General features: G+C 61.7%; 54 protein-coding genes and 4 tRNA genes. 29 read left to right on the forward strand and 29 right to left on the reverse strand.

Annotation, left to right across the window (positions count from 1 at the left end):
* From nuoL to A3722_RS07540, 6 genes are all read left to right on the forward strand, one after another.
* Positions 1-1569, forward strand: a 1569-nt coding sequence (gene nuoL / locus A3722_RS07515) for an NADH-quinone oxidoreductase subunit L (RefSeq protein ID WP_067916040.1), incomplete at its 5' end; no start/stop codon positions are given.
* The gene (locus tag A3722_RS07520; protein ID WP_201721981.1) at positions 1569-3131 is read left to right on the forward strand and encodes an NADH-quinone oxidoreductase subunit M; all 1563 of its coding nucleotides are present in this window, start codon (positions 1569-1571) and stop codon (positions 3129-3131) included. The genes nuoL and A3722_RS07520, both read left to right, overlap by 1 nt.
* A 14-nt stretch (positions 3132-3145) precedes the next feature.
* Positions 3146-4591 (forward strand): NADH-quinone oxidoreductase subunit NuoN, encoded by a 1446-nt coding sequence (gene nuoN / locus A3722_RS07525; protein WP_067626624.1) that lies wholly within the window; start codon positions 3146-3148, stop codon positions 4589-4591.
* A gap of 32 nt (positions 4592-4623) precedes the next feature.
* On the forward strand, positions 4624-5355 hold the full coding sequence (locus A3722_RS07530) for a biotin--[acetyl-CoA-carboxylase] ligase (RefSeq protein ID WP_067626622.1): 732 nt from the start codon (positions 4624-4626) through the stop codon (positions 5353-5355).
* A gap of 22 nt (positions 5356-5377) precedes the next feature.
* Entirely contained in the window at positions 5378-6154 is a 777-nt protein-coding gene (locus A3722_RS07535; RefSeq protein ID WP_067626620.1) for a type III pantothenate kinase, read from the forward strand.
* Position 6155: 1 nt separating this feature from the next.
* The gene (locus tag A3722_RS07540; RefSeq protein WP_067626618.1) at positions 6156-7823 is read left to right on the forward strand and encodes a ribonuclease J; all 1668 of its coding nucleotides are present in this window, start codon (positions 6156-6158) and stop codon (positions 7821-7823) included.
* Here the strand turns inward: A3722_RS07540 and A3722_RS07545 are convergent.
* The 4 genes from A3722_RS07545 to A3722_RS07560 form a co-directional block, all read right to left on the reverse strand.
* Positions 7807-8469, reverse strand: a complete 663-nt coding sequence (locus A3722_RS07545) for a hypothetical protein (protein ID WP_067626616.1) — start codon at positions 8467-8469, stop codon at positions 7807-7809. The genes A3722_RS07540 and A3722_RS07545 overlap by 17 nt on opposite strands.
* Before the next feature lie 99 nt (positions 8470-8568).
* On the reverse strand, positions 8569-10152 hold the full coding sequence (locus A3722_RS07550) for a DEAD/DEAH box helicase (RefSeq protein WP_067626614.1): 1584 nt from the start codon (positions 10150-10152) through the stop codon (positions 8569-8571).
* Between the two features lie 149 nt (positions 10153-10301).
* Positions 10302-11237, reverse strand: a complete 936-nt coding sequence (locus tag A3722_RS07555; RefSeq protein WP_067626612.1) for a glycosyltransferase family 2 protein — start codon at positions 11235-11237, stop codon at positions 10302-10304.
* Between the two features lie 78 nt (positions 11238-11315).
* A complete protein-coding gene (locus A3722_RS07560; RefSeq protein WP_067626626.1) occupies positions 11316-12935 on the reverse strand; it encodes a peptide chain release factor 3 in 1620 nt (539 codons plus the stop codon).
* Between the two features lie 104 nt (positions 12936-13039).
* Here A3722_RS07560 and A3722_RS07565 point away from each other — a divergent pair, with 104 nt between their 5' ends.
* Positions 13040-13423 carry a nuclear transport factor 2 family protein gene (locus A3722_RS07565; RefSeq protein WP_067626611.1) on the forward strand — a complete coding sequence of 128 codons (384 nt, stop codon included), beginning with the start codon at positions 13040-13042 and terminating at the stop codon, positions 13421-13423.
* Here A3722_RS07565 and A3722_RS07570 read toward each other — a convergent pair.
* On the reverse strand, positions 13420-14433 hold the full coding sequence (locus A3722_RS07570) for a Hint domain-containing protein (RefSeq protein ID WP_067626609.1): 1014 nt from the start codon (positions 14431-14433) through the stop codon (positions 13420-13422). The genes A3722_RS07565 and A3722_RS07570 overlap by 4 nt on opposite strands.
* A gap of 137 nt (positions 14434-14570) precedes the next feature.
* Here A3722_RS07570 and A3722_RS07575 point away from each other — a divergent pair, with 137 nt between their 5' ends.
* The 5 genes from A3722_RS07575 to A3722_RS07595 all read left to right on the forward strand — a co-directional run bounded on the left by A3722_RS07575 (position 14571) and on the right by A3722_RS07595 (position 18678).
* Positions 14571-15350, forward strand: coding sequence for an SDR family oxidoreductase (locus A3722_RS07575; RefSeq protein ID WP_067626607.1), 780 nt, complete (start codon positions 14571-14573; stop codon positions 15348-15350).
* A gap of 142 nt (positions 15351-15492) precedes the next feature.
* The gene (locus tag A3722_RS07580; RefSeq protein WP_067626605.1) at positions 15493-16851 is read left to right on the forward strand and encodes a sodium:proline symporter; all 1359 of its coding nucleotides are present in this window, start codon (positions 15493-15495) and stop codon (positions 16849-16851) included.
* 42 nt (positions 16852-16893) lie between these two features.
* Positions 16894-17982 (forward strand): ABC transporter ATP-binding protein, encoded by a 1089-nt coding sequence (locus A3722_RS07585; RefSeq protein ID WP_067626603.1) that lies wholly within the window; start codon positions 16894-16896, stop codon positions 17980-17982.
* A complete protein-coding gene (locus A3722_RS07590) occupies positions 17979-18329 on the forward strand; it encodes a Lin0512 family protein (RefSeq protein WP_067626602.1) in 351 nt (116 codons plus the stop codon). Before A3722_RS07585 ends, A3722_RS07590 begins: the two co-directional genes overlap by 4 nt.
* Entirely contained in the window at positions 18322-18678 is a 357-nt protein-coding gene (locus A3722_RS07595) for a Lin0512 family protein (protein ID WP_067626600.1), read from the forward strand. Before A3722_RS07590 ends, A3722_RS07595 begins: the two co-directional genes overlap by 8 nt.
* Before the next feature lie 64 nt (positions 18679-18742).
* Here the strand turns inward: A3722_RS07595 and A3722_RS07600 are convergent, their stop codons facing one another.
* Positions 18743-19405, reverse strand: a complete 663-nt coding sequence (locus tag A3722_RS07600; RefSeq protein ID WP_067626598.1) for a helix-turn-helix transcriptional regulator — start codon at positions 19403-19405, stop codon at positions 18743-18745.
* Between the two features lie 183 nt (positions 19406-19588).
* Between A3722_RS07600 and A3722_RS07605 the strand changes: the two genes are divergently transcribed.
* Genes A3722_RS07605 through A3722_RS07620 form a run of 4 tightly spaced genes read left to right on the forward strand, consistent with a single transcriptional unit; the run spans position 19589 to position 22239 of the window.
* Positions 19589-19858 (forward strand): twin-arginine translocase TatA/TatE family subunit, encoded by a 270-nt coding sequence (locus A3722_RS07605; protein ID WP_067626596.1) that lies wholly within the window; start codon positions 19589-19591, stop codon positions 19856-19858.
* Between the two features lie 4 nt (positions 19859-19862).
* Positions 19863-20531, forward strand: a complete 669-nt coding sequence (gene tatB / locus A3722_RS07610; protein ID WP_067916044.1) for a Sec-independent protein translocase protein TatB — start codon at positions 19863-19865, stop codon at positions 20529-20531.
* 5 nt (positions 20532-20536) lie between these two features.
* A complete protein-coding gene (gene tatC / locus A3722_RS07615) occupies positions 20537-21394 on the forward strand; it encodes a twin-arginine translocase subunit TatC (protein ID WP_067626153.1) in 858 nt (285 codons plus the stop codon).
* Complete coding sequence (locus tag A3722_RS07620; RefSeq protein WP_150120067.1) at positions 21391-22239, forward strand: ATP-binding protein; 849 nt, start codon at positions 21391-21393, stop codon at positions 22237-22239. Before tatC ends, A3722_RS07620 begins: the two co-directional genes overlap by 4 nt.
* A gap of 60 nt (positions 22240-22299) precedes the next feature.
* On the opposite strand, the gene A3722_RS07625 is transcribed toward A3722_RS07620, so the two are convergent.
* From A3722_RS07625 to cysG, 11 genes are all read right to left on the reverse strand, one after another.
* Positions 22300-23556: a M23 family metallopeptidase gene (locus A3722_RS07625; RefSeq protein ID WP_067626154.1), complete on the reverse strand. Its 1257-nt coding sequence runs from the start codon at positions 23554-23556 to the stop codon at positions 22300-22302.
* A gap of 60 nt (positions 23557-23616) precedes the next feature.
* Positions 23617-24273: a protein-L-isoaspartate(D-aspartate) O-methyltransferase gene (locus A3722_RS07630; protein WP_067626156.1), complete on the reverse strand. Its 657-nt coding sequence runs from the start codon at positions 24271-24273 to the stop codon at positions 23617-23619.
* Entirely contained in the window at positions 24270-25055 is a 786-nt protein-coding gene (surE, locus tag A3722_RS07635) for a 5'/3'-nucleotidase SurE (RefSeq protein ID WP_067626158.1), read from the reverse strand. Before surE ends, A3722_RS07630 begins: the two co-directional genes overlap by 4 nt.
* A 72-nt stretch (positions 25056-25127) precedes the next feature.
* Complete coding sequence (locus A3722_RS07640; protein WP_067626159.1) at positions 25128-25781, reverse strand: SDR family NAD(P)-dependent oxidoreductase; 654 nt, start codon at positions 25779-25781, stop codon at positions 25128-25130.
* 65 nt (positions 25782-25846) lie between these two features.
* Positions 25847-26107, reverse strand: a complete 261-nt coding sequence (locus tag A3722_RS07645; protein ID WP_067626161.1) for a pilus assembly protein PilZ — start codon at positions 26105-26107, stop codon at positions 25847-25849.
* 189 nt (positions 26108-26296) lie between these two features.
* Positions 26297-27145: a ferredoxin--NADP reductase gene (locus A3722_RS07650; protein WP_067626163.1), complete on the reverse strand. Its 849-nt coding sequence runs from the start codon at positions 27143-27145 to the stop codon at positions 26297-26299.
* 68 nt (positions 27146-27213) lie between these two features.
* A complete protein-coding gene (locus tag A3722_RS07655) occupies positions 27214-27642 on the reverse strand; it encodes a DUF934 domain-containing protein (protein ID WP_067626165.1) in 429 nt (142 codons plus the stop codon).
* On the reverse strand, positions 27639-28430 hold the full coding sequence (locus A3722_RS07660) for a phosphoadenylyl-sulfate reductase (protein WP_067626167.1): 792 nt from the start codon (positions 28428-28430) through the stop codon (positions 27639-27641). The genes A3722_RS07655 and A3722_RS07660 overlap by 4 nt, the downstream gene beginning before the upstream one ends.
* On the reverse strand, positions 28420-30096 hold the full coding sequence (locus tag A3722_RS07665; RefSeq protein ID WP_067626169.1) for a nitrite/sulfite reductase: 1677 nt from the start codon (positions 30094-30096) through the stop codon (positions 28420-28422). Before A3722_RS07665 ends, A3722_RS07660 begins: the two co-directional genes overlap by 11 nt.
* The gene (locus tag A3722_RS07670) at positions 30096-30392 is read right to left on the reverse strand and encodes a DUF2849 domain-containing protein (RefSeq protein ID WP_067626171.1); all 297 of its coding nucleotides are present in this window, start codon (positions 30390-30392) and stop codon (positions 30096-30098) included. Before A3722_RS07670 ends, A3722_RS07665 begins: the two co-directional genes overlap by 1 nt.
* Before the next feature lies 1 nt (position 30393).
* Positions 30394-31788 carry a siroheme synthase CysG gene (cysG, locus tag A3722_RS07675; protein WP_067626173.1) on the reverse strand — a complete coding sequence of 465 codons (1395 nt, stop codon included), beginning with the start codon at positions 31786-31788 and terminating at the stop codon, positions 30394-30396.
* A 144-nt stretch (positions 31789-31932) separates the two neighbouring features.
* Here cysG and A3722_RS07680 point away from each other — a divergent pair, with 144 nt between their 5' ends.
* The gene (locus A3722_RS07680) at positions 31933-32394 is read left to right on the forward strand and encodes an Lrp/AsnC family transcriptional regulator (RefSeq protein WP_067265010.1); all 462 of its coding nucleotides are present in this window, start codon (positions 31933-31935) and stop codon (positions 32392-32394) included.
* Positions 32395-32433: 39 nt separating this feature from the next.
* Here the strand turns inward: A3722_RS07680 and tpiA are convergent, their stop codons facing one another.
* From tpiA to A3722_RS07730, 10 genes are all read right to left on the reverse strand, one after another.
* On the reverse strand, positions 32434-33183 hold the full coding sequence (gene tpiA / locus A3722_RS07685) for a triose-phosphate isomerase (RefSeq protein WP_067626174.1): 750 nt from the start codon (positions 33181-33183) through the stop codon (positions 32434-32436).
* An 85-nt stretch (positions 33184-33268) separates the two neighbouring features.
* Positions 33269-33631 carry a HesB/IscA family protein gene (locus tag A3722_RS07690; RefSeq protein WP_067265014.1) on the reverse strand — a complete coding sequence of 121 codons (363 nt, stop codon included), beginning with the start codon at positions 33629-33631 and terminating at the stop codon, positions 33269-33271.
* 54 nt (positions 33632-33685) lie between these two features.
* The gene (locus tag A3722_RS07695; RefSeq protein ID WP_067626176.1) at positions 33686-34399 is read right to left on the reverse strand and encodes a DUF3307 domain-containing protein; all 714 of its coding nucleotides are present in this window, start codon (positions 34397-34399) and stop codon (positions 33686-33688) included.
* 117 nt (positions 34400-34516) lie between these two features.
* The gene (locus A3722_RS07700) at positions 34517-35131 is read right to left on the reverse strand and encodes a hypothetical protein (protein WP_067626177.1); all 615 of its coding nucleotides are present in this window, start codon (positions 35129-35131) and stop codon (positions 34517-34519) included.
* Between the two features lie 117 nt (positions 35132-35248).
* Positions 35249-36460, reverse strand: a complete 1212-nt coding sequence (locus A3722_RS07705) for a glycerophosphodiester phosphodiesterase family protein (protein ID WP_067626179.1) — start codon at positions 36458-36460, stop codon at positions 35249-35251.
* Between the two features lie 188 nt (positions 36461-36648).
* The gene (locus tag A3722_RS07710) at positions 36649-37011 is read right to left on the reverse strand and encodes an SUF system Fe-S cluster assembly protein (protein WP_067626181.1); all 363 of its coding nucleotides are present in this window, start codon (positions 37009-37011) and stop codon (positions 36649-36651) included.
* Between the two features lie 93 nt (positions 37012-37104).
* Positions 37105-38487 carry a 30S ribosomal protein S6--L-glutamate ligase gene (gene rimK / locus A3722_RS07715; RefSeq protein ID WP_067626183.1) on the reverse strand — a complete coding sequence of 461 codons (1383 nt, stop codon included), beginning with the start codon at positions 38485-38487 and terminating at the stop codon, positions 37105-37107.
* Between the two features lie 68 nt (positions 38488-38555).
* On the reverse strand, positions 38556-40304 hold the full coding sequence (locus tag A3722_RS07720) for a mechanosensitive ion channel family protein (protein ID WP_082849384.1): 1749 nt from the start codon (positions 40302-40304) through the stop codon (positions 38556-38558).
* A gap of 15 nt (positions 40305-40319) precedes the next feature.
* Positions 40320-40595 (reverse strand): NfeD family protein, encoded by a 276-nt coding sequence (locus A3722_RS07725; RefSeq protein ID WP_067626185.1) that lies wholly within the window; start codon positions 40593-40595, stop codon positions 40320-40322.
* Positions 40595-41473 carry an SPFH domain-containing protein gene (locus A3722_RS07730; RefSeq protein ID WP_067626224.1) on the reverse strand — a complete coding sequence of 293 codons (879 nt, stop codon included), beginning with the start codon at positions 41471-41473 and terminating at the stop codon, positions 40595-40597. Before A3722_RS07730 ends, A3722_RS07725 begins: the two co-directional genes overlap by 1 nt.
* Positions 41474-41601: 128 nt before the next feature.
* On the opposite strand from A3722_RS07730, the gene tgt reads away from it, so the two are divergent.
* The 9 genes from tgt to A3722_RS07775 all read left to right on the forward strand — a co-directional run bounded on the left by tgt (position 41602) and on the right by A3722_RS07775 (position 49005).
* A complete protein-coding gene (gene tgt, locus A3722_RS07735; protein ID WP_067626186.1) occupies positions 41602-42729 on the forward strand; it encodes a tRNA guanosine(34) transglycosylase Tgt in 1128 nt (375 codons plus the stop codon).
* A 109-nt stretch (positions 42730-42838) separates the two neighbouring features.
* Complete coding sequence (locus A3722_RS07740; protein WP_067626187.1) at positions 42839-43933, forward strand: alkene reductase; 1095 nt, start codon at positions 42839-42841, stop codon at positions 43931-43933.
* 244 nt (positions 43934-44177) lie between these two features.
* Positions 44178-46589, forward strand: coding sequence for an endopeptidase La (gene lon / locus A3722_RS07745; RefSeq protein WP_067626188.1), 2412 nt, complete (start codon positions 44178-44180; stop codon positions 46587-46589).
* A gap of 150 nt (positions 46590-46739) precedes the next feature.
* Positions 46740-46814, forward strand: a tRNA-Val gene (locus A3722_RS07750).
* A 158-nt stretch (positions 46815-46972) separates the two neighbouring features.
* A complete protein-coding gene (locus tag A3722_RS07755; RefSeq protein WP_067626190.1) occupies positions 46973-47554 on the forward strand; it encodes a histidine phosphatase family protein in 582 nt (193 codons plus the stop codon).
* Positions 47551-48120 carry a histidine phosphatase family protein gene (locus A3722_RS07760; protein WP_067626192.1) on the forward strand — a complete coding sequence of 190 codons (570 nt, stop codon included), beginning with the start codon at positions 47551-47553 and terminating at the stop codon, positions 48118-48120. The genes A3722_RS07755 and A3722_RS07760 overlap by 4 nt, the downstream gene beginning before the upstream one ends.
* A gap of 41 nt (positions 48121-48161) precedes the next feature.
* Positions 48162-48237 (forward strand) — tRNA-Val (locus tag A3722_RS07765).
* Positions 48238-48701: 464 nt separating this feature from the next.
* Positions 48702-48778 (forward strand) — tRNA-Asp (locus A3722_RS07770).
* Between the two features lie 150 nt (positions 48779-48928).
* Positions 48929-49005: transfer RNA gene (locus A3722_RS07775), tRNA-Asp, on the forward strand.
* 164 nt (positions 49006-49169) lie between these two features.
* Here the strand turns inward: A3722_RS07775 and A3722_RS07780 are convergent.
* Complete coding sequence (locus tag A3722_RS07780) at positions 49170-50540, reverse strand: M20/M25/M40 family metallo-hydrolase (protein WP_067626194.1); 1371 nt, start codon at positions 50538-50540, stop codon at positions 49170-49172.
* Positions 50541-50621: 81 nt separating this feature from the next.
* Positions 50622-51698, reverse strand: a complete 1077-nt coding sequence (locus tag A3722_RS07785) for a sensor histidine kinase (RefSeq protein ID WP_067626195.1) — start codon at positions 51696-51698, stop codon at positions 50622-50624.
* Positions 51699-51920: 222 nt separating this feature from the next.
* Between A3722_RS07785 and hemA the strand changes: the two genes are divergently transcribed.
* The 3 genes from hemA to ispG all read left to right on the forward strand — a co-directional run bounded on the left by hemA (position 51921) and on the right by ispG (position 55766).
* Positions 51921-53144 (forward strand): 5-aminolevulinate synthase, encoded by a 1224-nt coding sequence (hemA, locus tag A3722_RS07790; RefSeq protein WP_067626197.1) that lies wholly within the window; start codon positions 51921-51923, stop codon positions 53142-53144.
* Positions 53145-53264: 120 nt separating this feature from the next.
* On the forward strand, positions 53265-54554 hold the full coding sequence (locus tag A3722_RS07795; RefSeq protein WP_067626198.1) for a helix-turn-helix domain-containing protein: 1290 nt from the start codon (positions 53265-53267) through the stop codon (positions 54552-54554).
* An 87-nt stretch (positions 54555-54641) separates the two neighbouring features.
* Positions 54642-55766, forward strand: a complete 1125-nt coding sequence (gene ispG, locus A3722_RS07800; RefSeq protein ID WP_067626200.1) for a flavodoxin-dependent (E)-4-hydroxy-3-methylbut-2-enyl-diphosphate synthase — start codon at positions 54642-54644, stop codon at positions 55764-55766.
* Positions 55767-55829: the final 63 nt, after the last annotated feature.

The following is a 55829-nucleotide window of genomic DNA, read 5'->3' on the forward strand; positions in this document are numbered from 1 at the left end:
GGCCTCTATATGCTGACGGACTCGATCCGCTTTGATGATATCTTTGCCGCAGCGCCCGACTTGGCTGAGCAGACGGTGACTTTCCTGTGGAACGATTGGAATGCGGCGAACCTGATCGCCTTCCTGCTCTTCCTCGGCGCGATGGGTAAGTCGGCGCAATTGTTCCTGCACACTTGGCTGCCCGACGCAATGGAAGGTCCGACACCTGTGTCGGCGCTGATCCACGCGGCGACCATGGTGACGGCAGGTGTTTTCCTCGTCTGCCGCATGTCGCCGGTGATGGAATTTGCGCCCGAAGCGATGGCCTTTGTCACAGTCATCGGTGCGACAACCGCCTTTGTCGCGGCGACCATCGGCCTTGTGCAAACCGACATCAAACGTGTGATCGCCTATTCGACCATGTCACAGCTTGGCTATATGTTCGTGGCGGCTGGCGTCGGCATGTACTCGGCGGCGATGTTCCACCTGTTCACCCACGCCTTCTTTAAGGCGATGCTGTTCTTGGGCGCGGGCTCGGTCATTCACGCGATGCACCATGAGCAGGACATGACCAACTACGGCGGCCTGCGTAAGAAAATCCCCTATACCTTCTGGGCGATGATGATCGGCACGTTGGCGATCACCGGTGTTGGCATCCCGCTGACGTATATCGGTTTCGCGGGCTTCCTGTCGAAAGACGCGATCATCGAAAGCGCTTGGGGCGGTGGGTCGATGTATGGTTTCTGGATGCTGGTGATCGCCGCGGCGATGACGAGCTTCTACAGCTGGCGTCTGATTTTCCTCACGTTTTTCGGCAAACCGCGTGGCAACAAGCACACGCATGAGCACGCCCACGAGAGCCCGATGGTCATGCTGATCCCCCTTGGCGTTCTGGCGCTCGGCTCGGTCTTTGCTGGGATGGTTTGGTACGGCAGCTTCTTTGGCCATGCAGATCAGGTTGGCAAATTCTACGGCATCCCGATGGCTGAAATGGCCGAAGGCGGCGACGCCCATGTCGAAGGGGCCGAGGATGACCACGGTGCCACCGGCCCGGTCGACGGCGATCACGGTGCCGACGCTTTGGTCGAAGGCCAGCAGGACGCGGGCGCGCAGCACGAAGCCTTTGGCGGTGCACCGGGTGAGGGGGCGCTTTACTTTGCGCCCGACAACCACGTGCTGGATGACGCGCACGCCGCCCCGACTTGGGTTAAGGTCTCGCCCTTTATCGCGATGCTGGCCGGTCTGGTCATGGCCCTGTGGTTCTATATCTGGAGCCCGACCGTCCCGGGACGTTTGGCGGCAAACCAACGCCCGCTTTACCTGTTCCTGAAAAACAAATGGTACTTTGATGAGGTTTACGACGTGATTTTCGTGCGTCCCGCCAAAACGATCGGCCGGTTCCTGTGGAAACGCGGCGATGGCACTGTGATCGACGGCACGCTCAATGGCGTCGCCATGGGGATCATCCCCTTCTTCACCCGCCTCGCGGGTAAGGCACAGACGGGCTATATCTTCACCTATGCCTTCGCCATGGTGATCGGCATCGCCGTTCTGGTAACATGGATGACGATGAGCGGAGGAGCGAACTGATGGATACGCATCTGCTTTCAATCATCACATTCATTCCGGCCTTCGCTGCACTGATCCTCGCGGTCTTCCTGCGGGGCGACGATGCCGCTGCCGGGCGCAACGCGAAATGGCTGGCCTTCATCACCACGACGGTCACCTTCCTGATCTCGCTCTTCGTGCTGTTCGAGTTCGATCCGTTGAACACCGATTTCCAGTTCGTGGATGAAGCCGACTGGCTTCTGGGTCTGAAGTACCGCCTTGGCGTCGACGGCATCTCGATCCTTTTCGTGATGCTGACCACCTTCATGATGCCGCTGGTTATCGCGGCAAGCTGGAACGTCGAGCACCGCGTCAAGGAATACATGATCGCCTTCCTGCTCTTGGAAACGCTGATGCTCGGCGTGTTCATGGCGCTGGATCTGGTGCTCTTTTACCTCTTCTTTGAGGCGGGTCTGATCCCGATGTTCCTGATCATCGGCATCTGGGGCGGGAAAGAGCGTATCTACGCGAGCTTCAAGTTCTTCCTCTATACCTTCCTCGGCTCGGTGCTGATGCTGGTGGCGATGGTCGCGATGTTCACTGAGGCGGGCACGACCTGCATCGGCGGCTGCGAGATCAGCCTGCTGACCCACAACTTCGGCTCCGAGAGCTTTGAGCTGCTGGGGATTCAGATCGTCGGCGGCATGCAGACACTGATGTTCCTCGCCTTCTTTGCCAGCTTCGCGGTCAAGATGCCGATGTGGCCAGTGCACACATGGCTGCCCGACGCACACGTTCAGGCCCCGACGGCGGGTTCTGTGGTGCTGGCGGCAATCCTGCTCAAGATGGGCGGCTACGGCTTCCTGCGCTTCAGCTTGCCGATGTTCCCCGTCGGGTCCGAGGTGATGACGCCGCTGATCCTGTGGATGTCGGCCATTGCCATCGTCTATACCTCGCTGGTGGCGCTGGTGCAGCAGGACATGAAAAAGCTGATCGCCTATTCCTCGGTCGCACACATGGGTTTCGTGACCATGGGGATCTTTGCGGCGAACCAGCAGGGGATTGATGGCGCGATTTTCCAGATGATCAGCCACGGCTTCATCTCTGGCGCGCTTTTCCTCAGCGTCGGCGTGATCTATGACCGGATGCACACCCGAGAGATCGACGCTTACGGCGGCCTGGTGAACCGCATGCCCGCCTATGCGCTGGTCTTTATGTTTTTCACCATGGCGAACGTGGGCCTACCGGGCACATCTGGCTTCGTGGGTGAATTCCTGACGCTCATGGCGACGTTCCAAGTGAACACTTGGGTGGCGGCTGTGGCCACGACCGGGGTGATCTTTTCGGCGGCCTATGCACTCTGGCTCTATCGCCGCGTGGTGATGGGCGACCTGATCAAAGAAAGCCTCAAGGCGATCACCGATATGACCGCGCGTGAGAAATGGATCATTGCGCCGCTGGTGGCGATGACCCTGATCTTGGGCGTCTATCCGGCGCTGGTGCTGGATATGATCGGGCCGTCGGTGGCTGCTCTCGTTGACAATTACGACATGGCGCTGGAGGCGGCTGAGGCCGCTGTGCAGACCGCCGATGCCTCGCATTAAGAAGGACTTGGCGCATGATTTCCGCTGATCTGAACATCATTCTGCCCGAGATTGTACTTGCGGGGTTTGCCCTGCTTGGCCTTCTTGGCGCGGTCTATACGTCGAAAGACAAGGCCGCCGGGGTGCTCGTCTGGGTGACCGCGGTGGTGATGGTGCTGCTGGCTGCTTGGGTGGCCATGTCCGGCGACGGCACCACCAACATCGCCTTCCACGGCATGTTCATCGACGACAGCTTCGCGCGCTTTGCGAAAGTGGCGATCCTGCTCTCGGCGGCGGCTGTCTTGGTCATGTCCGAAAGCTATATGAAACTGCGCGGTTTGCTGCGGTTTGAATATCCGATGCTGGTGGCCTTGGCTGTTGTCGGCATGATGATGATGGTCAGTGCAGGCGACCTGATGGCGCTCTACATGGGGTTGGAGCTGCAATCGCTAGCGCTCTATGTCGTGGCCTCGCTGCGCCGCGACTCGGTCAAGTCCACAGAGGCGGGCCTCAAGTATTTCGTGCTCGGCGCACTTAGCTCGGGCCTGCTGCTCTATGGTGCGTCGCTCGTTTATGGCTACGCCGGGACCACGCTTTTCGCGGGCATCATCACCACGGCGCAAACCGGCGGCACCTCGCTTGGGCTCCTCTTTGGTCTGGTCTTCCTGATTTCGGGCCTTGCCTTCAAAGTTTCCGCCGTGCCGTTCCACATGTGGACACCGGACGTATACGAAGGTGCGCCCACCCCGATTGCGGCCTTCTTTGCCACGGCACCCAAGGTCGCCGCCATGGGCCTGTTCGCGCGGGTCATGCATGACGCCTTCGGCCAGATCGTCAACGATTGGAGCCAGATCGTGGCGCTGCTGTCGGTGCTGTCGATGTTCTTCGGCTCTGTCGCCGCGATTGGTCAGACCAACATCAAGCGTCTGATGGCCTTTTCATCAATTGCCCACATGGGCTATGCGCTGATGGGTTTGGCTGCGGGCACGGCCTTCGGCGTGCAGGCGATGCTGGTCTATATGGCGATCTATGTGACGATGAACCTCGGCACCTTTGCGTTCATCTTGCTGATGCAGAAAGACGGCGCGCCGGTGACTGATATCACGCTGCTCAACATGTATGCCAAAAGCAATCCGGGCCGGGCGCTGGCGATGCTGGTGCTGCTCTTTAGCCTTGCGGGTGTGCCGCCGATGCTGGGCTTCTTTGGCAAGTTCTATGTGCTGCGCGCAGCCTATGATGCCAATATGGCATGGCTCGCTGTGGCGGGCGTGATCGCCAGTGTGATCGGTGCCTACTACTACTTGCGGATCGTCTTTTACATGTACTTTGGCGAAGAGCGCTCTGACACGCTGGATCACCAGAACGGTGGCGTGTTGACCGTGGTGCTGATGGCGTCGGCGGTGATTATGATCGTCGGGATCGCAAACATGTTCGGTGTCGAAGGCATGGCCGCCTCGGCTGCGGCGTCGCTGGTGAACTGAGCGGTGCGGCGGACGATCGGCCGGATCAGCGCATGAGCCACTGGCCGGAAGGCTATGGCCGGCGCGTCTATGACACGCTCGATTCCACCCTCTCAGAGGCGGCGCGGTTACAGCAAGAGCTGACCGCGCCGACTTGGATCCTCGCACTGGAGCAGACTGCCGCGCGGGGCCGCCGGGGCCGCAGTTGGACCACGCCGCGCGGCAATTTCGCGGCCACACTGATGATGCCGCGCAAAGAACCGCCGGGCGTCGCCGCGCTGCGGTCCTTCGTGACATCGCTGGCGCTTTACCGCTCTTTCGTCGGGGTGACCGGGCGCGAGGATGCCTTTGCCCTAAAATGGCCGAACGATGTGCTCCTGCGAGGCGGCAAGGTTGCGGGTATCCTGCTTGAAAGTGTGGGCGATCATCTGGCCATCGGCATCGGCGTGAACCTTGCCCATGGACCAGAGGCGAGCACGCTGGAAGCCCGCGCCCTGCCTGCGGTGACCCTCCGCGAAGCGGGGGCGAATGTGAGCGCCGAAGATTTCCTTAACATCCTTGCGCAAGAATATGCCGGTCTGGAAGATCAATTCACCACCTATGGTTTCGTCACGATCCGCAGCGCATGGCTCGCCCATGCCGCGCGGCTCGGAGAGGTCATCACTGCCCGCACCATGCGCGATGAGATCACCGGCGTTTTCGAAGATGTAGACGGCGCAGGCAATCTGATCCTGCGCACCCGCGACGGCGCGGTGCCCATCACCGCAGCGGATGTGTTTTTCTAAAATCTGGGGGAGGGGAGGCACCATGCTTCTGGCAATTGATTGCGGCAACACGAATACCGTGTTCTCGATCTGGGACGGGGAAGAGTTTATCGCCACTTGGCGCACCTCGACCGAATGGAAACGCACGGCGGATCAATATTACGTCTGGCTTAACACGCTGATGCGGCTGCAAAATATTGACGCTGACATCACCGATATGATCATCAGCTCAACCGTGCCACGGGTGGTGTTCAACCTGCGCGTTTTGGCGGACCGCTACTTTCACACGCGCCCTTTCGTGGTGGGCAAACCCGGGTGTGCGCTGCCCATTGACGTGCGCGTGGATGCAGGCACGCAGGTCGGGCCCGACCGTTTGGTGAACACAGTGGCAGGCTATGACCTCTATGGCGGTGACCTGATCGTGGTGGACTTCGGCACCGCCACGACCTTTGACGTGGTCGCTGATGATGGCGCCTATATTGGGGGGGTGATTGCGCCGGGGGTGAACCTCAGCCTAGAGGCGCTGCACAACGCTGCGGCCGCCCTGCCGCATGTCGATATTTCCAAACCTCAGAACGTCATTGGCACCAATACCGTCGCCTGTATGCAGTCCGGTGTCTTTTGGGGTTATGTCGGACTGGTTCGTGAGATATGTGAGCGCATAAGGGCGGAACGTGCAAGACCCATGCGCGTTATCGCCACGGGGGGTCTGGCACCGCTGTTTCAGCAGGCAGTCGACCTGTTCGATGATTATCAAGATGAACTCACGATGCACGGCCTGACCGTGATCCACGATTATAATAAGGACAAAGCTGAATAATATGAGCAGCGAACGATTTATCTATCTGCCCCTCGGTGGGGCGGGTGAAATTGGCATGAACGCCTATGTCTACGGTTACGGCAAACCCGGGAAAGAACGGCTGATCGTCGTCGACATAGGTGTGGCCTTTCCGGACATGGACAGCACGCCGGGCGTGGACCTGATCCTGCCCGACATCTCTTGGCTGAAGAAACGTCGCGATCAGATCGAAGCGATCTTTATCACCCACGCCCACGAAGACCACATTGGCGCCATCGCGCATTCCTATGAGGTGCTGAAAGCGCCGATATATGCGCGTGCCTTTACTGCCAATATCGCCCGCCGGAAGATGTCTGAGCACGGCCACCCCGAAGATGCGGTCACCACGGTAAGCGCATGGCCCGAGCAGATCACCGCAGGCCCCTTCAAAGTGGGCTTCCTGCCGATCTCGCATTCGATCCCTGAATCCTCGGCCATGGTCATCGACACGCCAGAGGGGCGCACGATCCACTCCGGCGACTTCAAGATCGACCGCACCCCTGGCGTCGGCGAAGCCTTTGACGACGCACTTTGGGCCGAGGTCTGCAAGGATGGCGTCAATGCGCTGATCTGCGACAGCACAAATGTTTTCTCCGCTCATCCCGGCCGCTCGGAAGCGACAGTTGGGCCGGAGATCGAAAAACTGGTCAGCAGTGCCGAGGGCATGGTCGTCGCCACAACCTTTGCCTCCAACGTGGCGCGGGTCAAAACGCTGGCAGAAGCGGGCGCGCGGGCAGGGCGGTCGATCGTTCTGCTGGGCCGTGCAATGAACCGCATGGTCGAAGCCTCGATCCAGACCGGTGTGATGACAGACTTCCCGCCTGTCATCTCTCCCGAAAATGCCCGGGCGATTCCGCGCGAGAACCTGATGCTGCTGGTCACCGGCAGCCAAGGTGAACGCCGCGCGGCCTCTGCGCAGCTGGCACGGGGGAAGTATCAGGGCATCGAGTTGAAAGAGGGCGATCTGTTCCTCTTTTCCTCGAAGACTATCCCGGGCAATGAGCGTGGCGTGATCGGCATCATCAACCAGTTCTCTGAAAAGGGTGTGGATGTGGTGGATGATTCCTCGGGGCTCTATCACGTGTCGGGCCACGCGAACCGCCCGGACCTTGAGACGCTGCATGCCATCGTCAAACCGCAGGTTCTGATCCCGATGCACGGCGAGCACCGTCACCTGCGCGAGCATGTGAAGATCGCCAATGCCAAGGGCATCACCGGCGTTTTGGCCGTGAACGGTATGATGATCGATCTGTCGGGCAACAAGCCCAAGGTGGTCGAACATGTCGACACGGGCCGCATGTATCTGGACGGGTCGGTTCAGGTCGGCGCGCTGGATGGTGTGATCCGCGACCGTATCCGCATGGCGCTGAACGGCCATGCCACCGTGACCATGATTTTGGATGCGGATGATGAGCCCTTGGGCGAGCCTTGGGTTGATCTGATGGGGCTGCCGGAGACAGGCCGGTCCAATGCACCGCTTGTGGATGTGCTGGAACAAGACCTCAGCCAGTGGCTGAACCGTCAGAAAGCCGCCACCCTGCGGGATGACGACAAGCTGAACGACGGTCTGAAAAAGGTCGCACGTCAGTCGTCTTACGACGAAATCGGCAAGAAACCCGAAGTCACCGTGGTGGTCAGCCGTCTGAGCTGACCTCCTCCCCACCGCTGCACATATAGACCGCGCCGCCCACTGCGACCACGCTCACCCCCGTGGCCGCAAGGGCGGCGGGGGTCGATAGCGCGGTGGCCAGCGTCGAGCCTGTAGTCGCCAGATTGGCGCTCAGTGCGGATGCCCCTCCCGTCAAAATGAAGGCCCCGGATTTATGCGCCACGGCGCGTAGGTTGTCCGGCTGGCTGATGGTGTCGACCGCGGATCGTGCGATGTTCTTGCTGATCTCGACGGTCTCTTCCTTGGTAGTGTTCACCCGTTCGCAAAAGGTCTTTTTGCAATAGCCGCGATAGTTCCGCGCGCCGGGGATCAGGAAATGCCCATCCTCGGGTGTGGCGGTCAGGCAGTAGCCGTCGATCTGGTTGAGCGGCACGGTGGTGGCAAGGTAGTCGAACAGCACCCCGCTGTCACAGGCGGGTGGGGCGCCCCAAAGGCTGCTCCATTTCCGCGCGGGCCAATTCATCAGCCGCTCGCGAGCGCCGACTTCCTCGGCGAAATTGGCGAAATTCTCGGCCTCTACGACAACTTCGGCGCCGTTGACCTCGGCCCGGCAGCGCTCGGCGCTGGCGGGGGCAGAGATAAGGGCGGTCAGGGCAAGGGTGAGGGCGAAGAGAGCAGGGCGCAGCATAATGGTCCTATCTGAGAGGTTTCCCCTCACATAGCACAGACGGAAAAGCCGCCAATCCCGGCAGGGATCAGCGGCGAATTCATGCCCGCGGGGGCTGTCTTAGATGCGCTCGCGGAAGCTTAGGCCGATGAAGTCCGGGGTGTGATCGCCCAGCCCGACGACGCGGTTGTCGTTGCCACCGCGTTTGTCATTCCGGCCCCGACCACGCGAAGGTTTGTCATTGTTGCCGCCGCGCTGCGATTTGCGCCCGCCCTGCGTGCCTTCGGCTTCGCGCTCTGGGGTCACATCGGCTTTGGCCTCTTTCGGTGCCTCGGCCTGCGGTTGCTTGGCCTCATTGGAGGTCTCAACGGGTTTGTCCGTCTGAGGCCTATCCGTCTGGTGCTTATCCGTTTGGCGCGCGTCCGCCTGCGGTTGCTCAGCCTGTGGCTTATCGGCCTGTGGCCTGTCCGACTTACGGCTGCGCGACCGGGTGCGTTTGGGCTTGTCATCGGTTTTGGCCGGGGCGTCAGACGCCTCTTCTGCCGGTTTGGCATTGCCAAGCGGGTTCTCGATGCGCGGAATTTCCTTTTGCACCAGACGCTCGACGTCTTCAAAGTTCTTGTCGTCGCGGGGCTGGCAGATCATGATCGCCTTGCCGTCGCGGCCCGCACGGCCGGTGCGGCCAATGCGGTGAACGTAATCCTCGGCGTGGCTGGGCACGTCGAAGTTGAAGACATGGCTCACGCTTGGCACATCAAGCCCACGCGCGGCAACGTCTGAGGCCACGAGGAAACGTAGTTCGCCAGCGCGGAACCCTTCGAGCGTTTTGGTCCGCTGGCTTTGGTCCAGATCGCCGTGGATCGGGGCGGCGTCATAGCCGTATTTCTTCAAAGACTTGGCAACGGTATCCACGTCCATCTTGCGGTTGCAGAAGATGATCGCATTGGTGCATTTCTCGCCTTCGGCGTCGATCAGCAGACGCAGCAACTTGCGCTTCTCGGTGGCTTCACGGTCCTTGCGCGAGGCTTTGAACATGACAACGCCCTGTTCGATGGTCTCGCTCGTGGTGGCCTGACGTGCCACTTCGATCCGCTTAGGATTGCTGAGAAAAGTGTTGGTGATCCGCTCAATCTCGGGCGCCATGGTGGCCGAGAAGAACAGCGTCTGACGGGTGAAGGGCGTGAGGCCGAAGATCCGTTCGATATCGGGGATGAACCCCATGTCGAGCATCCGGTCGGCTTCGTCCACGACCATGACTTTCACGTCCGAGAGGATCAGCTTGCCCCGCTCGAAATGATCCAGCAGGCGGCCCGGTGTGGCGATCAGCACGTCGACGCCTTTGTCGATCAGCTTGTCTTGCTCTTTAAAGCTCACGCCGCCGATCAGCAGCGCTTTGGTGAGCTTGAGGTGCTTGGAATAGGTGTCAAAGTTCTCGGCCACCTGTGCGGCCAATTCCCGCGTGGGGCAGAGCACGAGGCTGCGCGGCATCCGCGCACGAGCGCGGCCACGGGCGAGCAGCGACAGCATCGGCAGCGTGAAGCTGGCGGTCTTGCCGGTGCCGGTCTGGGCAATGCCCAAGACGTCGCGGCCTTCGAGAGCGGGGGGAATAGCGCCCGCCTGAATAGGTGTGGGCGATTCGTAGCCAGCCTCTACAACAGCTTTGAGGACCTTGGCATTCAGGTTTAGATCGGTAAATTTTGTCATGTGCGTCCGGGTTGAGCGGACACTGACTTGGCCCGCGGCAGCAATACAAGCCGGCCCGAATGGCCCAAGGGGCGGCATATGCCGCGGCATGTTGCGAAAGCGCATAGCAAGTTGCAGCCCAGCCGTCAAACACTTGGCCTCTCAGGCGCTTAACTTGCGAAATGGCGCGACACCTTTGCATCAAGGTCGAGATCGGCAAGGCGCAGCAAACCCTTCGCCTTTAGGGTTGCGCGCAACTCGGGGGTGTCGGCGCAGACCTCATTGAAAAAGGCGCGTAATCCCGCCTCGCCCCCTTCGGCTTCGATCATGGAAAAAAGCTCATGCATCGACAGCCCGCCGCGATCACGGGGTCGGTTGGGGGCGAGATCGGAACGGTAAGAGCCTTTTTCCAGCCGGTAGCGATAGGCGGCCAGCCAGTCGGGCCAGCTTTTTGCGTGCAGATGCGCCAGATCAATGCCGGGCTGTTGCTCTGGCCCCTCAATCATCGCGTCATTCTGAAAAACGTTGTGTATTTGTAGGCGAACGTCGGCCATCCCGGTGCGGACAAAGACCTTTCCGGCCAAATGGCTCAAGAATCCCCCTTTGACGTATTCGCCATAGGTTGGGTAAAGCGCCGACACGATCTGCGCCCGCTGCGGGCCGTTTGGAATGAAGGATTTGAAGGCTGTCGCATCGCCTGCCAAAGCCTCCATCGGGCGGATGCGGGCGATCTTTTGCGCTGCGGGCAGGGCGGCGAGCACCTCTCCCACAGGGTGCTCGGCAACAAGGAATTCATCCACATCCATATGGATCAGCCAATCCACATCATCCGCGCGGTTATAGGCGCGGGTGGCGTTCTGGCTTTGGCGGACCTGATGCTTTTGCGGGCGTTTGCCGCAAAGCTTTTGCCAATAGGCATCATCGCAGGTGACGACGCGGATCTTGGGGTGGGCTTTCAAACTGTCGAAAGCCTCTGGGTTCTCAGCGTCGAGAAATAGATAGAGCCGATGCGCGCCTGCCTCAAGGTGGTAGGCGGCAAAGCGTCTAATCTCGTCAGCGGGGGCCAAAATTGTGGCAACCAGCCCCCATTTCGTCGTCGTCGTCATCGTGTCTCCCCGGTTGGGTCCAGAATGCCATGATTGCGCGCGAAATCAAGGCTTACGACCCATACCGGAGAGGCTAATTCAGACCATCATTTCCTTGGTCGCGGTAAGTTTCACATCCGGGTAATCACGCTCAACCCGGTCGATGTCCCATTGCAGGCGGGTAAGGTAAACGATGTCGCCGTCGTGGTCATGAGCGATGTGCTGTTTGTTGCTTTCGGTAAACTTATCAACGGCTTGTTTCGTGCCATTCACCCAGCGGGCCGAAGTGAATTGTGAGGGCTCAAACCGCACCGGCAGCCCGTATTCCAGCTCGATCCGGCTGGCGAGCACTTCGAATTGCAACTGGCCAACAACGCCCACAACAAAACCCGAGCCGATGGAGGGTTTGAACACTTTCGCGGCACCTTCTTCGGCAAATTGCATCAGCGCTTTCTCAAGGTGTTTCGCTTTCAGCGGATCGCCCGCGCGGACCGATTGCAGCAATTCGGGCGCGAAGGAGGGGATACCGCTGACACGCAGCGCTTCGCCTTGGGTCAGCGTGTCACCGATGCGCAGCTGCCCGTGGTTGGGGATGCCGATGATGTCACCAGCCCAAGCCTCTTCCGCCAATTCGCGGTCGGAGGCGAGGAACATGACAGGGTTGGAGATTGTCATCGGTTTCTTCGTGCGCACATGGGTCATTTTCATGCCCCGCTCGAAATGACCCGAGGCGAGGCGGACAAAGGCCACGCGGTCCCGGTGTTTCGGGTCCATGTTCGCCTGCACTTTGAAGACAAAGCCAGAAACCTTTGTTTCTTCGGGCAAAATCTGGCGCGGCGTGGCGGCTTGGATCTGTGGCTCCGGCCCGTATTTGGCGATGCCCTCCATCAATTCGCGCACGCCGAAAGAGTTGATGGCAGAGCCGAACCAGATCGGCGTCAGCGTCCCTTCGTGCATCGCTTTGAGGTCCAGAGGCGGCAGCAGTTCACGCGCCATTTCCAAATCTTCGCGCAGCTTTTCCAGCAGGGCGGCGGGGACGTGTTCGGCCAGCTTGGGGTCGTCCAACCCTTCGATCTTGATGCTGTCAGCCACACGGTTCCGGTCGGCGCGGTCCATCAGTTCCAGACGGTCGCGCAGCATGTCATAGCAGCCCACGAAATCGCGGCCCACGCCGATGGGCCAGCTTGCCGGTGTCACGTCAATGGCGAGGTTCTCTTGGATTTCGTCGATGATCTCAAAAGTGTCGCGGCTCTCGCGGTCCATCTTGTTACAGAAGGTCAGGATCGGCAGATCGCGCATCCGGCAGACTTCAAAGAGTTTCTGCGTCTGGCTTTCCACACCCTTGGCGCCGTCTATTACCATCACGGCGGCATCCACCGCTGTCAGCGTGCGGTAGGTGTCTTCGGAAAAGTCCGAGTGGCCGGGTGTGTCGACGAGGTTGAACCGGTAGTTGGTGTCGCCACTGTGAAAATCGAATGACATGGCCGAGGCCGAGACCGAAATCCCCCGGTCCTTTTCCATCGCCATAAAGTCAGACCGCGTGCGCCGCGCTTCGCCCTTGGCGCGCACTTGGCCAGCCATCTGAATGGCCCCGCCGAACAGGAGGAACTTTTCAGTCAGCGTGGTCTTGCCCGCGTCAGGGTGGCTGATGATCGCAAAGGTGCGACGGCGCGCGATCTCGGCGGGCAGGGCGGGGCGGTTTTGCGGCGTGTCCAACATCCGCCCCATATAGGCTGCGCCGCGACCGGGCGCAATCTGGCCATTGCTGCGAATCGGCTCTGGGCCTAGCGTGAGAACATAAGTGGTACATGGAGGGATTTGCGATGGAACTGAAAGAGATTGCTCAAGAGTTGGTAAACGGCGCCCGGGCCGGTGCCGCCAAGGTGCGCGAGAACCTAGATAAATTATATGCCGAAGATGCCGTTTCGGTAGAGGCCGCGGATATGGGCGGGCAGGGGCGTGAGACCCATGGGATCAAGGCGATCCACGGCAAACACGACTGGTGGGAAAACGCGATGGAAGAGCACGCGAGTGAAGTCTCTGGCCCATTTTATTTCGGCGATGAGCAGTTCAGCGCAGTCTTCAAGGTCGACGCCACCGACAAGCAAAGCGGCGACCGCTTTCAGATGGAAGAGATCGGCGTTTACCACGTGAAAGACGGCAAGATCGTCCGGGAAGAGTTTCACTATGCCGTTGAGGCCCCCTAACGGGTTGAGGCTTTGCGCAGCAGCGCCGCCGCATCGGGGCGGTTGAGCAGCGCCTCGGCCAGATCGAGCCCGGCGTGGGGCAGGTCGGAATGGCCGGGGATCACCTCGCCCAAGGCCGCGGCCATTTCCGGCGGTAGGACAGAGCGGGTTCGGCTGTCGACCAGCATGGATTCGGCGGCAATCCCCTCGGCATAGATGATCTGATGGCTGTCAAACAGCAGTTGGAAGTAGTCGACAAAGCCGCCGTCCTGCACCGTCACGCTGTCACCATTGACCAGATGCCGCGCTTTCACGAGCAGTTCCGACCGGCCCGCGCCCATCTCGTCACTGCGTTGATAGATGAAAAGCCGGTGGTCGGGGCTGACGATCAGGTCATGTTCGTTGTTCAGCGTGTCTGCCTGAATGCGGATCGGGGCGAATTCGCCCACCGCGCGCAGGGTGCTTTGACCGATCCAGCGTAGGGTTTGAACGCCGTCGTCGCGGGTTAGGATACGGTCACCGACGCGAAGGTCTTCGATGGGGCGCAACTCTCCGGTGCTGAGCGAGATATGGGTGCCGCGTGTGAAGGACACGCAGGCGAGTTGGCCGAATTTCTGACGTGCGGTCTGGGTGTCGATGCCCACAATACGGTAGCCCGTTTGCGGTGTCAGCGGGCCTAGCGGCAAAAGGTACACCTCAGCCGCGTGGCCCTTGCCATCAACCTCGACCAGCAGCAGCGCCTCTTGGGTTTGCCCGTCGGGCGACATCAGCGTCAGCAGGCTATCAAGGTGCAGGTCCGCGCCGGGAGTGCCCACGCCGGTATCCTCGGCAAGACGCAATTGATCGCCCGGCTGGGTCAGTAACGACAGGCGCTGTGGCTCTGCCGCAAGGTCCAGTTCATAAACATCATCCAACACCAATTCGGCGGCAAAACCCAGCGTATCGCCCATATTCGCCCCGTCGCTCGCGCAAAATTGCCCGGCGCGGTAGACGGCGATGTTCTGTGCAGGGGCGGTGCGGGTGCGGGACATGACGGGCCTTTGCTTTGGGGCTTTCGCCAGCGGGATAAGGTAGAATTGTGGCCCGGATGGGTCAAGGCCCGGGTGATTTGCTGGCATTGGCCGCAGGGCGTGGTAGGCATATGCAAATGCACAGGAGGAATCGCAAAATGGATTTGGGAATCAAGGGGAAGAAGGCGCTGGTCTGTGCCTCGTCCAAAGGGCTTGGCCTTGGCTGCGCCGAAGCGCTGGCGGCGGCAGGGGTCAACCTTGTGATGAACGCACGCGGCGCCGAGGCGCTTGAGGCGTCGGCAGAACGTATCCGTCAGGACTATGGCGTCGAGGTCGTCACCGTGGCGGCGGATGTGGCCACCGAGGAGGGGCAGGCGCTGGTCATCAAGGCCGCTGAGGGCTGTGACATTCTCGTCAACAACGCAGGCGGCCCCCCTCCGGGCATGTGGCATGACTGGGACCGCGAAGATTTCATCAAGGCGCTCGACGCGAATATGTTGGCCCCCATCGCGTTGATCAAAGCGCTGGTGCCCGGCATGATGGAGCGCGGCTGGGGCCGGGTCGTGAACATCACCAGCCAGTCGGTGCGCGCGCCGATTGCTGTCTTGGGGCTGAGTAACTCGGCACGGACCGGGCTTACGGGCTATGTCGCGGGCACCGCGCGTCAGGTCGCGGGCAAGGGGGTCACGATCAACAACCTGCTGCCGGGCATCCATGCCACCGACCGCGCGGATTCGCTGGATGCGGGTGTGGTCAAGGCCAAGGGTATCACGCTGGACGAGGCCCGCGCCGAGCGGCAGGCGCGCATTCCCGCAGGCCGCTACGGCACCCGTGATGAATTCGGCGCGACCTGTGCGTTCCTTTGTTCGCAGCACGCGGGCTTCATCGTGGGTCAGAACCTGCTGCTGGATGGCGGCGGCACCAATCTCACCATGTAAGCAGAGCTTGGCCGGGGCGCGCGTCCCGGCCATTGCACTTCGCATCGGATCACATTCCTGACAGCAGCGGTTTCAGCGCTGGCGGGGATTGAGGGCGGCGGCTAACCCTTGAGGGTCAGCTTTTCGCAAAAGGTCCGTCCGCATGCAAACCACCGTTCTTGTCCTTCTTTTCGCGGCCATAATCCTTGCCAGCCTGCTGGTGGCCCCGCGCCGCGCAACGGTCGAAGGCTTCTTTGGCGGGGCCAACGCGGCGGGCCGTGCACCGGGGCTTTGGGTGCTGGTGCTAAGCCAAGTCACCACATGGATTTTCGCCCGCAGCCTGATGAACGCCGCGATCTTAGGCTATTTCTACGGCATCGCAGGCACACTGGCCTATGCGGCCTATTATGGCTCATTCCTTACGGGCGGCTATATCGTCGGCCACCTGCGCCGCGGCGGGGCGCGCTCGGTGCAGGACTGGCTGGGCGGGCAGTTCGGGAGCGCGGGCACGACGGCCTATAACCTCGTGATCGGGCTGCGGCTGCTGTCCGAGGTCTTTGCCAATCTGCTGGTCGTCGCGCTGATTTTCGAGGCTGTCTGGCCCGGGTCTGGCACGCTGGCGGTGCTGATCGTTGCAGCTTTGGGCTTTGGCTATTCGGCATGGGGCGGGCTTTCCGCCGCGCTGCGCACGGATGTGGTGCAGATGCTGGTCTTTCTTGTTGTTTTCGGCCTTGCGCTTGGCGCGCTGCTGCTAAGCCCGGGGTTCGAGCTTGGCGCGGTGCTGAGTGCGCCGGGCGTCTCGGGGCCCTACAACGGTTGGGTGCTTTTGGCGGTCGCCCTGTTGCAGGTCTTCTCCTACCCCGCCCATGATCCGGTGATGATGGACCGTGGCTTTCTGGCCGATGAGGCAACCACGCGGGCCTCTTTCCTGCACGCCTTTTGGATTTCGACACTCTGCATCATCGGCTTTGGCTTTTTCGGCATCCAAGCCAGCCTGACCGGTGCGGCCTATGAAGGCGAATTGATCGGCACATGGGGGCAGATGTTTCCGGGCTGGATCTTCGTGGCGCTGATGCTGTCCCTGCTGGTCTCGGCACTGTCGACGCTCGATTCCGCATTGGCCTCGGCCGCGCGGCTGATGGTCGAAGAATGGCGCATAGCGCCGCGCAGCCTGAGGGGCGGGCGGCTGGTGATGGCGGGGTTCATGGCGCTTGGTGCGCTGTTGACGCTCTGGGGCAATGCCACGCTTTTCGATGCCGTGGCGGTCAGCGGGACCGCGTCAATGTTCCTTACCCCGGTGCTGCTGGTGGGGCTGGTGGCGGGGCGCCGCATCGCGGTCTGGAGTTATCTCGCCGCCTTTGCCGCCGCGATGCTGGGGGCTGCGGCCTATTTCGCGCGGGGCTGGGCGCCGGTGGCGGCCCTCCTGCCCGAGGGGCATAAATACGAGCAATTGTTGGTGATTTGCGTGATCGTGCTGCTGGCCGGGTTCGCAGCGGTGCTTGCGGGGGCGCGGCGGGGCTGATAGCTGGGTTTCCGAGTGATTTGATCGGATACCGCAGTTTCCATGAGTGACCCCACCCCCCGACTGGAAATCCGCAATCTGCGCCGCGCCTATGGCGGGCGGCAGGTTGTCGATGACGTGTCTTTGCAGATCATGCCGGGGCAGGTGACCTGTCTGCTCGGCCCCTCGGGCTGCGGAAAATCCACCACGCTGCGCATGATCGCCGGCGTTGAGATGCAAGACAGCGGCACGATCCACGTCGATGGCAAGCTGATCTGCGACACCATGTTTCGCGTCCCCCCAGAGCGGCGCGAGATTGGGCTGATGTTTCAGGATTTCGCCCTGTTCCCGCATCTGAGCGTGGCCGACAACGTGGGCTTTGGCCTCAAGAAGGGCACCAAGGCCGAGAAGCGCAAGCGGATTGAGGAATTGCTCGAACGGGTGGACCTTCTGCGCTATATCGACGGCTATCCGCACCAGCTTTCGGGCGGGGAGCAGCAGCGCGTGGCGCTGGCCCGTGCGTTGGCACCGCAGCCGCGCATCATGCTGATGGATGAGCCGTTTTCCGGCCTCGACAACCGTTTGCGCGACGGCATCCGCGATGAGACCCTGAGCATCCTGAAAGAAGAGGACACTGCCGTTCTGCTGGTCACCCATGAGCCGGATGAGGCGATGCGCATGGCCGATGAGATCGCGCTGATGCGCGACGGCAAGATCGTCCAGCAGGGCGCGCCCTATAACGTCTATACGCGGCCCGTCGATCGCGCCTCTGTCGCATTTTTCAGCGATGCCAATGTGCTTGAGGCCACGGTGACCGGGGCGCTGGCCGATACCGTCTTTGGCCAATTCCTTGCCCCGGGGGTGCCCGATGGCACGCCGGTAAATATTGTCTTTCGCCCGCAACACCTGCGCATCGACTTTGACCGTGCAGGCAAAGGCCCACGCCCCACGGCGACCGATGGCACCCCGGCCCGCGCCGTGGTGGAACGCGCGCGCTTTATGGGGAACGAAAGCCTTGTTGAATTTGTGTTGGAAGAGGACGGATCGCGGCTCAAGGCCACGGTGCCGAATGTCTTTTTGCCGCAACCCGGCGCCGTCATGTGGCTGACCGTGCGCCGCGACCGCTGCTTTGTCTTTCCGGTGACGGCATGAAGCCCCTGATGGTAGAATTCGGCATGGGGTCGTCCCTGCGCCGCGCCGACTATACGCAGGCCGCGACACGCGCGGTGCAGGATGCGCTGTGGCATAACTCGATCAATTTGGCAGAGCTTTTCGGTTTCGATAGGTCCGCCATGCGGATCACCCTCGACGTGGGCGTGCAACGGCCCGATCTGGTCGACGCCGAAGCGCTGCGCGCGGTCTTTCCCTATGGCGAGGTGACGGTGAACCTGCATCACGGCGGGTTGGATGTGCCGCGCCCCGAAGGAAAGGGGAACCCAACCGTCATGGCGAATGTGGCCCTTTCCGTCGGTTTCGACATGGAGCCTGCCGATGACTGAGCAGCGGATCATCATCGAAATGGGCATGGGCAACGATCTGCACGGGATGGAATATACCAAAGCCGCCGCCCGCGCGATCGAGGATGCCCTGCGCCATTCCTCTCTGCTGCTTTTCGGCGCGCTTGACGTGACCCCGGACCAAATGCGCGTGCAGGTTACCGTGGCGGTGCAAGAGCCAGAAAAGGTGGATGTCGACGCGCTGGTGGCCAATCTGCCGCGTGGCCGGGCCGAGGTACGTGCCGTGAAGGGTGGGCTGAACGTGTCGACAGGGCAGGATACCATCGTGATCGCGCAGGCGAGTGTCGAGGCGTTATTGCCGCCGCAGACCGGTTGGCAACTGAAGACCTGAGCCGGGGGCCAGACCGTCCGGGCGGTCTGGGTCAGCCCGGCGCACCTGCGCCCTTGATTCCGGGCTAGGGGTGGTAGTCAGCCAGCGTTTTGCCCGGCTCGTCGACGAACAGCTCCGGCAAGGCCTCGGCGCTTTCGATCTGATCGAGCGCGTAGGCAGCAAATCCCTTTTCATCTTCGCACCAGGCGGTCAGCATCCAAAACCGCCCCCAATTCTCTACCTTCAGTGGCCGTAGTATTCGGGTCTTTTTCCCCGCGACCCCGATCCGCAGCTTCTGACGCGCCAGCACGGCGGCGCGCAGCACCGGCAGATGGGCAAAAACCCGTGTGGCATTGCCCTGTGCCGCCAGCGCCTGCGACCAAGCGGCCCCCTCTACGATGGTCTCGGTCGGCAAAACTGCGTCGAACTTGGCGGCCAATGTTTCTGCCGCGCCCTGCAAGGCGGGGTCTCCAACCTCTGCCGCGACGGCAAGGCCGAGGTTCAGCGCCTCCAACTCAGACGGGGTTAAGGTCAGCGGGGGCAGGGTGATCGCCGGGGTGATCCGGTAGCCTTCGCCCCGCGTCCCGGCGATGGACAGGCCCGCCGCGCTAAGCTTGCCCATATCGCGGTAGATCGTGCGAGGGGAGACGCCAAACAGCCGGGCCAAATCCTCGGCCCGGTGCAGCCGCCCATCCCGCAGCCTGTCGATCAACCGCACGAGCCGATCTTCGGTTTTCGCTGACACCATGACGCCTCCTGACGCTCCTGACAAAAACATGTCCTAAAGGAAATTGCACGCCCGAAAATCGGCAGTCCTTCGCCCGCAGCACCGCCCTTCCGCCGCTTTGCCCCTTCATGGTCCTGCCGCCGCCCGCTATCACAGGCAGGACGGCGCTGCATGACTTGCGCCAAACATGATGGGAGAACAGACATGTTGAACAATATCGGACTGCCGGGCCTGCTGCTGATCGCGGTTGTCGTGCTGGTGCTTTTCGGCCGCGGCAAGATTTCCTCGCTTATGGGTGAAGTTGGCAAAGGCATCACCAGCTTCAAAAAGGGCATCAGCGAAGGCGAAGAAGAGACCAAGCGCAGCGACGACATCAAACATGTCGACGAAGTGCACCATGCCGACCTGCCCGAGCATACCGATCAAGGCACGCATCCCAAGACCGACCTGAAGGCCGACAAGGACCGGGTGTAACCCGATGTTCGATCTGGGTTGGACAGAACTTTTAGTCATCGGCGTGGTGGCCCTGATCGTGGTCGGCCCCAAGGATCTGCCCGTGCTGTTTCGGCGCGTCGGGCAATTCGTGGGCAAGGCCAAGGGCATGGCGCGTGAATTCAGTCAGGCCATGAATGACGCCGCCGACGAAAGCGGTATGCGCGAGATGTCGTCGTCGCTGAACAAGTCGCTGAAAACCGCGACCAACCCGCTGGGCAGCGCCATGGATGAGGTGAAGGACGCGACCCGCTCACTGACCAACTTTGACCCCGAGAGCGAGACCGGCAAATTGGCGGCGCAAAAGGCCGAGGATGTGAAGAAGATCCAAGCCAGCACCGCCCGCGCCGCAGCCGAGCGCAAGCAACGCGAAGCGGCAGAAGCCATGTCTCAGGCCGAGGCGGCAGAGGCGAAGTTGTCTGACGCGACCCGGGCCCGGGACGAAGCTGCGAAAGCTGTACCGGCACGGCCCGTGATTGAGAAAGACGCGGCACCAGCCAAGGCGGCGCCTGCTAAAGCGGCCTCAACCAAAGCGGCGCCGGTCAAAGCAGCGGCCAAAGCAGCGCCGAAAAAGCCTGCTGTTAAGAAACCCGCTGCGAAAAAGCCTGCCGCCAAAAAGCCAGCGGCAGCCAAACCCGCTGCGAAAAAAGAGTAAGTTAAATGAGCGCTTCCGACGACTATGAGATCGACGATAGCTCGGCCCCGTTGATCGAACATCTGGCCGAACTGCGCACGCGGCTCATCCATTCGGTCATCGCCTTCATCATCGGTATGGTGATCTGCTTTACCGTCTGGAATCCGATCTTCAACTTCCTGACCGAACCGCTGTGCTCGGCCATGGCGGAACGGGGCCAAGAGGATTGCGGGCTGATCCTGATCAAATTGCAAGAAGGTTTCTTCGTTGCGATCTCGATCTCGCTCTTGGGTGGTCTGGTGCTGGGCTTTCCCTTCATCAGCTACCAGCTGTGGCGTTTCGTGGCACCGGGTCTCTACAAGAACGAAAAGGGCGCTTTTCTGCCCTTCTTGATCTCCTCGCCGGTAATGTTCTTCCTTGGTGCGGCCTTTGCCTTTTACGTCGTCACGCCGCTGGCCTTCGATTTCTTCCTTGGGTTCCAGCAGGCGGGCACGCTCGTCGGTGAGGGGCCAGAGGGTGAGAACGGCATCGCGGCCATCGCATTCCAAGGCTCGGCGCAGGAATACCTCTCGCTTACGATCAAGTTCATCGTGGCCTTTGGCCTGTGCTTCCAGCTTCCCGTGCTGCTGACCCTGATGGGCAAGGCCGGGCTGGTGAGTTCCGAAGGTCTGGGCAACGTGCGCAAATACGCGGTGGTGGCGATCCTCGTGTTGGCCGCGCTGGTTACACCGCCGGACGTGATCACGCAGGTGATCCTTTTTGTTGTGGTCTATGGCCTTTATGAAATCTCGATCTTCCTTGTGCGCCGGGTGGAGAAAAAGCGCGACGAGAAGCTGCGCGAAGAGGGCTACTTTGACGACGAAGACGAGGAAGACCTGCTGTGATCGACGACCCGATGGACCGTATTGCGGCGGCGCTGGAGCGCATGTCTCCGGCGCCGCTGTCAGCCCCCGACTTTGACGCGGCGACGGCATTCGTCTGGCACACCGACCCCGACCGTCTGGTGCCGGTGCCGCAGGTCGCGCGGATTGACCTGCCACTGTTGATTGGCGTTGACCGGGCGCGGGATACGCTTTTGGCCAACACCCGCCAATTCGCGGCGGGTCTGCCTGCGAACAACGCGCTGCTCTGGGGTGCGCGTGGCATGGGGAAATCCAGTCTTGTCAAAGCGATACACGCGAATATTCAAGTATCACATGAAGCGTTGCGCATCGTAGAACTGCAGCGCGAAGACCTGCCCTCGGTCGGGCGGCTACTGACCCTGCTGCGCGGGGCGTCGCAGCGGTTTATCCTGTTTTGCGATGACCTGAGCTTTGGCCATGACGACGCGCATTACAAGTCGCTGAAGGCGGTGCTGGATGGCGGCATCGAAGGGCGGCCCGAGAATGTGGTGCTCTACGCCACCTCGAACCGCCGTCATCTGATGCCGCGCGACATGATCGAAAATGAGCGGGGCAGTGCGATCAACCCCTCGGAGGCGGTCGAGGAAAAGGTCTCTCTCTCCGATCGTTTCGGGCTTTGGCTTGGGTTCCATCCCTGCGATCAGGACCAGTATCTGGCGATGATCCGCGGCTATTGCGATGCCTTCGGCGTAGAGATCGACGACGACACCCTGCGCGCAGAGGCTGTCGAATGGCAGGCCACACGCGGGGCGCGGTCGGGCCGTGTGGCTTGGCAATATTTCGTGGATTTGGCGGGCCGGAAAGGCGTTCCCGTTTCGGGCGGTTGAGCGCGCCTGCTGGTGCTTCAGCAAAAAGGCCCGCAAGTTCTGCGGGCCTTTTTTGTTTGATTACTGGATGTAGGGCGTCGGATCGACGCTCTCGAAGCCCTTGCGGACCTCGAAATGCACATGCGATTCCGATCCGCCGCGCAGTTTGGCGATCTGCTGGCCCCGGCTGACGGTATCGCCCTTGGCGACATTCACGCCGTCCACATTGGCATAGACCGTGAGCAGGTTGTCCGGGTGGCGCACCACGACAATCGGGATGCCCTCGGCGCTTTTGGTGATCGCGGCCACGGTGCCTCCTTCGGCGGCCTTCACCGGCCCGCCGGGGTTGCCCTTGATGTTGATGCCCTCGTTCTTGCCCTTGGAATAGGCGCGGATGATGGAGCCTTGAACCGGCGGCGTCATCTTCGTCGTTTTTGCTGGGGCGGTGGGCTTGCCGACATCGGCCACAGGCTCTTTCGGCTCGACTTTGGGAGGCAATGGTTTGGCCGTCTCATCCTGCGGCAGCGGTTTGGCCGCCGAGGGGGGCGTCGGCGTGGGGCTGCCCGCGCCGGGCGCGCTGGTGACAGGTTGCACGGGGCGCGAGGCGGCGGCACTGGATGCGGTGTTGGTCGCCTGACGTGGGGGCGCTTGTTTCTCTACCGGGATCAGCAGGAATTGCCCCTCGCGGATCGCGAAATCGGGGCCGAGGCCGTTCCACTCCGCCAGCGCTTTGACCGGCACGTTATAGAGGCGCGCAACGGTATAGGCGGTCTCGCCACGCTCGACCCGGTGGCGCACCGGCTCTTTCGCCGATTGCGGCGCGCTAGGCTGAGGCGCTGTGGGCTGCGGCGCGGTGGTGCCGGTGCTTGCAGGGGGCAGGCTTTGCGTTTGCACGCTCGGCGTCGCCGGGGCGCGGTCAATGGCGCTGCCCGCAAGGGTGGTGATATCAACGGCGCCATTGGTGCCGGGGGCAGGCTCGGCGACCCGCCGGGGCAGGGCGATGATCTCTCCTTGGCGAAGCGGGACGCCCGGATCAATGCCGTTGTAGCGTGCGAGTTCGCCGCTGTCGGCCCCCACACGCGCGGCGACGTCTTTCAGCGTATCGCCACGGCGGGCGACGGCGACTTGATAATTGGGGTAAGCGATCACGCCCCGGGCGTCGGGCTTGGGGCGGTCCGCCAAGGGGCCGCGTGCCGCTTCGGCGGTGGAAAAGCCATCGCCAAAGGTGCTGCGCATGTCGTAATCCAGTGGCTGATTTTCGCAACCTGCCAGCAGTATCGCACTGGTCCCGGCCATTAGGGTCAGCCGCATGGGGCGGCGCAAGCGTGTTTGGCGCATCTGCAAGTCCTCATCTTCGCCCCAGACGGTAAGGGGCGTTGTCCGTGTCTCTCTAACCTATTAGCCGTCCTTGCCCAAGCCTTCCAGCAGGGGGACAAAGCGCACGGCGCGCAATTCGTCGTATTCCAGCCCATCAGCGGTCTTTCGCACGCGGATGAGGTGTTGGACGGTGTCGGATTGGCCGACGGGCAGCACCATGATGCCGCCTTCTTTGAGCTGGGCCAGCAGGGGGCCGGGCGGGTCTTCGGCGGCGGCGGTCACGATGATCCTGTCAAAGGGTGCCTGTTCGGCTAGGCCAAAGCTGCCATCGGCGGTGATCGCGGTGATGTTGTTAAGATCCATCGCCTCGAACACGCCGCGCGCCTCTTGCACCAAGCGCCGGTGCCGGTCGATCGTATAGACCCGCCGCGCGAGCTTGCTGAGGATCGCGGCCTGATAGCCCGAGCCGGTGCCGATTTCGAGCACCTTATCGCGCGACGATACCTGCAAGGCTTGACTCATCAACCCCACCACAGAAGGCTGGCTGATGGTCTGACCGCAGGCGATGGGCAGGGGCATATCCTCATAGGCGCGGCTGGAAAAGAGGCCGCGAATGAAAGGGCCGCGGTCGATCGCTTCCATCGCTGTCAGCACGCGCGCATCGGTCACGCCCTTGGAGCGCAGCGCATAGAGGAACTGCATTTTGCGTTCCGCCTCAGAGATCGGCTCTTCGTTCATCCGTTGATGCCTGACAATGTTTCAAGCGCTGCGTGGTCGGTCAGGTCGCAGCGCATTGGCGTGACCGAGACATAGCCATCAAGGTTCACGCAGGCGTCACTGCCGGGCGCTGTTTGCACGCGCTGGTCGCCGCCTTTGATCCACAAAAAGCGGCGGCCCGAGGGCGACAGATGCGCTTCGGTGGAAAACCCGGTGCCGGGGCGGCGGCCCTGAGGGGCGAGCCGGATGCCGCGCACATCGGCGCCTGCGACGGGTGGGAAGTTCACGTTGTAGAACAAGCCGTAGGCCGCTTCTTCGCTGGGGCTATGGTCCAGAATCCGGCGACAGGTCTCGACGCCGTGCTGGGCTGCGGCCTCATACGGATCAGCCAGATCGCGGTTGGCGGGGCCGTAGTATTGCGACAGGGCGATGGCGGGCAGACCCTGCAAGGCCGCCTCGATCGCGCCGCCGAGCGTGCCGGAGTAAAGCGCGTTCTCAGCCGCGTTGTTGCCCCGGTTCACGCCCGAAAGCACCAGATCGGGTGGCGCGGCGGTCATCGTGTCGTGGATCGCGGCAAGAACGCAGTCAGCGGGGGAGCCTTCGGTGGCAAAGACACGGTCGTCCAATTGCGAGATCATCATCGGCTTGGTGTAGCTGATGCAATGGCCGACGCCGGATTGCTCAAACGCGGGTGCGACGGTCCAGACCTCGCCCTTGGGCCCGGTCAATTCCTCGGCAATGGCCCGCAGCACGGCCAGACCGGGCGCGTTGATGCCGTCATCGTTTGTAATCAAAATACGCATGAAAGGCCCCTTTTTGCCTTGATAGGCGAGGGGCGGACCGGCGGCAAGCGCAGCGCGCCGGTGCCGCGCGGTTCACAAGGCGGAGTTTTCCGACAGTTGCGCCAATACCGCAGCGGCCTGCGTGGCGGTGTCACTGAGCGCTGCGCGGTCTTCACCGGGAAAGAAACGCGCGCGGGTGGCAGTGGGCATCGGGTCGGGGGTGAGGATATGCACGCGCGGGCCGATCTGCGCGGTCTCGACCTGCCAAGAGGTCGCCAGCGCGATCTGCGCGGCCTTGGTCGACCCGTAGCTGCCGAAGAATTTCGTGCCAGCACGCGGATCATCAAAGAAGACCGCCGTGCCATCGGCCCCCAATAGCGGGGAGACAAAGGTGATCAGCCGCGCCGTGGCGGTGACATTGCCCGCGATGGATTTCTCCATATCCTTGGCGTCAATGTGATCGGTGGGCGTTAGTGGGGCTGCGTGCACGGCGCAGTGCAGCCAGAGGTCAAGCCCGCCCCAGCGGTCATGGATGCCCCGGCAAAGCACCGCCATCGCATCGGCGTTGGTGATGTCCATCGGGGCCAGTGTGGCGCTGCCACCCTCGGCTTGGATACGGTCATCCAGCTCTTCCAACGCGCCGGTCGTGCGACCGACGGCGATGATGTGGTGGGTGGGGGCCAAAGCCTCTGCCAGAGCGGCCCCAAGGCCGCGCGACGCGCCGGTGATCAATGCTGTCTTGCTCATGCCCGCGATGTGCACTGCCCCGGGCGGCAGGTCAAGAGGCGAGGTGTCGCGCCTCCTTGAGCCGCTCAGCCCTGCGGCAGGCGCAGCACTTTGTTGCCTCGGCGGCTGGAGAGCACCAAAGTGCCCTGCCCAATGGCCGCAACGACGCCGCCAGCGACTTGGTCGCCCACTTCAACGCGGGAGATTTTGCCGCCGCCTTCGCGGATCAGCGCGCCGGGCGTAGCGTCGCTGCCGAAAATACCAATCAGCGCTGTGCTGGACAGATCGGCCTTTTCAGTTGCCAGATCGGAGACTTTCTTTGGGGTCGGGGTCCCAGTGCTCGTCATGATGTGCCTTTCGCCTGTGATTGCGTTTTGCGCGGCAGTCCCCCGCGCTCGCAAGGCGTCAGCTAACCCCTGCCGCAATGCAGCGGAAGGGGGCGTTTTGGGGATGCGCAGGGTTCTGCCAGAGGGTCGGCAAAGCAGCGCCGACGACTCACTTGTAACGCTGCGACCTTTCGTAAGGCTTAACCTGAGTTAGCCCACGAAGGCCTTTTCGACGACGAAATGCTGGGGGTCGGAATTGGCGCCCTCGGTGAGGCCAAAACCTTCGAGGATCTCCATGATATCCTTGTTGAAGCCCAAGCTGCCGCAGACCATGGCGCGGTCGTGGGCGGCGTTGATCTGAGGCACGCCGAGATCTTTGAACACCGTGCCATCCTGCAAAAGGTTCGTGATCCGGCCCATCTTGGGGCTCTCTTCGCGGGTGGTGGTCGGGTAATAGCGGATCTTGGCGAGGTTTTCGGGGCCGATCAGCTCTTGCATCAGTTCGTCGGCCTTCAGCCCTTCGATCAACTGGCGGCCATATTCCAGTTCCGCCACATCGCGGCAGGTGTGGGTGACGATGACCTCATCGAATTTCTCATAGGTCTCAGGCTCGCGCAGCAGGCTGGCAAAGGGGGCAAAGCCCGTACCTGTGGCGAACATCCACAACCGGTCGCCCGGCAGCAGCGCGTCATGCACCAGCGTGCCTACGGGTTTGGGCCGCAGGATGATCTGATCGCCGGGCTGGATGTGCTGCAGTTTCGAGGTCAGCGGGCCGTCCTGCACTTTGATCGAATAGAACTCCAGCTCATCGTCCCACGCGGGGGAGGCGATGGAATAGGCGCGCAGCAGGGGTTTTTGTTTGCCCGTCTCGGGGTGCGGATCGCCCATCAGGCCGATCATGACAAACTCGCCCGAGCGGAAGCGCAAGGACGCGGGCCGCGATACCCGGAACGAGAAAAGCTGATCCGTCCAGTGGGTGACAGAGGTCACGGTCTGGGCGTCGGGCAACGTCGGGACGGGCTTGGCGGCGGTTTGGTTCACTGTGCTCTGCTCGGTCATCATGGTTTCCGCAAATCGGTTTGCGGCCTCTACTTATGGCAAGGAAGGGGGGAGGGCAATGAAGCGGCCTATTTGGCCGCCGCTGCCTGTGGGGAGGCTCCGCGAAGGCGGGACTGATAGTCATGGGCCTGCCAATCGGCGCGGGCCAGCCATTGGTCCTCAGGTTGACGCGCGGCCAGATCATCGTCGATCTCAACCTCATCAAAACCCGCGCGGCGGGCCATGGCGTATTGATCGGCCAGCACATGCCCGCGGGCGCGCAGACGGCCCGTGTAGCCGCGGAGGCGCAAAACGCGCGCGATGGTAAAACCGCGCCCATCCGCGAAAGAGGGGAAGTCGACGCGGATCATCTCAAGCGCCGGGGTCAGCGTGAGGGCATGTGCATCGGCGTCAGAGGCCAGATCGACGGCGCGGCAATCGTTCGCGGCGCCATCTTCGCAATAGCCTTGGGTCCAGTCGTCGGCGGTGAAACCTGTGTCGGTGACGAGTACGCTCATGATTTGTCTCCTGTTCGGACCACTTTGCCGTTCACAAAGTGGATGCCGCATTCTTCTTTGTTCTGATCGCGCCAGCGCCCGGCACGCGGGTCTTCGCCGGGTGCCACGGGCGAGGTGCAGGGTGCGCAGCCGATCGAGGGATAGCCCTTGGCCACCAGCGGATGCCGGGGCAGGCGGTTCTCGGTGATGTAATCGGCCACATCCGAGGTTGCCCAATAGGCCAGCGGGTTCACCTTGATGCGCGGGGCAGCGCCATCGTCGGGGATCTCGACCTCAAAGAACTCCAAGGCCGCGCGGCTGCCGGATTGAAAGCGTTTGCGCCCGGTGATCCAGCCGTCATAGCCCGCCAGCGCGTTTTGCAAGGGCCGCGTTTTGCGCAATGCGCAGCAGGCGTCGGTGTCATACTGGTGCAGCGTGCCATCGGGATCCTGTGCTGCGATCTCTTCGCTGCGCAGGGTGGTGACCTTGCGCAGGCCCAGCCGCTCGCTCAGTTCTTGCTGGTAGACGAGCGTTTCGGCAAAGAGCATCTCGGTGTCGATAAAGAGCACCGGGATATCCCGCGACACCATTGAGGCAAGGTGCAAGAGCGCCACCGATTCCGCGCCAAAGCTTGAGACGAGGGTGAGGTTCTCGATCTCGGCATAGGCGCGGCGGATGACATCCGTCGCCCCGTGGTGGCGCAGGTCCGCGTTGAGCCGTACGACTTTTTCCTCGACCGCGCGCAGCCCCTCGGGGGGCGGCGCATCGGTATTTGAGAAAGGATGAAGTTCAGGGGTGTCAAGCGGCATTGGCCCGGTCCTTATTGCCCGTCTCGGGGTAGAGCACCGCTTTGAAAGGCGCGAGGCCGAGGCGGCGGTAGGCTTGCAAGAAGGTCTCTGCAGGATCGTTGCGCAGGTCGAGGTAGCCCAGAACAAGGCGTTCGATGGCCGGAATGATCTCCTCGGCCGAGAAGCCGGGGCCGGTGCGGGTGCCAAGGCTCGCATCCTCGGTGCCATCGCCGCCGAGGGTGATCTGGTAGTTCTCCACGCCCGCGCGGTCGAGGCCGAGGACCCCGATGTGACCCACATGGTGATGGCCGCAAGCGTTAATGCAGCCTGAGATCTTGATCTTGAGCGGGCCCACGTCATGCTCCAGCTTCAGCTCGTCGAAACGGGTGGCGATTTCTTGGGCAATGGGGATTGAGCGGGCGGTGGCCAGCGCGCAATAGTCCATGCCGGGGCAAGCGATGATGTCCGAGATCAGGCCGATGTTGGCGGTGGCCAGCTTGGCCTCTTTCAGGGCGGCATGCAGTTCGGGCAGGTCGCTGCGGTGCACATGGGGCAGGATCACGTTCTGCTCGTGGCTGATGCGCAGCTCGTCATCGCCAAATCGGCGGGCGAGGTCTGCCATCACGCGCATCTGGTCGGCTGTGGCATCACCCGGTGTGGCGCCGTGGGCCTTGAGGCTGATCGACACGATGGCATAGCCCGGCGCGCGGTGCTCGGCGAGGTTGGTATCGGCCCATGCGCGGAAGACCGGATCGTTGGTATAAGCAGACTCGTAGGCCGCGAGGGAGGCGGTTTTGAACTGGGGTGCTGCGAAATCGGATTCAATGCGCGACAGCACTTGTTGATCCACGCCGGTGAATTGGCTGCGGATCAGCGCATATTGCGCGTCAACGCGGGCGCGGATGTCTTCGATGCCGTTTTCATGCACGGTGATCTTGATCCGCGCTTTGTATTTGTTATCGCGGCGGCCCAGCACGTTATAGACGCTGACGATGGCTTCGAGCGTGGGCAGCAGATCGTCGGCGCTGACAAATTCATAGAGCACCTTGCCGATCATCGGGGTGCGGCCGAGGCCGCCGCCGACGATGACTTCGAAACCTTGCTCGCCGTCGCGTTCGACGATGCGCAGCCCGATGTCATGGGCTTTGATCACCGCACGGTCGGCGGCGGCACCGGTGACGGCGACCTTGAACTTGCGCGGCAGGAATTGGAATTCCGGGTGGTCGGTGGACCATTGGCGGATCAACTCGGCCACGGGGCGTGGGTCGGCGACCTCATCAGCGGCGGCCCCGGCGAAATGGTCGGCGGTCACGTTGCGGATCGTGTTGCCGGAGGTCTGGATCGCGTGCAGGTTTACCTCGGCCAGCGCGTCGAGCATGTCGGGCACGTCGCGCAGCTCGGGCCAGTTGTACTGGATGTTCTGGCGCGTGGTGAAGTGGCCGTAGCCCTTGTCCCATTTCTCGGCGATGAAGGCGAGCTTGTCCATTTGCGCGCTGCTCAGCGTGCCATAGGGGATCGCCACCCGCAGCATATAGGCGTGCAGCTGCAGGTAGAGCCCGTTCATCAGGCGCAGGGGTTTGAACTCATCCTCGGTCAGCGAGCCGTCGATGCGGCGCTCGACTTGGGCGCGGAACTGGGCATTGCGCTCGGCGAGGAATTTGTCGTCGAATTCGGTATAGCTGTACATCACAGGGTCTCCTGTTTGCCGTGGGCGTAGTTCGACGGGCCTTTGGCGCGGAACTCTTCGCGGAAGTGTGTGGGCTTGGGGCCGCTGGCCTCGGGGGCTACATCGGCGAGGTAGACGCCGACAACCAGTTCCTGCTGGCTCAGCGCGTCGATCAGGCGCAGATCGGCGTCGGCCTCATCGGTCAGCACTTCGGCCTCGGAAAGGCTGCGGGTCCAGCCGGTGGCGGTTTGGTAGACAACGTCGCCTTCGAGCAGCGCATTGGCGGTGATGACCTTGGGGGTGAAAGGCTTGGGCATATCAGGCCAGCTCCTCTAGCGGGGTTTGGGTGGCAGCTTGGACGGCGGCGCGCGGGGCGAGGCCGTAGAAGGTAAGCGCGGGGCCGGTCATTTCGGCATCGGCCAGATCGCGCGGCAGATCGTTCAGCGTGGTGGACAGCACCCGCTGATCGGCGCGCGAGGCGTTTTCGATCACAGTGACGGGTGTGGCGCGGTCGGCGCCGTGCATTAGCAGGCGGCCTTGGACAAAACGGGCGGATTTCTTGCCCATGTAGATCGCGGCGACCTCACCCGGGCGTGCAAGGGCGGCCCAGTCGTGATCGGCGAAACCTTTCATGTCGTGCCCGGTCAGGAAGCGGACCGAGGCATTGCGGCCCCGTTTGGTCAGGCTTTGACCGATGCCCGCCACGGCGGCAGAGGCGGCGGTGATGCCGGGCACGATGTGCCAGCCGATGTCATGGGCGTCGACCGCGTCGATCTCTTCGTCGAGGCGGCCAAAGACGGTGGCATCGCCGGATTTCAGCCGCACAACCTGTGCGCCGCTTTGGGCGTGCTCGACCAGCAGGGCGTTGATGTGCTCTTGGGCCGTGGAGGGGCCAAAGCCCTCTTTGCCCACGTCGATCATCAGCGCTTCGCGGCGGGCGAGTTCGAGGATTTCGGGGCTGATCAGGCGGTCGTAGATCACCACGTCGGCCTCATCCAGCGCGCGGCGAGCTTTGAGCGTCAGCAGTTCCGGATCGCCGGGGCCGCCGCCAACGAAAGCCACATGGCCGTCGCGGGCTTCGCGGGCGAGGTGGGTCTGCAACAGGTCTTTCAACGCCGGGCGCACGCTATCCTTGCCTTCGGCCAGGGCGCGGGGGCCAGTGGCGAAGTAATACTCACGCCAGAAGTCGCGACGCGCGCGGCCCATGGGCAGGGCGTCGGCCAGCTTGCGAAAGCCTTTGCCGATCCGCGCGAGCGGGCCGAGGGTGACGGGCAGACGCTCTTCCAAATCGGCTTTGATGGCGCGGGCCAGCACCGGGGCGGCGCCTTCGGTGCCGATGGCCACGGTCACCGGGTCACGGTCGACGATGGCGGGGGTGATGAACTGGCTGTCGTGCAGATTGTCGACGATGTTGACCAGCACGCCAGCGGCACGGGCAAGGGCCGCGTTTTCGGCATCCAGCGCGTCATCCTCATCCGCCGCGTAGAACAACAGGGCACCGGGCAGGTCGGCGGCAGTGAGGGCGCGGCGGTGCAGGGTCAGCTTGCCCGCCGCCTGCCATTCGACAAGCTCTGGCGCGGGGGCGGGCGCAAAGATATGCAGCGCGGCTTTGGTCTTCATCAGCAGGCGCAGCTTGGCCAGCGCCGCTTCGCCACCGCCGGAAAGGAGGATCTTTTGCTCGCTTGTGGCGAGGAAGATGGGAAAGTGATCCATGATGCGCCCTGTATTCTGTTTGACGTGACCTCTTATATAGGAAATATTCCCGATAATTGGCTAGTTGCTGGCGCAGATAAGAACATGTGTTCGCTATGGCCGTAGGTGGAGTATGAACGTCCTGCCGGGACGAGAGAGAAGAGAATGACTGTCCGAATTGATGAGACCGACCGGAAGATTTTGGCGCAGCTGCAACGGGATGCGAGCCAATCGCTGGACGATATCGCCCGCGAAGTTGGCTCTTCAAAGACCCCGGTGTGGAATCGGATCCGCAAGCTGCGCGAGGCCGGGGTGATTGGCCAGCAGACCGTGGTGCTGGATTCCGAAGCGCTTGGGTTTGAGGCGTGCTTTTTCGTGCTGATCCGCACCTCGGAGCATGAGGCAGCGTGGCAGGCGGCGTTTTTGCAGGCGTTGAAAGACCGGCCCGAGGTGCAGGAAGCGCACCGTTTGGCAGGGGATATCGATTATATCCTGAAAGTGCGGGTCAAGAATGCGCGGGCCTATGACGTGTTTTATCAGGCGCTGATTTCGGAGGTGAAAGTGCACAACGTCACCGCGCTTTTGTCGATGGAAGAGATCAAATCGACGACGATGCTGCCGCTGTAAGAACGCGGGGCGGGGCATCACTGCCCGCCCCGGTTGTTTTCAGGACTGTGCGAGGGCAGTCACAATGGGCGCGAAGTCTTCGGCCTTAAGGCTGGCCCCACCCACAAGCGCGCCGTCGACGTTTTCCACGGCGAAAATCTCAACAGCATTCGCGGCTTTGACCGAGCCGCCGTAGAGCAAGGGCAGCGCATTGCCGATCTCAGCGCCGAAACGCTTGATGAGCCGGGCGCGGATGAAGTCATGCACCTCTTTGATCTGCGCGATGCTGGGCACTTTGCCGGTGCCGATGGCCCAGATCGGTTCATAGGCGATCACGGTATTCTCCGCATCAACTGCATCGGGGAGAGAGCCGTCGAGTTGCCCACCGATGACGTCGAGCGTTTGGTCAGCGTCTCGCTCGGCTTCGCTTTCGCCAATGCAGACGATGGCGGTGAGACCAGCGGCCCAGGCGGCACAGGTCTTGGCCTGCACATCGGCGTCGGTTTCCCGGTGCGCATCGCGGCGCTCTGAATGGCCGAGGATCACATGGGTGGCGCCGCTGTCGGCGACCATCGTGGCGGAGATGTCACCCGTATAGGCGCCTGCGCCTTCGGTATGGCAATCCTGCGCACCGATTTGGATCGGGCTGCCGTGGGTGGCGTCAGTGGCGCGGAACAGCAATGTGCTGGGCGGGCAGATCACGACCTGCGGCGGGTTTTCGGGCAGGCCGGTGGCAAGGCTGTGAAGCTCTGCCAAAGAGGCGGCGGTGCCGTTCATCTTCCAGTTGCCGGCGGCGATTTTGGGGCGCATCGGATCCGTCCTGATCTGTTGATATTGCTAGATCAGTTCGCAGGCCCGCTGCCTTTCGTCAAGACCGTGAGCCTGACGGGCGCGCTTACTTCGCGCCCAAGCTCTCGTCGAACTTGATGGATTCCCCGCAGCCGCAGGCTTCGGTCACATTGGGATTGCGGAACTTGAAACCGGACTCGAGCAGCGTTGTCTCATAGTCGATTTCGGTGCCAAAGAGGAACATCTGCGCCATCGGTGCGATCATCACCCGCGCGCCGTCTTGCTCAACCACCTCATCGTTGGGGTCGGTCGCTTCGACGTATTCCATGGTGTATTCCATCCCCGCACAGCCGCCTTTTTTGACGCCAATGCGCAGCCCTGCGTGGCCCGCCGATTGCATCAGTTTTGCAATCTGGCCAGCGGCTTTGGGGGTCATGGTGACGGCTTGCTTGCCGGGAATGCCAAACATGTCAAATTCTCCTATGCGGCCAAGATAGGGATGCGGGGCGGTGATCTCAAGCCGTCAAAGGGAATTCATTGCCGCCAGCGTAGCAAAGGCCACGATGAGCGCCCAACCGAAAGAAGCCAGCGTCCCGATGATGACGTATTCGCTTATTTTCTGGTTCTTTTTCACTGTGTCAAAGCGCAGGATCGACTTTGCCGCGATGAGAAATCCGATGCCCGTAGGCTCGCCGATCATGACCATCAGAAAGATAAGCGCGCGTTCCAGCAGACCAATGACCCTGCCTGCGGTCTCCAAGCCGTCGGGCTGAGCCTGCGCTTTGTGGGGCAACATCAAGCCGCCTACCGCAGGCCCGCCTGCAAGGGTGGCGGTGATCAGCCCCGCAAGGAAGAGGGCAGGCGGAATAAGCGTTGTGCTCTGAGCAGCCCAGAGGCCACTGGCAAAAGCATCTGGAGTATAAAGGGTGAAGACCGCGATGGTCGCAAGATGGGCGGCTTGATCGATGAGGTAGGGCCAGAGCCGCTCGCGGTGCTGCTCGGGAACGGCGTAGGTTTTGACTGCATCAATCCCGACATGGGCGAGGGCGAGAAGGCCAACTGGGAGGAGACTGCCGCCGAGGGCCATCGCAGTCGCGGCAAAGACAATGACACCGTGCAGCAGAAGTATGTGGGGTTTGCGTTTGGCGGCGACCATCGCGTTGGTCTGAAATACGAAATCCGCCAACAAATGGGCGAGCAGGCAAGCGAGGGCGGTGGCGATGGCCTGTTCGGTCATGAGGGGTCCGGCTGTTGGGGGTGGTTGTTATTTGAAAAGCCGCAGCGGGCTGTGGCAAGGGTTTTTCTCAAGAGGCAGTACAGGCATATTTGGCTGTAATGCTCGATAACAGCTTTATTAGGTTGTTTTGTGCTCCTCTAGCACGTCGCAAACCTGTCGCAATTCATCTATCCCCGCCGCGTCTACATGGCCCTGAACACTCTGCTGCGTCAGCTCAAACCGCTGCGCGAGATCTGCTTGCACGGGCGGCTCAGGGGCCAGCATGTAGTAGGCGACATCGGCTTGGCGCTTGGTCCAACCGGTTGCGATCCGGTCGGCGAGGGGGAGGGCTGCACGCAACGCGAGGGTGGCATCCGGGGCATTCATGCGCCGCGCGCGGGGCATGGCGTCGAGGGCGTGACCGGAACGAACCAGCGCCGCGCCATCGGCGCGAGAGAGATCGTCGCCTGCGAAATGCGCCTCGCCTATTCCGATGCCAAAGCGGGTGTCTGCGGTCTTGCCGCAGCGGCGCACGGCGGCGCGTAGAACGAGGGCCGCGCGGAGGGTGAACTTTGGCACCACGGCCATTTGCCAGCCGTCACCGCGAAAGCGGGTCATGCGGGCGGGCTGGCCTTGCCATGTCGTCAGAGCCTCGGCGGCGTCTTCGAGACGTGCGAAAACAGCATCCAACTCCGCCCGGCTCATCGCGGAGGATTTCACGATATCTCCGGTAAAAATTGCCCAAGTTTCCATGGCTTGCCCCTTGTTTCCCGCAATGTCGCAGGAAGGCGAAATCCATGCAAGCCCGGCCAACGAAAAGGGCCGCCCGAGATGGGGCGGCCCTGAGGGTGATCCAATGCGCGGCGCGGATCAGAGGCCCATGCAGTTCGCGTAATAGGTCACGGTCGCGGGCCAATCGGAGAAGACACCGGCCACGCCCACGTCTTGGGCCAGCACATCCAGCGCCACCAGATAGTCGCTGTCGTCTTTCACAACATCATTGACCGACTGGAAGTACCAACCGCCACCGGAGGCGAGCGGGCCGGAACGCTCCAGCGTCCATGCGATCAGGGTCAGCCCCGCTTCTTTCGCGGCCAGGGCGTATTCGGAGCCAGCAATTTCGCCCTCTTTGTTGGTCAGCATCATGTTGAGCGAGGGGGCGAGGTAGTTCACGCCCTTGGCTTTCAGATCAGCGAAGTTTTCGGCCCATGTCTCGGGGTTCTGCTCATCGAAACCGTCGGACCATTGTACCAGATAAACAGCCTGTTTTCCGAATTCGGGTGTGTTCTCAACCCAGTAGAGCACATCGTCAAGGTTGAAGGACTGCGGCCAAACGTCAGAGGCCGGGATGCCCGCAGCGACATATTCATCAACCAGTTTCTGCGCATAGTCTTCCTGAGAGAAACCGTCATGGGGCATCTCGACAGAGGGGGATTTCAGCTCAGGCGTGAATTTGGCGCCCAAGGATTTGAACAGTTCGATCGATTCCGCATGGGTCATCAGATCGGCTTTGTCGCTGTAAAGCTCGGTGCGCCAATTCGCGACGCCGCCCTGATAATCTTCGGCGGTGGTGGCGGTCGTGTCGGCACTGTCCATCTTGGGCGTCAGGGTGCGGAACTCTGCCAAGGTGATGTCGGAGGTGCGGCATTCGGCGCTGGCTGGCGTGTCGCCCGACGCGGCGGTGAAGCCGGTGGTGCATTTCTCGGCCAGATCAGAGACGAGGATGTTCGTCGTGGTGTGCAGATCGTTCTGCGCGTGGCGGCAGACCAATTCATGATCGGCGGTAAAGGTTACGTCGCATTCCAAAATGCCCGCACCCATGCGCGCGGCGGCGACGTTGGATTGCACGGTGTGTTCGGGAAACATCAGCGGCGCGCCCCGGTGCCCGATTGAGAAATCGGACTTGGCGGCGTCTTGACCCATGCAAGAGGCCAGCTTGTCCTTCAAGTCGCCCTCGGGCAGCTTATCCACCAGATAGGCGGGGCGGGGGCCGTATTCGACCGGTGTCGCTGAAGAGTGAGCATCGGCCAACGCCATGCCGGGCGCGAGGGCCAGAGCGGCGAGAGAAACAAGGGTTCGCATAATGTTATCCGTTCGTGAATGAAGTTCTGGGCGCTTCTATGGGGGGGCTGTGTAACGGTTTCACGACCGGATCATGTCAGTCGAATGAACAATCCGGCGCGCCCCCATTCGGCACGACGCGGCCAAAGAAAAACGCCGCCGATGACCTGCATCGACGGCGTTTATTGTTCGCTCTGCGAAACTGTGGCTTACATGAAGCCCAGTTCAAGCCGGGCTTCATCAGACATCATGTCCATGCCCCAAGGCGGTTCCCAAACCAGCGCCACATCGACCTGCTTGACCCCCGCAATCGGTTCGACCGCATCGGCGACCCATCCGGGCATTTCACCCGCGACGGGGCAACCGGGCGCGGTCAGCGACATCTTGATGTCCACTTCGTTCTCGGCGTTGATGTCAATCGTGTAGATCAACCCCAGTTCATAGATATTCACAGGGATTTCAGGGTCATAGACCGTGCGACACGCCTCGACGACCTGCTCATAAAGCGGGTGGTCGGTGGAAGAGGGCGCAATCAGCGGTGTCCCTTCGAGCGGTTGGGTCTGTTCGGTCATCTCTTGCCTCGCATCATTCTCGACGTTTTATATAGGGATTGCGGGGCGGGGCGTAAAGTGGCCCGACGCCCTGAGGGCGAAGGGCCGCCCCGGTCAGCCCCCTTTGCGACGCCGCGCAGGTTGCGGCTTCACACGGGCTTCGATCTCATCATAGACCTTACCGACGATGTCTTTCTTGGTGGCGTTTTCGATCCCTTCGAACCCGGGGGAGGAGTTGACCTCAAGCACCTTTGGGCCGCTTTCCGAACGCAGCAGGTCGACCCCGGCGATGCCAAGGCCAAAGGCCCGCGCGGCGCGCACGGCGGTGTCGCGTTCCTCTTTCGAGATGCGGACGACCTTGGCCGAACCGCCCCGGTGCAGGTTCGAGCGGAAGTCGCCCTCCGCCCCGGTGCGTTTCATGGAGGCGACAACCTTGCCCGCCACCACGAGGCAACGGATATCTTCGCCGGCGGCTTCCTTGACGAAATCCTGCACGAGAAAGTTGGCGCGCAGGCCGCGGAAGGCGTCGATGACGCTCTCGGCAGCTTTCTTGGTTTCGGCCAGCACGACGCCCTTGCCTTGGGTCGATTCCAGTAGTTTCACGATCAGCGGCGCAGTGCCCACCAATGCCATCAGGTTTGAGGTATCCTTGGGCGAGGCGGCAAAAGCCGTGGTCGGCATGCCGATCTTTTTCGCCGCCAAAACCTGATGCGCGTGCAGTTTGTCGCGGCTGGCGGTGATCCCGGCAGAGCCGTTGACGCAATAGGTGCCAATCGTCTCGAACTGGCGGATCACGGCGGTGCCATAGGGGGTGATCGACGCGCCGATGCGCGGGATCACGGCGTCATAGCGGGGCAGGCGCTTGCCGTCGTAATGCACTTCGGGGGCCAGTTGGTTGATCGCCATATAGCAGCGCGTGGTATCGATCACCTCAACCACATGGCCGCGGGCCTCTCCGACCTCGACCAGACGGCGGGTCGAGTAATTGTCTTCGCGGCTGAGCACCGCGATGCGCAGGGCACGCTGTGGTGCGGTGTGGCGCAGGCTGGCGGTGTGGTAAACGTCATAGTTCAGGTCCGGCTGCAAACGCCGCTCTGTCGCCGAGATGTTGATGTGCTCGGTCAGCGCCTGACGGCCCAGCAACATGCGGCTGGTCATGCTCGCGCGGTTGGTCAGGGTCACGTCGATGGGCCAGCTTTGGCCGTTCACTTCAATCGTGGTCGCGATCACGAAACGATGCTCGGATTCGCCGTTGGAGGAGGTGACCTCGCGCCGGTCAATGAGCGGCGCAGAGCAGGTGATGGAAATATCATCGCGCCCCGAGATCGGATGCACGTTAAAACGGACCTTGGGCTTGGAGGCGGGGCCGAAAACCTCAATATCGTGGGCATGCAGCGCTGAGGTGCGCGCGCCGGTGTCAACCTTGGCCTTGATCGCGGGAAGGCCAAGATCGGGCAGGGCCACCCATTCTTCCCAGCCGAATGTCAGTTTATCCATTGCCTGCTCCTTGGGTGATTGGTCTGCCTGCCTAACCTGCGGCAGGGATCGCTTCAAGCGATGCTGTGTTACGGTTTGCCCATATCCGCGGGGGCGGGGGGCAACATGCGGACGTCGTCTTCTTTCTCCATCCGCGCCGCGGCGGCGAGGAGTTCTTCGCGCACCCGGCATTCGATGTCCCAAAAGGTCGCCGCATTGTCGGTGGGCAGTTCAAAGCGAACTTTGATGCCGAATGCGTCTTGCTCAAGCACATGGACCTTGGCCTTGTCCATCGGTTTGACGTCATTGGGGTCTTCTTGGGCCAAAAGATTAAAGAACACCCGGCGCAGCGCCGCCACATCGGCATTCTGCGACAGGGTCAGGATGATGGGGCGTACCATGGCGTGGTCCTCGATCGACCAATTCTCAAACGCATCAGAGACGAAATAGCTGACCGGAACGATCAGACGGGTACCGTTCCAGTTCAAAAGTTGCACGTAGGTGAAGTGGATCCGCTCTACCGTGCAAAAATGCCCCTCAAAGATCAACTGGTCGCCAATCCGGGCGGAACGGTTCAGCGCGATCTGGATGGAGGCAAGGATATTGCCCAAAACCTCACGCGCGGCGAAACCCAGTACGATGGTCACCGCACCGGCTGAGGCCAACAGCGACAGGCCAAGGGTGTTGTCCGCATTGCTTGAGACCAAGATCACGCCGGAGGCCACCAGCACGGCGATCACGATCACCCCTTTGCGGGCAGCGGCGATCGTGGTGGCGATGGACCGCATGTGCGCGTTCATCGGGTCGGCAAGCTCATAGGCGTTGTTGGGGCTGATCCGGTCGAAAATCTCGTCAAAGGTAAAGACGATGGCAAGGGTCCCGGCGGTCACATAGGCGATCAGCAAGATCGGACTGAGCACCGCGTCGATGAAGCCGGATACCACCAGCACGCGGCTGGTGGCCGTGCCGATGATCGCGGCGCAAAGCACGATGGCAGCAGGCCAGCGGAAGGACCGCAGCATAAAGCGCATCCAGCGCCGTTTGGCCACTTCGCCCAGACGGCGCATGATGCCGAAGGCGAACCAGCCAGCCATCAGCGCCCCCACCAAGAGTAGGGGCAAAAACAGCACTTCCCAAAGATACATGCCCCAAAAGGCGCGGATGCGCAGCCAGTCGGGCAACATCGTCTCAAGCTCCGTCGGCCCGTATTGCGCGTGAAGATGGGGAATGTTGTCAATGCTCTGGCGCGAGAAGACCCAGACGGGCTCGGCGTCCTCTCCGGGTTTGATCCGGTTGAGCCGCAAAGGCACATCATGGCCGCCCAGCTCTAACCGGTCGATCAGCAGCGAGCGGCGCACGCGCCCGGTGTCGTTATCCTCGGCCGAGCCAGAGAGCCAACCGTCGGGCCGGTCCGCCAGTTTGCGCCATGGCACGACGACCTTGCGCTCCATCAAGACCGAAAGCTGAAAGGCGCGTTCAGTCCCGATGACGGCCTGATCGGCTTGGGGCAGGTCCGACAAGTCAAGGATATGCGCCGCGTCGGAGTAGTGGCCATTGTCCGTCAGGTAAATAAAGCTTTCCAGCGCGGCCATCGGCGTGCCCCGGTCCAGTGTCTCGGGCGGGGGCGGCAGGCCGGGGTTCAGCTCGGTCGTTTCAAACCATGCCTCTTGCGCCTGTCCGGAGGCGGCGGCAGCGAGCATTGCCAGCGCCAGCACAAAGGCCCCCAGAAAACGAGGAATTACAGACGCGAAAGCGCGTGAGAGTAGGGCAAGCCGCTGCATGGATAGCGCAATGTAGCGGGTGTTCGGGCAATTCAAGGCTGCGCCACGCTTGTTCATGCCATTTGCGGGCGTTTAGTTTTCGTTGATGTCACGGGTGACGATCCGCGCGCCGCTGGACTGCCGTTTGAAAACCGCCCGCAGGACCAGCCAAGCGATGAGCGACAGAACCGCAAAGATCGCCAGCATCAAGGCCACATTGGCCGGTGCCCAAAACGCAACCACCACCGCCATGCCAAGCGCGCCGAGCGCGAAGCCAAGGAAGATCGAACCGGGCAGCAAGAGCTCAATCACGCCAAGGGTCAAGGCCGCGCAGACCCAGACCCACCAGAGTGCCAGCCAGGCCGCCATCAGCCTTTCCCTCTGAGCAGTTTGAAAGCATCGCCAAAGGCCTCTAACGCCTGCGCGGGGACAAGGATGGTCTGACTGCCCGCGCCCTTGCCCATGGCATTCAGCGCATCGACCTGTTTCAGCGCGATTTGGTAATGCGCGGCGTCGAGCCCGTTTTCGTTGATCGCCGTGGCGACGACTTGGGTGGCATAGGCTTCGGCATCGGCCAGAATGCGCCGGGCCTTGGCGGTCTGCTCAGATGCGTAAAGCTCGGCCTCGGCGGCCAGTTCCACGGCGCGTTTTTTGCCCTCGGCCTCTGTCACCTGTGCGCGGCGGGCGCGTTCGGCGTTGAGCTGTTGCATCATGGCGGCGCGGGTGGCGGCATCTAGGTTCACGTCCAGAATTTCGGCTCGGGTCACTTCGATGCCCCAACTGTCCACGGCATCTTCGACGCTGGCCTTAATCGTGGTGATCAACTGGCTTCGGTTGGCCTGCACCTCGTCGAGGTCCATCTTGCCGATCTCGGCCCGGACGATCCCCGCCACGGTGGTTGAGATTGCACTGTCCACGTTGCGGATGCGGTAAACGGTCTTTTCCGGCTCGGTGATACGGTAAAACACCGAGGTATCGACCTGCACCAGCACGTTGTCGCGGGTGATCGCGTCTTGGCTGGCGGTGGGCAACTGCCGCTCTAGGATCGAGATTTTATGCGCCACGCTGTCGATGAAAGGCACGATCATATTGATCCCCGGCCCCAAGACTGCGCGCAGACGGCCAAAGCGTTCAATCACATGCTGTTCAGACTGCGGGACGATCTTAACCGATTTTAGGATCAGGATCACGACCAGCAGGGCCAGCAAAAGCCAAGCGAGGTTATTTTCCAAAAGGCCGATCAGCATGTCTTCGAGGGGCAAGGCCGTAATCCTTTGAATGATATCATTTTTACGCAATCCTCGCTATTTTACCTTTATTGCATGTTTCTCGCCACTGGTTTATCGCGCCAGTCGCAGCCAGAGAGGGCCAGAGTATGACCAGCACCGGATTCACCAAACACGCGCAGGACGGCAAGGCACGCAGCGGCGTGATCCAAACCACGCGCGGCGAGATCCGCACGCCCGCCTTCATGCCCGTGGGCACGGCGGCGACGGTCAAGGCAATGATGCCCGAAAGCGTGGCATCGACGGGCGCTGATATCCTGCTGGGCAACACCTACCATCTGATGCTGCGCCCCACGGCGGAACGTGTGGCCGCCTTGGGCGGGCTGCATAAATTCATGAACTGGGACAGGCCGATCCTGACGGACAGTGGCGGCTTTCAGGTGATGAGCCTTGCCGGGCTGCGCAAGCTGACCGAGCGTGGCGTGACCTTCAAAAGCCATATCGACGGCTCAAAACATGAAATCACGCCGGAACGTTCGATGGAGATTCAGGAACTGCTTGGCTCCGACATCGTCATGTGTTTCGACGAATGCCCCGCGCTGCCCGCCGACCGCGACCGCATTGCCGAAAGCATGCGCCTGTCGATGCGTTGGGCCAAGCGCAGCCGGGAGGCATTTGGCGACCGGCCCGGTCACATGCTTTTCGGCATCCAGCAGGGCGGGCTTGAGCAAGACTTTCGCCAAGAGAGCGCCGAGGCGCTGCGCGAGATTGGTTTTGACGGCTATGCCGTCGGCGGTCTGGCCGTGGGCGAGGGGCAGCAGGCGATGTTCTCTACTCTTGATTTCGCCACCGACATGCTGCCCGAAGACAAACCGCGTTACCTGATGGGCGTGGGCAAGCCTGACGATATCGTGGGCGCCGTGGCGCGGGGCATTGATATGATGGACTGCGTGTTGCCCAGCCGGTCGGGCCGGACGGGGCAGGTGTTCACCCGGATGGGCGTGCTCAACATCAAGAACGCGCGGCACATGGATGACCCGCGCCCTCTCGATGAAAATTGCAGCTGTCCGGCCTGTCAGAACTACTCTCGCGCCTATCTGCACCATGTTTTCCGCAGCCAAGAGATCATCTCGTCGATGCTGCTGACATGGCACAACCTGCAATACTACCAAGACATCATGGCGGGCATGCGCGAGGCCATCGCGGCGGGCCGCTTTACCCAGTGGCAGGCCGACTTCCACGCAGGGCGCGAGCAGGGCGATATCGACCCGCTTTAAGGGCAGGGCGGCGGCGTATTCTCACGCGAAATTGTGCTGACGGTCCTTGCTGCATTGCGGCAGGGTCTTAGGTGCCCTTGCACAGTCTATTGCAAGGAAAGGCCCGAATATGACCGAGAAGCTATTTACCCCCTTCACCGCCGGTGAGATTGTGGCCGACAACCGTCTGGTGATGGCCCCGCTGACCCGCAACCGTGCAGATGACGAGACTGGCGAAGTCTCGGACATGCATGTCGAGTATTACCGCCAGCGCGCGGGAGCGGGCATCATCATCACCGAAGCCACACAGATCAGCCCCGAGGGCAAAGGGTACTTCCAAACCCCCGGCATCCATACCGAAGGCCAAGTCGCCGCATGGCGCAAAGTGACCGATGCGGTGCATTCCGAAGGTGGGCGCATCGTGATCCAACTGTGGCACGTGGGCCGGATCAGCCATACCTCCCTACAGCCTGAGGGCGGCAAGCCTGTCGCACCCTCGGCCATCGCGGCGGGGGTAAAAACCTTTACCGCCAACGGGTTTGAGGATACTTCAGAGCCGCGCGCGCTGGATTTGGATGAGATGCCGCGTCTGGTCGCGGACTACGCCCATGCCGCCGAAATGGCCAAAAAGGCCGGTTTCGACGGGGTCGAAGTGCATGGGGCTAATGGCTATCTGCTGGATCAATTCCTGAAAACCGGCAGCAACAAACGCGATGACGCCTATGGCGGCAGTGTGGAAAACCGCGCGCGGTTGCTGTTCGAAGTGCTGGATGCTATGACAAAGGTCTGGGGCGGTGAACGTGTCGGCCTGCGGCTCTCGCCCTTCTCGCCCGCCAATGGGATCGAAGACACCGACCCGCAGGAGACGTTTGAATATGTCGTCAAAGGGCTGAACCGTTACAACCTCTCTTATCTGCACCTCGTCGAAGGCGCGACGGGCGGCTCGCGTGAGCTGGACGAAGGCGAAAGCATCGCCGCCCTGCGCGCGCTCTTTGAGGGGCCCTATATGGCCAACAACGGCTATGACCGTGAGATGGCGATTGAGGCCGTGGACAATGACAAGGCCGATCTGATCGCCGTGGGCCGCCCCTTCATCGCCAATCCCGATCTGCCGCGTCGTTGGCAGATGAACGGGCCGCTGAACGAGGGCGATACCGATACCTATTACGGGGGCGGGCGCGAAGGCTTTACCGATTACCCGACACTGGAACAGGCCGACGCCTGATCATTTACGGGATCAATTACGGGGCGCCCATGCGGTGCCCCGTGACGCCGCGCGTGGAATTGGGGCGAAATCACCCCAACGCGCGCTTGCCTCCACCCCGCCGAAGCGCGATGATGGCGGCCTAATACCCCGCAAGGGATTGAAACAGGCGGATGGGATGCACACATGTCCTGTCCAGAAAAGGGGATGTCAGAGGCCGCCTATGACAGGGGCCCGGATGTCTTGCTAAGATAAGGAATTGAGCATGTTAGAGCCACTGAACGCATCCTACCCGGTGCTTCCGCTGCGCGACATCGTCGTGTTTCCCCACATGATCGTGCCGCTTTTCGTTGGCCGCGAAAAATCCGTCCGCGCCCTTGAAGAGGTGATGGCAGACGACAAACAAATCCTGCTGTCGAGCCAGATCGACCCCGCCGAGGATGATCCCGACACCGCTGGCATCTACAAGGCCGGTGTGTTGGCCAATGTGCTGCAATTGCTGAAACTGCCCGATGGCACCGTCAAAGTGCTGGTCGAAGGTCAGGCGCGAGTGCGCATCACCGAATACCTTGAAAACGACAACTTCTTTGAGGCCCGCGCCGAGTATCTGACAGAGATGCCGGGCGATCCGGCCACCACACAGGCGCTGCTGCGCACCGTGGCCGATGAATTCGAGCGCTACGCCAAGGTCAAGAAGAACGTCCCCGAAGAAGCGCTCGCCGCCGTTGGTGAAAGCGCCGAACCTGCGCGTCTGGCCGACCTCGTGGCCGGGCACCTCGGCATCGAAGTCGAGCAAAAGCAGGACCTGCTGGAGACGCTGAGCATTTCTGAGCGGCTTGAGAAAGTTTACGGGCTGATGCAGGGCGAAATGTCCGTGCTGCAGGTCGAGAAAAAGATCAAGACCCGCGTCAAATCCCAGATGGAGCGCACGCAGCGCGAGTACTATCTGAATGAGCAGATGAAGGCCATTCAGCAGGAACTCGGCGATGGCGAAGACGGAAAGAATGAAGTCGCTGAGCTGGAAGCCCGCGTGGCTGAGACCAAGCTGAGCAAGGAAGCCCGCGAAAAGGCCGACGCCGAGATCAAAAAGCTCAAGAACATGAGCCCGATGTCTGCCGAAGCCACCGTTGTGCGCAACTACCTTGATTGGATGCTGTCGATCCCATGGGGCGTGAAATCGCGCGTCAAGAAAGACCTCAGCCGTGCGCAAAAGGTGCTGGATGACGATCACTATGGCCTCGACAAGGTCAAGGAACGCATCGTCGAATACCTTGCCGTGCAGCAGCGTTCGTCCAAAATGAAGGGCCCGATCATGTGCCTCGTCGGCCCTCCGGGCGTCGGCAAGACATCTTTGGGTAAGTCGGTCGCCAAGGCCACGGGGCGCGAATTCATTCGCATCTCGCTGGGTGGTGTGCGTGACGAGTCCGAGATCCGCGGCCACCGTCGGACCTACATCGGCTCCATGCCCGGCAAGATCATTCAGGCGCTGAAAAAAGCGAAAACCACGAACCCGCTCATCCTGCTCGATGAAATCGACAAGATGGGGCAGGACTTCCGTGGCGATCCGGCGTCGGCCATGCTCGAAGTGCTTGATCCGGAACAGAACGGCACCTTCGTCGACCACTACTTGGAGGTGGAATATGACCTCTCGAACGTGATGTTCCTGACCACATCGAACAGCTACAACATGCCCGGGCCGCTTCTGGACCGGATGGAGATCATCCCGCTTTCCGGCTACACCGAGGACGAGAAGCGCGAGATCGCCAAGCAGCATCTGGTGGCCAAACAGGTTAAGAACCACGGTCTGAAGAAGAAGGAGTTCGAGATCGAGGACTCCGCTCTGACTGGCATGATCCGCTACTACACCCGCGAGGCTGGCGTGCGGAACCTTGAGCGCGAGATCGCCAAGGTGGCACGTAAGTCGTTGACCAAGATCGTGAAAAAGGAAGCTGAGAGCGTCACCGTGACCGGCGACAACCTCGAAGACTTCCTTGGCGTGCGCAAGCATCGCTTCGGTTTGGCCGAAGAGAAAGACCAGATCGGTGTCGTCACCGGGCTGGCCTATACTTCCGTGGGCGGTGAGTTGTTGCAGATCGAAGCTCTGCGTTTGCCGGGCAAGGGCCGGATGAAGACCACCGGCAAGCTTGGCGATGTGATGAAGGAAAGCATCGACGCGGCAAGCTCTTACGTCCGTTCGATCTCTCCGCAGATCGGGATCAAGCCGCCGAAGTTCGACACGCTGGATATTCACGTGCACGTCCCCGACGGTGCCACGCCCAAAGACGGCCCCTCGGCCGGGCTGGCGATGGTGACTTCGATCGTGTCGGTGCTGACGCAGATCCCCGTGCGGCGCGACATCGCCATGACAGGCGAGGTCTCTCTGCGTGGTAACGCGATGCCAATCGGCGGCCTGAAGGAAAAGCTCCTCGCGGCCCTGCGCGGCGGTATCACCACCGTGCTGATCCCGCAGGAGAATGAGAAAGACCTGCCGGATATTCCGGGCAACGTCAAAGAAGGGCTGACCATCATTCCGGTGAACCATGTCTCCGAAGTGTTGGAACATGCGCTGGTCAGCAAGCCGAAGGCAATTGACTGGGACGAGGCCGCTCAAGAAGCCGCCGAAGCTGCCGCGATGAAAGCCCGCTCCGCTGGCGTGGACGCGACCACCACGCATTAATACTGCGACCGAGGACTAAGACCTCAACGCGCGCCTTTCGAGGCGCGCGTTTTTCATTGGGGAAGGGTGCAGGCCTCCCCGAAACCGCTGCCGATTTTTGCGCCAAACCCTCTTGCAAGCTCCGCCGCAATTGGCTACTTCGCCCCGCAAGGGTGATTAGCTCAGTGGTAGAGCGCTTCGTTCACATCGAAGATGTCAGGAGTTCAAATCTCTTATCACCCACCATTTTCCTACGTTTTCAATGAATCCAATCGGTTGCCCGCGAGACGGCACTCTGGCTCATCTGCGCATGATCCCAGCCACCGGGCAGGCTTGCCTTCCCCGTCCTGCGGTGGTCCTTATCCACTCAACGGCCATACCACGGACAACACGGCGGAGAGAGCATGTCGGCACATCCCAAAATCTGGTTCCTGCGACACGGGCAGACCGAGTGGAATCGCGCGTTTCGATTGCAGGGGCATCTCGATTCACCGCTGACCGATCAGGGCATCGCCGAGGCCGCGCAGCAGGCGCAGGTGATGCCGGAGGTGCTTGCGCAAAAGCCCGATATCCTCGTCTCTCCGCTTGGCCGTGCGCAGCAGACTGCGCGGATTGCACTGGATGGGGCGTCTTTTCAAACAGATGCGCGTCTGATGGAGATCCATGCAGGCGGGTGGCAGGGGCTCACCCGCGATGAGATTCTTGCCGCCAACCCCGATCTCGCCGCGCGTCGTCCAGCGCCGCTGGACATCTACGCCGCCGCGCCGGGCGGGGAGGGGCTGCCGGCGTTTCGCGGGCGGATTCGCGCGCTGCTCGATAGCCTGACCGCGCCTACGGTGCTGGTTGCCCATGGGCTCTGGGGGCAGGTGCTCCGGGCGGAGGTGCGCGGCCTTGATCTGGCCGCAGCGGGAGGGCTGAGCAACAGGCAGGGCTGCGTCTATCTGCTGGAGAACGGGACGGAAAGCGTTCTGGAATCCCCTGCATGAGCCGCTACCCGACGCTCTATATCCTGCGCCATGGCGAGACGGAATGGAACCTCGCCAACCGGCTGCAAGGGCATTTTGATTCTCCGCTGACCGACACGGGCCGTGCGCAGGCCGCCGCACAGAATGCGATTCTCAAGCGCTGCGATCTGGCGGGATTTTCTGCGCTCAGCAGTCCGCAGGGGCGGGCGGTGGCAACGGCGGAACTTGCGCTGGCGGGGCTGGGAATGACGGTCGCGACGGACCCGCGACTGGGTGAGATCGGCATCGGCGCATGGGCCGGCAAATCGCGCGATACACTGCTGCGCCAAACCCCAGACGCGCGTGATTCCTATGATCTTTACGAACATGCTCCCGAAGGCGAAGGATTCGCGGCGCTTTATGAGCGCTGCAGCAGCTTTCTCGGCAGTCTGACCGGGCCTCATGTGCTGGTGACACATGGCATCACATCGCGCATGCTACGCCTTATTTTATTGGACCACGCGCCAAGCGCGCTGCGGGGCATGCAAGGCGGGCAGGGGGTAGTGTTTCGACTTGAGAACGGTATGCAAAAAAGGCTGACATTATAGGCTTGAAGCCCGCCCCCACCTTGCGCTATGAGGTCCAAGTCGGGTCGTTAGCTCAGTTGGTAGAGCGCTTCGTTTACACCGAAGATGTCGGGAGTTCGAGCCTCTCACGACCCACCACCTCCCCCACGTATTTGTTTGTTGTGATCGACTGCCGCAGTGGTAGGCCCGACCGACGCCCGTCCGCTCCGCGGTCAGTCTGGGTCGGGAGTTCGAGGCTTTTACGGCCCAACACTCCCCTCCCGTTAAGCGATGTCCTATCGGCCACCAAGAAGAATTGCCTGTGCAGCTTGCGCAGCGTCTTGGTCCGGCCCGCATGCCCAGCCCTTGTGAGCCTCAGATGGCTGGCTAAGAAAGCTATGCCATTCCGCTGCCCGACCCTCTGAACACCAGCGACCAATCCGATCAAAGCGCCCCGAACCCTCGGCGAGCATCGCGGGTTCTGAAGCCGCGAAACCGGCCCCCCAAACGCCCCAAGAACAACTTGCGAAATTTTCATATTTTCGCACAAACCGCGCTTGACGGCAGAGCGCCCTCACCATAGAACACCCAAACGCTCCGGGGCGACCTGGAGAGTGCAGCGGGCGGTTGTAGCTCAGTTGGTTAGAGTACCGGCCTGTCACGCCGGGGGTCGCGGGTTCGAGCCCCGTCAACCGCGCCACCGCTGCCTGAAAAGGGGACCTCTTTGAGGTCCCTTTTTTCGTTTCCAGCCCCCACAAATTACTGCGCGAAACTTCTTTTCCCAAAGCGCATTTTCTCGGGCGAATGCGCTTGACGGCCCGCGCCCCTTGGCCTATTCCGCCCACATCGCGCGGTTGTAGCTCAGTTGGTTAGAGTACCGGCCTGTCACGCCGGGGGTCGCGGGTTCGAGCCCCGTCAACCGCGCCACTTTATCCCCTTCGTTATAGTAGACATACACTGCGGCCAAAGCGGTCGCACGGATGGCGCGCGCCGTAGGTTCGCATCGCCCAAGGCGGCATATTGGCGACCGGGCAGGCCCGATCGCAAGTGGGGTGCAATTGGCGACCGGGCAGACCCGATCGCCAGATGGCTTAGGTCAGCGCATCAAGGATGCGGGCCCAAGACCGGATGCCTTTGTGAAAGCTTTCCATGTCGTACTTTTCATTCGGTGAGTGGATTTGATCGTCGTCTTTGCCAAACCCGACCAGCATCGGCTCTGTCCCTAGGATCTTTTGAAAATGCCCCGCAATCGGGATTGAGCCGCCACAGCCGATATAGGCCGCAGGCACCTGCCACTCGTCGCTGAGCGCTTGGCGGGCGGGTTCGAACATCGGATGGCCAATATCCACACCTGAGGCCTGGCTCGCGCCATGGCCTGAGAATGCCACCGTGCAATCCTCTGGCAGCATCTCGGCCACCATCTTGCGGAAGTTCTCGCGAATGGCGAGCGGGTCTTGGGTGCCAACAAGTCGGAAGCTGATCTTGGCATGCGCCTCAGACGGCAGTACCGTTTTGAAACCGTCACCGGTATAGCCGCCCCAGATGCCGTTGACCTCACAAGTCGGGCGCGACCAGATCATCTCAAGCGGGGTGCGGTCCTGCTCGCCTGCGGGTTTGCTGAGACCTACGTCGCCGAGGAAGGCGGCATGGTCAAAGGCCAGCCCCTGCCACTGCGCTTCCAGATCCTCGGGCAGGTCCGGCACGCCGTCATAGAAGCCGGGGATGGTGATGCGTCCTTCGTCGTCATGCAGCGACGCGATCACTTTGCTGAGCGCACGGATCGGGTTCATCGAAATCCCGCCGTACATGCCCGAATGCAGGTCTTTGGAGGGGGCAGTGACGGTCAGCTCTTCGCCCAGAAGCCCACGCAGCATGGTGACGATGGCGGGGGTCTTGCTCTCAAACAACCCGGTGTCGCAGATCATCGCCACATCGGCTTTCAACTCCTCGGCGTTTTCCTCCATGAAGGGGACAAGCGACGGCGAGCCGGATTCCTCTTCGCCTTCGAGGAAGAAGGTGATGCGACACGGCCAGTCGCCTTTCACTTCTTTCCATGCGCGCAAGGCCTCCATGATGGTCATCAGCTGGCCCTTGTCGTCAGCGGCCCCACGGCCCCGGATCACGCGACCCTTGTCGGTGTCCTCTACCGCCGGATCGAAGGGGTCGCGGTCCCAAAGGTTCAGCGGGTCGACCGGCTGCACATCATAGTGGCCGTAGAACAGCAGATGCGGCTTGCCTTCGCCCACATGCCCCACAACCATCGGATGCCCCGGCGTGGCGCGTTTTTCGGCCTCTACCCCCATGGATTTAAGGTCCGCCACCAGCCAATCGGCGGCACGGTCGCAGTCGGCCTTATAGGCCGGATCGGTTGAGATCGACGGGATGCGCAGCAGTTCTAGCAGACGGTCAGTGGCGGCGGGTAGATCGTCGTCGATCCGGGCGAGAACATCGTCGAGGGACATGACTTAAATTCCTTGCGCTTGTGAGTTTGGCGCGAAGGTATCAGGCGGGCAGGGCGTGTCCAGTGGCCGCGTGGCCAGTGTTCAGAACGTGAGCGAGAGGCGGCTGCCCTCGGGCGTGAGACGGTGATCCACCTGCGCATTCAACTGCGAGGCCGCCGCCGCCATCAAGGTTTGCCCGATGCTGTCGGCCCGCCGCTTGCCTACGTTTTCCGCGCCGATGCCGTCATCTTTGCAAGACAGAATAAAATGCCCGTCGCGCAGGCTCAGGTCAATCTCGATGTTGCCGGGCGTGGCGTCGGGGAAGGCGTGTTTGATCGAATTGGCCGCGAACTCGCTTATGATCAGCGCCATGGAAGAGGCCGCGGTAGAGCGCAGGGTGACGGGGTCTGATCTGTAGTCGATTTTCACATGGCCCGGCGCGGTTTCGCGCAGAAGCCCCACGACCTTGTCGAGGTATTTATGTGCATCGACCTCATCGCGGCCGCGCACGGATTGCAGTTCACCGTGCAGCGTTGCCATGGCGTTGACGCGGCGTTGGATACCGTCAAGCACATCGACCGTGGTCTCGTCGTCCAAGTGGCGGCTGTGCAGCCGGACCATTGCCGATAGCGTCTGGAGCGAGTTCTTCACCCGGTGGTCGGCCTCGCTCATCAGCACTTCTTGCTGGCGCAGGGCAATACGAAGATCTAGCTGTTTCATCACCTGACGGGACAGCACGGACATGGCCTTGCGTTGCAGCGCGGTCAGCTGTCGCGGTTTGTTATCAAGGATGCACAGCGTGCCAAGCGGCATCCCGTCCGACGCCACCAGCAGGGCGCCCGCGTAAAAGCGCAGCCCGTCACCCGCGGTGCACAGCGGGTTGTCCGCCATCCGCGGGTCTTTGAGCGTGTCGGGAATCTCAACGAAAGGGTCTTCCAGAATCGCATGAGAGCACAGCGAGGTCTCAAGCGGCGTCTCGCGCGCGTTCAGCCCAACCTCGGCTTTGAACCACTGGCGGTCCTTGTCGATCAGGTTGATCACCGAAATGGGCGCCTCACAGATCTCGGCTGCCAGCTCGACGATTTCGTCGAACTCCGCCTCGCGCGGGGTGTCGAGGATCTCATAATTATAGAGTGTCCGCAGGCGTTGGTCCTGCTGGGGGTGAGGATCGGCGCGCAAATTAAGGCCCCTTTCTGGGTTTCCTGTTGAAGACAGGAAAGCGCCCGAAAACACAAGCAGACAATCGAAACTGTGCCTAAATGCGCGCTCCTACCTGCGACAGTTCGTCCCGCAACGGGTTCTGGATAAGAGATTGAAGCTTCGGCCTTGCATCTGTAATCATTCTAAAAGCTGAATATGGAAGGGGCCCTTCCTATTCGCGCCAAAAGATGGAGACGCGCAATGGACTATAACGAGAAGCTCGACGCGGCGATTGCGCGCCTGCATGACGAAGGCCGCTACCGGACCTTCATCGACATCGAGCGTCGCAACGGCCAGTTCCCCCATGCGGTCTGGACCAAGCCCGACGGATCGCAGCAAGATATCACCGTTTGGTGCGGCAACGACTACCTTGGCATGGGGCAAAACCCCGTTGTGATCGAAGCAATGGAAGAGGCCCTGCGCGCGACCGGGGCAGGCTCTGGCGGCACGCGCAATATTTCTGGCACAACGGTTTACCACAAACAGCTTGAGGCCGAACTGGCCGATCTGCATGGCAAGGAAGCGGCGCTGCTGTTCACCTCGGCCTATATCGCCAACGATGCCACGCTTTCCACGCTGCCCAAGCTGTTTCCGGGGCTGATCATCTATTCCGACGCGCTGAACCATGCCTCCATGATCGAAGGGGTGCGCCGCAATGGCGGGGCCAAGCGTATCTTCCGCCATAACGATCTGGGCCATCTGCGCGAGTTGATGGAGGCCGATGACCCCGCCGCGCCCAAGCTTATTGCATTTGAATCGATCTATTCCATGGACGGTGATTTCGGCCCCATCGAAGAAATTTGCGATCTGGCCGATGAGTTCGGCGCGCTGACCTATATCGACGAAGTGCACGCCGTGGGCATGTATGGCCCGCGCGGGGCAGGGGTGGCCGAGCGTGACCGCCTGATGCACCGGCTCGACATCATCAACGGTACGCTGGCCAAGGCTTACGGCGTGATGGGCGGCTATATCGCGGCCTCGGCCAAGATGTGCGACGCGATCCGCTCCTATGCGCCGGGTTTCATCTTTACCACTTCGCTGCCGCCCGCCGTGGCGGCGGGGGCGGCGGCTTCGGTTGCCTATCTCAAACGCGCGCCCGAACTGCGCGAAAAGCACCAGCAGCAGGCCAAGGCGCTGAAACTGCGGCTCAAGGGACTGGGATTGCCGATCATCGACCACGGCAGCCATATCGTGCCTGTCATGGTAGGCAACCCGGTCCATACCAAACTGCTGTCGGACATGCTGCTCGAAGATCACGGCATCTATGTCCAGCCCATCAACTTCCCCACCGTGCCACGCGGTACAGAGCGGCTGCGCTTCACGCCGTCGCCGGTGCATGGGCCCAAGGAAATGGACGCGCTTGTTCGCGGGATGGACACGCTCTGGTCTCATTGTGCGCTGAATCGTGCCGAAGCTGCGGGCTAACGCAGCGCTATTCGTGTTTTGCGTTGTCTTGTGGTAGCCTTTTGTCAAGAAAAGGCTACATCCGAATCGTTGGGGCGTGTTTGGATCAAAGCTACAGGCTAACAGGGACAGGGCATATTGATGATCGGGCGATGGGCCTCCAGAACCGCTGAGGACGAAACAGTCGAACCCAAAGGGTTCGATGCATTCGAATTGCGGTTGGGGGATGTCATGCGCGGTGAACGCGCCACGCTCGGTAAATCCCTGCTCGACGTGCAGCGCGAATTGCGCATCAAAGCCTCCTATATCGCCGCAATCGAAAACTGTGATCCCGGCGCATTCGACACGCCCGGTTTCATCGCGGGCTACGTGCGCTCCTACGCACGCTACCTCAACATGGACCCCGATCAGGCTTTTGCCGCATTCTGCAAGGAATCCGGTTTCGCCGTGGCGCATGGCATGTCCGCCGAAGCCTCGGTGGTTAAAAAGCCCAGTTTCGAAGAACGCCGTAAGACCCCGAAAGAAGACGATCTTTTCGCCCGCCCCAATACGCCTTTCGTGCCTACGGGTGATGGGCTGCTCAGCCGGATTGAGCCGGGTGCTGTCGGCTCTTCGCTGGTGCTGATCGCGCTGATCTCTGCTATCGGCTTTGGCGGCTGGACCGTCCTGAAAGAGGTGCAGCGCGTGCAGGTGGCGCCGGTGGATCAGACCCCGATTGTGCTGTCCGACCTTGATCCGCTGGACGGGGCACTGGCCCGCGCACCAGACGCGGAAGACGATTCCGCTGCGCCCCAAAGCGTGGAAAGCCCGCGCGCTGATGCGCTCGACCGGCTTTATCGCCCGCAGGCTTTGGATGTGCCGGTGTTGGTGGCGCGTGATGCGCCCATTGCCTCCATTGATCCGCGCTCCGTCAGCAATTTCCCGACCCCCGACCGCCCCGCCACGGCAGAGCCAAGCACCGCCGTGGCCGAGAATGGCACGATCGACGCTGCCATCGACGAAGCCCTGATGCTTGCCAATGCCGAGACCGATCTGCCCAAACCGCAGGTGGTTGAGCCTTTGGGAGACAAGGTGCGCATGGTCGCGGCCTATCCCTCATGGGTGCGGGTGCGCGCCGCCGATGGCACGGTGATTTTCGAAGGCGTGATGAACAAGGGCGACACATGGGATGTCCCTGTCACTGAAGAGCCGCCCTCCCTGCGGACGGGAGAATCCGGTGCGCTTTATTTCGCGATGGCAGACGGATGTTTCGGCCCTGTCGGGCCGCGTGGTGCTGTCACTTCGAATGTGCCGCTCCACGCGCAGGCGCTGGCCGAACTTTATCAGCCAGTTGACCCAAAGGCAGAGCAATCGCTGAGCCGGATGTTCGCCGATCTGGAAGGCTCGCTTGACCCTTCCGCGCTGGCGGCGATGCCCTGTCAGGGCAGCTAAGCGCGCGGGCCGTCGCTTCCCATTGCACATGATGCCCCGGCTGAATAGGTAGGGGCCATAGCCCCTGATCCCGCGAAAGGTGTCTTCATGTCGCTTCATTCCATTCGCCCTTGGCGCGATATTCCGCGTCGCAAGTCCCGGCAGATCATGGTGGGCAATGTGCCAGTGGGCGGTGATGCGCCGATCACCGTGCAGACCATGACGAATACGCTGACCACTGATGTGGCCGCCACCATCCAACAGGTGCAGACCGCCGCCGATGCGGGCGCGGATATCGTACGGGTTTCGGTCCCGGATGAGGCGTCTTCCAAAGCCCTGCGTGAGATCGTGCGCGAGGTGTCTGTGCCCATCGTGGCGGACATTCATTTCCATTACAAACGCGGGATCGAGGCCGCCGAGGCCGGTGCCGCCTGCCTGCGCATCAACCCCGGCAACATCGGCGACGAAAAGCGCGTGCGCGAAGTCATCAAGGCCGCGCGGGACCATAATTGCTCCATTCGGATCGGCGTGAATGCAGGCTCGCTGGAGCGGCATTTGCTGGAGAAATACGGCGAACCTTGCCCCGATGCGATGGTGGAAAGCGGGTTGGATCATATCAAAATTTTGCAGGACAACGATTTCCACGAGTTCAAGATTTCCTGCAAGGCGTCCGATGTTTTCATGGCTGCTGCCGCGTACCAACAGCTTGCTGATGCTACCGACGCCCCCATCCACCTTGGCATTACCGAGGCGGGCGGCTTGATGTCAGGAACGATCAAATCGGCCATCGGTCTGGGCAATCTGCTGTGGAGCGGCATCGGCGACACCATCCGCGTTTCGCTCTCTGCCGATCCTGTCGAAGAGGTGAAAGTCGGCTATGAGATCCTCAAATCTCTCGGGTTGCGGCATCGCGGTGTGAACATCATCTCTTGCCCCTCCTGCGCGCGGCAAGGGTTTGACGTGATCAAGACTGTCGAGGCTTTGGAAAAACGGCTGGAGCATATCAAGACGCCCATGAGCCTCAGCATCATCGGCTGTGTGGTGAATGGCCCCGGTGAGGCGCTGATGACCGATGTGGGTTTCACCGGCGGTGGGGCCGGGTCTGGCATGGTCTATCTCGCGGGGAAACAGAGCCATAAGCTTGGGAATGAGGGCATGATCGAGCATATCGTGGAGCAGGTCGAAGAACGCGCGGCGCAGATTGAGGCTGAAGCGGTGAAAGCGGCGGAATAGGGTAGTGGCTGGGCCGCTGGCCGGGTGGCGGCGGACAGGGTGCGCTGCGGTATTTTTAAAAGG

This window comes from Sulfitobacter sp. HI0027 (assembly GCF_001634775.1).
Lineage (GTDB): Bacteria > Pseudomonadota > Alphaproteobacteria > Rhodobacterales > Rhodobacteraceae > Sulfitobacter.

Excerpts from the sequence above, each read along its gene's own strand:
- A3722_RS07690 (WP_067265014.1), bottom strand. The coding sequence starts at position 33,631 with ATGTTTGGCATTCCCGGCAAGCAAGCCGTCACCATGACCCCCAAAGCC.
- tatB (WP_067916044.1), top strand. The coding sequence starts at position 19,863 with ATGTTCGATCTGGGTTGGACAGAACTTTTAGTCATCGGCGTGGTGGCC.
- A3722_RS07570 (WP_067626609.1), bottom strand. The coding sequence starts at position 14,433 with ATGTCCCGCACCCGCACCGCCCCTGCACAGAACATCGCCGTCTACCGC.
- A3722_RS07545 (WP_067626616.1), bottom strand. The coding sequence starts at position 8,469 with ATGCTGCGCCCTGCTCTCTTCGCCCTCACCCTTGCCCTGACCGCCCTT.
- A3722_RS07630 (WP_067626156.1), bottom strand. The coding sequence starts at position 24,273 with ATGAACGAAGAGCCGATCTCTGAGGCGGAACGCAAAATGCAGTTCCTC.
- surE (WP_067626158.1), bottom strand. The coding sequence starts at position 25,055 with ATGCGTATTTTGATTACAAACGATGACGGCATCAACGCGCCCGGTCTG.
- A3722_RS07530 (WP_067626622.1), top strand. The coding sequence starts at position 4,624 with ATGAGCCACTGGCCGGAAGGCTATGGCCGGCGCGTCTATGACACGCTC.
- tgt (WP_067626186.1), top strand. The coding sequence starts at position 41,602 with ATGACCAGCACCGGATTCACCAAACACGCGCAGGACGGCAAGGCACGC.
- tpiA (WP_067626174.1), bottom strand. The coding sequence starts at position 33,183 with ATGCGCCCCAAAATCGCCGCCGGCAACTGGAAGATGAACGGCACCGCC.
- A3722_RS07695 (WP_067626176.1), bottom strand. The coding sequence starts at position 34,399 with ATGACCGAACAGGCCATCGCCACCGCCCTCGCTTGCCTGCTCGCCCAT.
- lon (WP_067626188.1), top strand. The coding sequence starts at position 44,178 with ATGTTAGAGCCACTGAACGCATCCTACCCGGTGCTTCCGCTGCGCGAC.
- ispG (WP_067626200.1), top strand. The coding sequence starts at position 54,642 with ATGTCGCTTCATTCCATTCGCCCTTGGCGCGATATTCCGCGTCGCAAG.
- hemA (WP_067626197.1), top strand. The coding sequence starts at position 51,921 with ATGGACTATAACGAGAAGCTCGACGCGGCGATTGCGCGCCTGCATGAC.
- A3722_RS07550 (WP_067626614.1), bottom strand. The coding sequence starts at position 10,152 with ATGACAAAATTTACCGATCTAAACCTGAATGCCAAGGTCCTCAAAGCT.
- cysG (WP_067626173.1), bottom strand. The coding sequence starts at position 31,788 with ATGGATCACTTTCCCATCTTCCTCGCCACAAGCGAGCAAAAGATCCTC.
- A3722_RS07600 (WP_067626598.1), bottom strand. The coding sequence starts at position 19,405 with ATGGTGTCAGCGAAAACCGAAGATCGGCTCGTGCGGTTGATCGACAGG.
- A3722_RS07680 (WP_067265010.1), top strand. The coding sequence starts at position 31,933 with ATGACTGTCCGAATTGATGAGACCGACCGGAAGATTTTGGCGCAGCTG.
- A3722_RS07655 (WP_067626165.1), bottom strand. The coding sequence starts at position 27,642 with ATGAGCGTACTCGTCACCGACACAGGTTTCACCGCCGACGACTGGACC.
- A3722_RS07720 (WP_082849384.1), bottom strand. The coding sequence starts at position 40,304 with ATGAACAAGCGTGGCGCAGCCTTGAATTGCCCGAACACCCGCTACATT.
- A3722_RS07710 (WP_067626181.1), bottom strand. The coding sequence starts at position 37,011 with ATGACCGAACAGACCCAACCGCTCGAAGGGACACCGCTGATTGCGCCC.
- A3722_RS07650 (WP_067626163.1), bottom strand. The coding sequence starts at position 27,145 with ATGACCGAGCAGAGCACAGTGAACCAAACCGCCGCCAAGCCCGTCCCG.
- A3722_RS07780 (WP_067626194.1), bottom strand. The coding sequence starts at position 50,540 with ATGTCCCTCGACGATGTTCTCGCCCGGATCGACGACGATCTACCCGCC.
- A3722_RS07725 (WP_067626185.1), bottom strand. The coding sequence starts at position 40,595 with ATGGCGGCCTGGCTGGCACTCTGGTGGGTCTGGGTCTGCGCGGCCTTG.
- A3722_RS07660 (WP_067626167.1), bottom strand. The coding sequence starts at position 28,430 with ATGCCGCTTGACACCCCTGAACTTCATCCTTTCTCAAATACCGATGCG.
- A3722_RS07625 (WP_067626154.1), bottom strand. The coding sequence starts at position 23,556 with ATGCGCCAAACACGCTTGCGCCGCCCCATGCGGCTGACCCTAATGGCC.
- nuoN (WP_067626624.1), top strand. The coding sequence starts at position 3,146 with ATGATTTCCGCTGATCTGAACATCATTCTGCCCGAGATTGTACTTGCG.
- A3722_RS07705 (WP_067626179.1), bottom strand. The coding sequence starts at position 36,460 with ATGCGAACCCTTGTTTCTCTCGCCGCTCTGGCCCTCGCGCCCGGCATG.
- A3722_RS07730 (WP_067626224.1), bottom strand. The coding sequence starts at position 41,473 with ATGCTGATCGGCCTTTTGGAAAATAACCTCGCTTGGCTTTTGCTGGCC.
- A3722_RS07575 (WP_067626607.1), top strand. The coding sequence starts at position 14,571 with ATGGATTTGGGAATCAAGGGGAAGAAGGCGCTGGTCTGTGCCTCGTCC.
- A3722_RS07590 (WP_067626602.1), top strand. The coding sequence starts at position 17,979 with ATGAAGCCCCTGATGGTAGAATTCGGCATGGGGTCGTCCCTGCGCCGC.
- A3722_RS07585 (WP_067626603.1), top strand. The coding sequence starts at position 16,894 with ATGAGTGACCCCACCCCCCGACTGGAAATCCGCAATCTGCGCCGCGCC.
- A3722_RS07520 (WP_201721981.1), top strand. The coding sequence starts at position 1,569 with ATGGATACGCATCTGCTTTCAATCATCACATTCATTCCGGCCTTCGCT.
- A3722_RS07580 (WP_067626605.1), top strand. The coding sequence starts at position 15,493 with ATGCAAACCACCGTTCTTGTCCTTCTTTTCGCGGCCATAATCCTTGCC.
- A3722_RS07640 (WP_067626159.1), bottom strand. The coding sequence starts at position 25,781 with ATGAGCAAGACAGCATTGATCACCGGCGCGTCGCGCGGCCTTGGGGCC.
- A3722_RS07560 (WP_067626626.1), bottom strand. The coding sequence starts at position 12,935 with ATGTTGGACACGCCGCAAAACCGCCCCGCCCTGCCCGCCGAGATCGCG.
- A3722_RS07755 (WP_067626190.1), top strand. The coding sequence starts at position 46,973 with ATGTCGGCACATCCCAAAATCTGGTTCCTGCGACACGGGCAGACCGAG.
- tatC (WP_067626153.1), top strand. The coding sequence starts at position 20,537 with ATGAGCGCTTCCGACGACTATGAGATCGACGATAGCTCGGCCCCGTTG.
- A3722_RS07760 (WP_067626192.1), top strand. The coding sequence starts at position 47,551 with ATGAGCCGCTACCCGACGCTCTATATCCTGCGCCATGGCGAGACGGAA.
- A3722_RS07535 (WP_067626620.1), top strand. The coding sequence starts at position 5,378 with ATGCTTCTGGCAATTGATTGCGGCAACACGAATACCGTGTTCTCGATC.
- A3722_RS07700 (WP_067626177.1), bottom strand. The coding sequence starts at position 35,131 with ATGGAAACTTGGGCAATTTTTACCGGAGATATCGTGAAATCCTCCGCG.
- A3722_RS07595 (WP_067626600.1), top strand. The coding sequence starts at position 18,322 with ATGACTGAGCAGCGGATCATCATCGAAATGGGCATGGGCAACGATCTG.
- A3722_RS07565 (WP_067626611.1), top strand. The coding sequence starts at position 13,040 with ATGGAACTGAAAGAGATTGCTCAAGAGTTGGTAAACGGCGCCCGGGCC.
- A3722_RS07670 (WP_067626171.1), bottom strand. The coding sequence starts at position 30,392 with ATGCCCAAGCCTTTCACCCCCAAGGTCATCACCGCCAATGCGCTGCTC.
- rimK (WP_067626183.1), bottom strand. The coding sequence starts at position 38,487 with ATGGATAAACTGACATTCGGCTGGGAAGAATGGGTGGCCCTGCCCGAT.
- A3722_RS07540 (WP_067626618.1), top strand. The coding sequence starts at position 6,156 with ATGAGCAGCGAACGATTTATCTATCTGCCCCTCGGTGGGGCGGGTGAA.
- A3722_RS07795 (WP_067626198.1), top strand. The coding sequence starts at position 53,265 with ATGATCGGGCGATGGGCCTCCAGAACCGCTGAGGACGAAACAGTCGAA.
- A3722_RS07605 (WP_067626596.1), top strand. The coding sequence starts at position 19,589 with ATGTTGAACAATATCGGACTGCCGGGCCTGCTGCTGATCGCGGTTGTC.
- A3722_RS07740 (WP_067626187.1), top strand. The coding sequence starts at position 42,839 with ATGACCGAGAAGCTATTTACCCCCTTCACCGCCGGTGAGATTGTGGCC.
- A3722_RS07555 (WP_067626612.1), bottom strand. The coding sequence starts at position 11,237 with ATGACGACGACGACGAAATGGGGGCTGGTTGCCACAATTTTGGCCCCC.
- A3722_RS07665 (WP_067626169.1), bottom strand. The coding sequence starts at position 30,096 with ATGTACAGCTATACCGAATTCGACGACAAATTCCTCGCCGAGCGCAAT.
- A3722_RS07645 (WP_067626161.1), bottom strand. The coding sequence starts at position 26,107 with ATGACGAGCACTGGGACCCCGACCCCAAAGAAAGTCTCCGATCTGGCA.